Genomic DNA, 55,128 nt, shown 5'->3' with positions numbered 1-55,128 from the left:
AGGTCATCTACATCCTGCTCATCCTGTTCGGCGCAAACGCAGGCAACGCGTTCTTCCGGTTCATCCAGTCGTTGGCGGAGCCGCTGGCGCTGTTCTGGCCCGGCCTCTTCACCTTCGGCAACTACTCCCTCGAAGTGATCGTCAACTACGGCCTCGCCGCGGTGTTCTGGCTGGTCGTGGCGGGTTTGATCGCGCGGTTCGTATCCTGACCGCGAACGTGCCAGACTCCCACCATGGCCACCGTGACCCGGACGAACGTGGTGGGAGTCCTGGCGGGCGCAGTCCGCTGGGCGGGGCTGCTCTTCGCGCTGGTGCTGGTCGTGCACGTCCTGCTCACGGTCGGGCACGCCAACCCGGACAACGGCATCACCGAGTTCTTCTCGGCGGCCGCCGACCCGCTGGCGCTCGCGTTCAAGTCGCTCTTCACGCCGGCCAACGCGGAGCTGCGCGTGCTCGTGAACTACGGGCTCGCGGCGCTGTTCTGGCTGATCGTGTCGGCGGTTTTGTCACGGTTGATCCGCCGGCTGGCGTGACCCATCCCACGGGTACCGCAGCCCACGATCCCGGGCGAACGGTCCATTCGTCCGGCAAGGTTGTCCACAACCGTCCGTGACCAGGGCTTTTGTCGGCCCTGCCGTCCTGGGTGCCAGTCGGGGGTTCCCAGTGCGGTACCGGTCACGGGCGGTTGTGCTGTGCGTGGGCCCGGAATCGGCCGCCCTGGTCCCGGTCGGCACACCGGCCACGCCAGGGCTTGTGCCACATTTATAGAACGTGTTCTAGTTGTCTCGTGGACACGATTCCCGCTGTCGTCGCGGACGCGGCTCGCCGGTTCGGGGACGCGGAGGCGCTGGTCGACGGCTCCGTCCGCATGTCGTGGCGGGAACTGCACGCGCAATCCCTCGCCACCGCCGGCCTGTTCGCCGCCAACGGGGTGGCGCCCGGGGACCGCGTCGCCATCTGCGCGCCCAACACCCACCACTGGGTGATCGCCGCGCTCGGGGCCTTCGCCGCCGGGGCCACGCTCGTCCCCGTCAACACCCGCTTCACCGCCGCCGAGACCGCCGACATCCTCGACCGCACCCGCGCGAAGGCGCTGGTCGTCGTCGGGGAGTTCCTCGGCCGCGACCGGCTCGCCGAACTCGACCGCGTCCCGGACTTCGTCATGACGATCGAGCCCGGCGTGCCGTGGCGGCCGCTCGACCACCCGGCGCCCGACGTCACGACCGGCCCGGACGATGTCAGCGACATCCTCTTCACCTCCGGCACCACCGGCCGCAGCAAGGGCGCCATGAGCGCGCACCGCCAGGCGCTCGGCGTCGCCAGGGCGTGGGCCGAGCTGGGCCGCGTCACCGCCGGCGACCGCTACCTCGTCATCAACCCGTTCTTCCACAGCTTCGGCTACAAGGCGGGCATCCTCGTCTGCGCGCTGACCGGCGCCACGATCGTCCCGCAGGTCACGTTCGACGCCGCCCAGGCCGCGGCCACGGTGCGGGCCGAGCGCATCACCGTCATGCCCGGCCCGCCGACGATCTTCCAGACCATGCTCGACCTCCCCGGCGCCGACCTGTCGACGCTGCGCCTCGCCGTCACCGGCGCCGCCGTCGTGCCCGTGCCGCTGGTCGAACGCATGCAGCGCGAGTTCGGCACCGTCCTCACCGCCTACGGGCTGACCGAGGCGGTCGTCGCCACCATGTGCTCGCCCGACGACGACGCCGAGACCGTCGCCACCACGTGCGGCCGCCCCACGGCCGGGTTCGAGCTCAAGCTCGACGACCAGGACGAGATCCTCCTGCGCGGCCCCAACGTCATGCTCGGCTACCTCGACGATCCCGCCGCGACCGCGCAGGCCGTCGACGCCGACGGCTGGCTGCACACCGGCGACGTCGGCCGCGTCGACGAGCGCGGCTACCTGACGATCACCGACCGCCTCAAGGACATGTACATCAGCGGCGGTTTCAACGTGTACCCCGCGGAGGTCGAGCAGGCGCTCGCGCGGCTGCCCGGCGTGCGCGAGTCCGCGGTGGTCGGGGTGCCGGACGAGCGGCTCGGCGAAGTCGGCAAGGCGTTCGTCGTCGCCGATGGACTGTCCACTGAGGACGTCATCGCGCACTGCGCGGGGCTGCTCGCCAACTACAAGGTGCCGCGCCAGGTCGAGTTCACCGGCGAGCTGCCGCGCAACGCGTCCGGCAAGGTGCTCAAGCGGGTGCTCAGAGGCGCTGGAGCGTGAACAGGTTGCCGGCGGGGTCGACGGTCGCGTACAGCAGCCCGCCGACGCGGTACTCCTCGTCGGGCCTGCCGCGGTAGGTCGCCGCGAACGGGGGCACGCCGGAACGCCGCAACCGCACGGTGTCCGCCTTGCGCTCCGCGGCGTCGAACCAGAGCAGGAGCCCCAGCGGCACCAGGGCCGCGGCCACCACCACCTCGACGAGCACCGTCACCCACCACGGCATTTCGGCGGCGAACACGAGCGGGAACGCGACCGCCGACAGAGCAGCACGGCGCACGCGCGGAGGAACGTCCGTGACCGGACTCCTCCGGTGCTCGCTTGCCTGCCGCCGTCGGTCATGCGCGTGGTCAGAGGCGCTGGAGCGTGAACAGGTTGTCGGCCGGGTCGACGGTCGCCCGCAGCCGCGCGCCCACGACGTTCACCTTGTCCGCGTCGCACCGGTACCTCGCCTCGAACTCGGGCACGCCCTCGCCGCTGATGCGCAGCGTGAGCACGTGGACGTCCGCGCTGTCGCCGTCGGGGGTGACGACCTCCACGTCGGTGATCTCCGCGACCGCGGCGCGCCCGGCCCGCAGCAGCCGCTCGGTGTCCGCCTTGTGCTCGGCCGCATCGGACCAGATCACGAACCCGAGCGGCAGCATGATCAGCAGCAGTGCCAGCTCGGTCAGCACACCCGCCCACCACGGCATGTCGACGGTGAACACCATGACCGTGCCGGCCACGACCGTCAGCCAGCACCCCACCGCGCAGTAGCGGAGCGCCACCCGCGCCCAGACCCCACCGATCGACGCCTGTCTACCGCCCTCGGTCATCCTCTGATCGTAGTCAGGCGGTGATGCCGTCCAGAATCATTTTCAGGTATTGGTCGGCCAGCTCTTCCGCGGACAGCCTGCCGTCCTGGCGGAACCAGCGGACCGCCACCCACACCGAGTCGCGCAGGAACCGGTAGGTGACCGCAGGGTCGAGGTCCGCGCGGAAGGCGCCCGACTCGATGCCGTCCCGCAGCACGGTCGTCCAGATGCGGCGCACCTCGTCGTCGGCCTTGGAGAGGTAGCCGAAGCGGGGGAGCGTGCGCAGGTAGTTGCGCTCGTTCTGCAGCACGGTGATCGCCGCGCGGTGTTCGCCCAGCGACCGGAACGCCTCGGTGACCAGGCCGCGCAGCGCGGTGACCGGGTCCCCGCCCGCGATCTCCCGGTACGTCGCGAGCAGCTCGTCCAGGTAGCTCGACAGCAGCTCGTCGAGGATCGTCTCCTTGGAGTCGAAGTGGTGGTAGAGGCTGCCCGACAGCACGCCCGCGGCGTCGCCGATGTGCCGGACCGTCGTGGCCCGGTAGCCGCGTTCCGCGAACAGCTCCGCCGCGATCCGCACCAGGTCGGCACGCCGTGCCGACGGCTTCCCGCGCGTTTCCGCCATGTTCTCCACTCCCGCACCCAAGCGCTAGCTTGGTAGCCTAGCACCGTGGCTGACGCGTACCTCGTCGACGCGGTCCGCACGCCGGTCGGCCGGCGCGGCGGCGGACTCGCGGGTGTCCATCCGGCCGACCTCGGGGCGCACGTGCTGCGTGCGCTGTTCGACAGAACCCCGCTCGACCCCGCCGCGGTCGACGACGTCGTGTTCGGGTGCGTCGACACGATCGGGCCGCAGGCCGGGGACGTCGCGCGGACGTGCTGGCTCGCCGCCGGGCTGCCCGAGGAGGTGCCGGGCGTGACCGTGGACCGGCAGTGCGGGTCGTCGCAGCAGGCCGTGCACTTCGCCGCGCAGGCGGTGATGAGCGGGACCGCGGACGTCGTCGTCGCCGGTGGCGTGCAGAACATGAGCGCGATCCCGATCTCGGCGGCCATGTACGCGGGGCGGCAGCACGGGTTCCCGGACCCGTTCTCGACGTCGAAGGGCTGGCTCGCCCGGTACGGCGACCAGGAGATCTCCCAGTTCCGCGGGGCGGAGATGATCGCCGCGAAGTGGGACGTCACGCGGGCCGACATGGAGGAGTTCGCGCTCCGCAGCCACGTCCGCGCGGTGACGGCCATCGACAACGACTGGTTCGCCCGTGAGATCGCGCCGCTGGACGAGCTGGCCGTCGACGAGTGCCCGCGCCGGGACACCTCGCCGGAGAAGATGGCCGGGCTCAAGACCCTGCTGCCCGACGGCAGGCTGACCGCCGCGCTGGCCAGCCAGATCTCCGACGGCGCGGCCGCGCTGCTCGTGGTGTCCGAGCGGGCGCTGGCCGAGCACGGGCTCACACCACGCGCCCGCGTGCACCACGTCTCGGCCCGCGGCGGCGACCCGGTGGTGATGCTGGACGCGCCGATCGCGGCCACCGACCACGCGCTGCGCCGCGCCGGGATGTCCATCGACGACATCGACCTCGTGGAGATCAACGAGGCGTTCGCGAGCGTGGTCCTGGCGTGGCTGAAGGAAACCGGCGCGGACCCGGAACGGGTGAACCCGACCGGGGGCGCGATCGCGCTCGGTCACCCGCTCGGCGCGACCGGCGCGCGGCTGATGACCACGTTGCTGTCCAACCTCGAACGCACCGGCGGCCGGTACGGGCTGCAGACCATGTGCGAGGGCGGCGGGCAGGCGAACGTGACGATCCTGGAGCGCCTGTGACGACCGTGCTGGTGACCGGCGGCGCGCGCGGCGTCGGGCTCGGCATCGTGCGCGGGTTCCTCGACGCGGGCCACGACGTCGTGACGTGCAGCCGCCACGAGCCGACCGTGGACCTGGGCGCGGCCGCGCACATCCGCGCGGACGTGCGCGACCTGTCGCAGGTGGACAGCCTGGTGGCCGCGGTGGTCGACCGGTACGGGACGCTCGACGTGGTGGTCAACAACGCAGGCGGCGCGCCGCCGGTCGACGCCGCCACCGCGTCTCCGCGCCTGCACGCCAAGATCGTCGAGCTGAACCTCGTCGCGCCGCTGCACGTGTCGCAGCGCGCGAACACCGTGATGCAGCACCAGGAAACGGGTGGCGTGATCATCATGATCGGCAGTGTGAGCGGCACCCGGCCGTCGCCGGGCACGGCCGCGTACGGGGCGGCGAAGGCAGGGCTCGCGAACCTCGCCACCTCGCTCGCCGTCGAGTGGGCGCCGAAGGTGCGGGTCAACACCGTCGTGGTGGGGCCGGTCGACACCGAGCAGTCGGAACTGCACTACGGCGACGCCGTCGACGCGGTCGGGGCGACCATCCCGCTGGGCCGCATGGCGGTGCCCGCGGACGTGGCGCAGGCGTGCCTGTGGCTGGCCTCGCCCGGAGCGGCGTACGTCAGCGGCAGCACGATCACCGTGCACGGCGGCGGCGAACGGCCCGCGTTCCTGGCGGCGGTGGAGCGGTCGTGATCTGTTCGGGACGGGTCGTCGCGATCACGGGCGCCGCGCGCGGGATCGGCGCCGCGCACGCCGAGGAGTTCCGGCGGCAGGGCGCCCACGTGGTGGTGAACGACGTCGACGGCGGCGACCACGACGCGGACGTGTCCACGTGGGACGGTGCGAAGTCGCTGGTGGACATGGCCGTCGAGCGGTACGGGCGGCTGGACGTGCTGGTCAACAACGCCGGCATCGTGCGCGACCGCATGCTGGTGTCGACGAGCGAGCAGGAGTGGGACGACGTGGTGCGCGTGCACCTCAAGGCCCACTTCCTGACCACGCGGCACGCCGCCGAGCACTGGCGTGCCCGCGCGAAGGCGGGCGAGCGGGTGTCCGGGCGCGTGATCAACACCAGCTCGGGCGCCGGCCTGTTCGGCAGCGTCGGCCAGGCGAACTACTCGGCGGCGAAGGCGGGCATCCTCGGGTTGACGCTGGTCGCCGCCGCCGAACTGGCGCGCTACGGCGTGACCGTCAACGCGATCGCCCCGTCGGCGCGGACCAGGATGACCGAGGAGCTGTTCCCGGACCTGCCGGGCCCGGAGGACGTGGCGCCGCTGGTCGTGTGGCTGGGGTCGGCGGAGTCGGCGGCGGTGACGGGCCGGGTGTTCGAGGTGGCGGCCGGGAAGATCACCGTCGTGTCCGGGCACCACCGCGTGGCCACAGTGGACAGAGGAGGGCGCTGGCCGGTCGAGGAGGTGGGCGCCGCGGTGGCGTCGCTCATCGAGAAGGCGCCGCCGGAGGTGCCGGTCTACGGTGCTGAGCCCACCGCGTGACGACGGGCTCCGCGGACGACGAAGAGGGTCGGTGACTGGTGGCGGGGTTGGCCTCCGGCCCCCGGTGACCAGCCTCGCACGGACCACCGACATTCCGCGGCCCGCAGCGGCGGCCTGTGGACAACCGGCCGGGAAGGCGCCGCGCCATCGGCGGGCCGCGGTTCGACCCGGCCACTTGTCCACAGGCGCCACCGCTCGCGGCCGGTTCTGTCGGTGCTCGCCGCTACGCTGGATGCCGGGGGCCGGAGGCCGAGCCCATCACCACGGGGTGGTCGTCAGGCCGCCGTCGATGATCAGGTCCTGGCCCGTGATGTAGGACGCCTCCCGGGACGCCAGGAACGCCACCGCGCCGGCCACGTCCTCCGCCGTGCCGAACCGGGCGAGCGGGATCGCCGACAGCACGCCCGGCTGGTCCGCCTCCGGCACGTTCGCGTGGAACATCGGGGTCGTGATGTAGCCGGGCGACACCGTGTTCACCCGCACCGGCGCCAGCTCCGCCGCCAGCGTGCGGGCCAGGTTGTGCACCGCCGCCTTCGTCGCCGAGTACAGCGAGCCGCCCGCCATGCCGCGGTGCAGCGTCCACGACGCGTTGATCACCACCGCCGCGTCCTCGGCCAGCAGGGGCGCCAGCTTCTGCATCGTGAAGTACACGCCCTTCACGTTGGTCGCCATGACGCGGTCGTACTCGGCCTCCGCGACCTCCGCCAGCGCGCCGAACGTGGCCACGCCCGCGTTCGCGAACACCACGTCGAGCCGCCCGAACCGGTCCCGCACCGCCGCCGCCAGCGCGTCCAGGTCGTTCATGTCCGTCACGTCCCCGCGCACCGCCGCGAACTCCGACGACTCCACCCGCGACCGGCCCGTCACCACCACCTGCGCGCCCTCGGCACGCAACCGCCGCGCCGTCGCCAGCCCGATGCCGCTCGTGCCACCCGTGACCAGGGCGGTCCGCCCCTCGAAACGTGTCATGAACCCAGCCTCGGCACCGCCGCGCCACCCCGACAGGGTGTGCTCATCGTGGGTCTGTGACCACCAGGTTGTACAGCTCCAGGTACCAGCCGGGGCGGTCCGTCACGGCCAGCGTGGTCAGGTCGAAGTCGCGGACCCCCGACGGTGACCGCACCGACTTCACGGTCTGCAGCGGCGCGGCCACGTCCTGCCGCGCCCACAGCGACGCGAACTCCGGCGACGCCGCGGCGAGCGACGTGACCACCTCGTCCGCGTGCACGGCGTCCGCGCGGAACGCCGCGACCACGCCCGGCGCGACCGCGTCCCAGTTGACGTGCAGGTCGCGGTAGCGGGCGTTGGTGAAGAACGCGACCAGGCAGTTGCTGTCGTCGCCGAGCCCGAAGACCGACCGCGCCGGGGAGTTGACGGCCAGCAGGTGCCACTGGCGGTCCCGCAGCAGCGCCGGGTGCGGCCACGTGTCGAGCAGCCGCCGCAGCTCCGGCGTGACGTCCGCGTCCGAGCGGGCGGCACGCGGCGGGTTCAGCCCGGCCAGCACGTACAGGTGCGCGCGTTCCGGCTCGGTCAGGCGCAGCACGCGTGCGATCGCGTCGAGCACCTCGCCGGACACGTTGATGTCGCGGCCCTGCTCCAGCCACGTGTACCAGGACACGCCCACCCCGGCGAGCACCGCGACCTCCTCGCGGCGCAGGCCGGGTGTCCGCCGCTGCCCCGCCGACGGCATGCCGACGTCGGCCGGCGTCACGCGGGCCCGCCGGGAGCGCAGGAAGTCGCGGAGTTCCTCCCGGGCCACTAGAAGACCGGCTTGCCCCACTCGCCCGTGAAGGCGATCTCGTCCAGGCCGAGCCTGCGCCGCGGCGCCAGCTCCTTCGCGCGCCGGTCCTCGTCCAGCAGCGCCGGGTCGCCGAGCGTGCCCAGCGCGATCACGGTCTGCGGCTCGACGTCCGCGGGCAGCGAGAACACGCGCTTCGCGCCCGCCTTGTCGAACCCGCCCATCTGGTGGGCGACCAGGCCCTCCGACACCGCCTGCAGCACGAGGTTCTCCGCCGCCAGCCCGGCCCCGTACTCGGGCATCGGGATGGCGCCCTTCTCGTTCACGGTCACCACGCACAGCAGCACCAGCACCGCCGCCGCGTGCGCCCACCCCTGGTTCCGCTTGGACAGCAGGTCGAACAGGCGCGCGTACGTCTCGTCCCCGCGCCTGCCCACCAGGAACCGCGCCGGCTGGGTGTTGCCGTTCGACGGCGCCCACCGCGCGGCCTCGAGCACCGCACGCAGCTGGTCGTCGGCGACCACGCCGCCCGGGTCCAGCGCGCGCGGGCTCCACCGCGCCGCCAGCAGCGGGTGGATGGGCACGCTCGTCTCCGCGTCTCTGTCCGTCATCAGATCGCGTAACCCCAGGACGTCAGCGCGTATGCCCCGAACCACGAACTGATCACCGCCAGCGCGCACAGCACCACCACGAACGTCGACACCCGCCGTTTCGCGAGCGCCAGCGCCACCGGGATCAACAGCGTGAACGCGGGCACCATCAGCCGCGCCTTCGAGTTCATCAGGCCGTTCGACGCGAGGTCCATCGCGAGCACCCCGGCCGAGTACACGATGAGCGGCCACTCGACCTTCCGCACGACCATGACCACGAGCAGCACCAGGGCCACCACGATCAGCCAGACGGTCGTGACCTCCAGCACGGACCGGGCGTCGGCCAGCGCGTCCAGCGAGAACCGCAGCGTGGCCGCGCCCCCGTCGAAACCGGTGCCCCAGCCGCGCTCCTGCAGCGCGAACCAGCCGTTCCACTCGCCGGTCCGCACGCCGACCCACGCCAGGTACCCGATCAGCCCGGCCGGTGCCAGCGCCCCGCCTGCCCACGCCCGCCACGACCGCGGGTTCCTGACCACCAGCAGCAGCGCGGCCAGCCCGACCGCCAGGACCAGCGCCGCGCCCGTCGACCGGACCAGCCCGGCCAGCGCGCAGCACACCCCGGCGAGCAGCCACCGCTTCTCCAGCACCCCGACCAGCGCCCACGCGGCGAGCGCGCAGAACATCGCCTCCGAGTACGCCATCGCCAGCACGACCGACATCGGCGACGCGGCGAACAGCGCGACCAGGATCAGCCCGGTGCGGTGCGAGCCGCCGCGGACGTGCCGCCCGAGCCGCGCGAGGCCGTAGGAGCACACGACGCCCGCGACGATCGTCACGGTCAGCGCCGAGGTGACCAGGCCGATCCCGCCCTGCCCGTCGATCGCCGCGAACCACCGGACGACCAGCGGGTAGCCGGGGAAGAACGCGAGCGGGGTCTCGGCGCTGCGCTGGCCGAACGCGTCGACCAGCCCGTCGGGCACCCCGTCGTAGCCGCCGCCCGCGATCGCGAGGAACCACTGCCCGTCCCACGAGCGCAGCGCCTCGGACACCGAGTGGTTGTTGCGCGCGGCCATCCACGTGAGCACCAGCAACCCGAGCTCGCGGATGCCGAGGAAGATCAACGCCGGGGCGAGGACGGTGCCCGCTCTCCGGACGTCCCAGGCCGGTAGCCGGAACCTGGAACCCACCGGTTCGCCGTCCGGGACGGAGGACTCCTCCGCCTCGGCGCGCGTCACGTCCGTCGCCGACACCCCGATCCCTTCCCGCCACATCGGCTGGCCATCCACTACAGGGTAGGGCGGACGTTCTCGCACGTGGCGGGTGCCACACACGCGCCTTAACCGATTCGCCCACTCGGTTACGCTCCCCTTGACTATCCGAGGAGGTAGCCGACAGTGGCGCTCGTGGTCCAGAAGTACGGCGGTTCGTCGCTCGAGTCCGCGGACCGGATCAAACGCGTGGCCGAGCGGATCGTCGCGACCCGCAAGGCGGGCAACGACGTGGTGGTCGTGTGTTCCGCCATGGGGGACACCACCGACGAACTGCTGGACCTCGCGCAGAGAGTGAACCCGGTCCCGCCGGAACGGGAGATGGACATGCTGCTCACGGCCGGTGAGCGCATCTCCAACGCGCTGGTCGCGATGGCCATCAGCGCGCTCGGGGCGGAGGCCGTGTCGTTCACCGGCTCGCAGGCCGGCGTCATCACCGACTCGACGCACGGCCGCGCCCGCATCATCGACGTCACGCCCAGCCGCGTGCAGCAGGCGCTCGACGACGGCTACATCTGCCTCGTCGCCGGCTTCCAGGGCGTGAGCCAGGACACCAAGGACATCACCACCCTCGGCCGCGGCGGGTCGGACACCACCGCAGTCGCGCTGGCCGCCGCGCTGAACGCGGACGTGTGCGAGATCTACACCGACGTCGACGGCGTGTACACCGCGGACCCGAGGATCGTCGCCAACGCGCGGCGCCTCGACCGGGTGCCGTATGAGGAGATGCTCGAGATGGCGGCGTCGGGGGCGAAGGTCCTGATGCTGCGCTGCGTGGAGTACGCACGCCGCTACGGCGTCACCATCCATGTCCGCTCGTCGTACACCAACAAGCCGGGGACCATCGTGACCGGCTCAGTGGAGGACATTCCCGTGGAACAGGCCATGATCACCGGCGTCGCGCACGACCGCTCGGAGGCGAAGGTCACCGTCGTCGGCGTGCCCGACCAGGCGGGTTTCGCCGCCCGCATCTTCCGCGTGGTCGCGGACGCCGAGATCGACATCGACATGGTGCTGCAGAACGTGTCGAGCACGGTCTCCGGCCGCACCGACATCACGTTCACCCTGTCGAAGGACAACGGCCCGACCGCGGTGGCGGCGCTCGAGAAGATCAAGGACGAGCTGGGCTTCAAGTCGGTGCTCTACGACGACCACGTCGGCAAGGTGTCGCTGGTCGGCGCGGGCATGCGGTCGCACCCGGGCGTCACGGCCACGTTCTGCGAGGCGCTCGCCAAGGCGGGCGTGAACATCGAGATCATCAACACCTCGGAGATCCGCATCTCCGTGCTGATCCGGGACACGCAGCTCGACGAGGCCGTGCAGGCCATCCACAGCGCCTTCGGGCTCGGCGGCGACGAGATCGCCCAGGTGTACGCGGGGAGTGGTCGCTGATGGCACCCACGCTCGCACTGGTCGGCGCCACCGGCGCGGTCGGCTCGGTGATGATCGAGATCATGAATGAGCGGCCGGACTGGCCGTGGGGTGACGTGCGGCTGATCGCGTCGCAGCGGTCGGCGGGCAAGAAGCTCACCGTGCGCGGCGAGGAGAAGACGGTCGTCGCGCTGTCGCCGGAGGCGTTCGACGGCGTCGACATCGCGATGTTCGACGTGCCGGACGAGATCTCCGCCGAGTGGGCGCCGGTCGCGGCGTCCCGCGGCGCGGTCGTCGTCGACAACTCCGGCGCGTTCCGGATGGACGACGACGTGCCGCTCGTCGTGCCGGAGTGCAACCTCGACAAGATCCACGACCGGCCGCGCGGGATCATCGCGAACCCGAACTGCACGACGCTGTCGATGATGGCCGCGCTCGGCGCGCTGCACCGCGAGTTCGAGCTCAAGGAGCTGGTCGTCGCGTCGTACCAGGCCGTGTCCGGTGCCGGTGTGGCCGGCGTCGAGCGGCTGTACGCGGAGCTGGCCGCGGTGGTCGGCAAGGGCGTCGGCGTGCGGGCCGGTGACGTGCGCGAGGCACTGGAGGCGGCCGGGCTGCCGCTGGCGGCGTCCCCGTTCCCGGCGCCGCTGGCGCTGAACGTGGTCCCGTCGGCCGGGTCCTACAAGGGCGACGGCTGGTTCTCCGAGGAGCTGAAGGTCCGCAACGAGTCGCGGAAGATCCTCGGCATCCCGGACCTTCGCGTGTCGGCGACCTGCGTCCGCGTGCCGGTCGTGACCACGCACTCGCTGGCGGTCCACGCCACGTTCGCGTCCGAGGTGACCGTCGAGCAGGCCCGCGAGGTGTTCGCGGCGCAGCCGTCGGTGGTGCTGCAGGACGACGCGGCGAACGGCGTCTTCCCGACCCCGGCCGACGTGGTCGGCGGCGACCCCACGTACGTGGGCCGCATCCGGCAGGCGCTGGACTTCCCGAACACGCTGGACTTCTTCGTGTGCGGCGACAACCTCCGCAAGGGTGCCGCGCTGAACACGTACGAGATCGCGGAGGCGCTCGCTCAGCCGCGCTGAGCGAGCCACTCCCGGGTCTGTTCTTCCGAGTTCGGGTACTGGCGGGCCACCCCGTCGCGGAGATCCGCGACGGTGGTGCCCGCCAGTTCTCGTCGCCAGGCCAGTTCGGCGGCGCTCATCGCCTGTGAGATCACGCAGCCCGCCACGTAGTCGGCGCCGCGGTCGCCGAACGGGGACGCGTGCAGGATCTCCGCGCACCGGAACGCGGGCTCCCGGCCCTCGATGGCGACCACCACGTCGAGCAGCGTGATCTTCTCCGGCGCGCGGTCCAGCGAGAACCCGCCTTTCGGGCCGGGCGTCGAGCTGACGATCCCCGCCCGCGCCAACGCCTGCAGCTGCTTGTTGAGGTAGGCCGCGGGCAGGTCGAAGTAGGCGGCCAGCCGGGCGGCGGGTACCGGCCGGTCCGCCCACGACAGGTTCAGGCAGCTGTGCAGCGCCCACTCGACGCCTTCGGCCATGCGCATGGTCCCGGACATTACGTATCCAGAAATTGTGCCGCAACCCTTGTGCCGATAGAACCTGGATGCGTAGAGTCCTGGATATCAAACATCCAGATTAAGGAGTGGTCATGTCGAACCACACGCTCGTCCGCGCCGCCGACGCCGAGGTCCTGCCCGCCAGCGGCATCACCCTGCTCGCCGACGCCACGAGCACCGGCGGGGCGCTGGCGAGCAACCGGTCGTTCATGGCGGAGGGCGCCGACGGCGCCCCGCCGCACTTCCACAGCGGCGCCGCCGAGCTGTTCTTCGTCCTCGACGGCACGCTCGACGTGCTGCTGGGCGAGGAGGTGCTGACCATCGCGAGGAACGACCTGCTCGTCGTCCCGGCCGGCACGCCGCACGCGTTCGCCCCGGCAGCGGGCGACTCGGCCGACGTCCTGTTCGTGTACACGCCGAGCAAGCCGCGGTTCGAGTACTACCGGCTGCTGGAACGCGTCTACACCGGCGCGGCGGATCCGGCCGAGTTCGGGCGCACGCAGGAGCTGTACGACAACCACTACGTCGACAGTCCGGTGTGGTCCGCGCGGCGTTGAGCCGAATGGTTGGTCGGTGTCGGCCAACACGGTGGTGTGCACGGGTTTCCGGTACCTTCATGCCTTCTGGCTCGGGGACATGAGAACACCGTGGAGCGACGAGCATGACCGCAACCCGACCACGGGTCCGGTGGGCGATCCTCGAGGCGCCGCGTGTGGTGCTGCCGCTGTACCTGGGTGTGGAAGTGGCGATGGTCGTGCTCGTCGTCGCCTTCCCGGGGCGGGCGCCCGCGGACGCGGACTGGGCGCGGTTTCTCGCGCTGCTGGTGGTGTCGTGCCTGCAGACCGAGCTGTCGCTCGGCACCGAGAAGGCGCGCCGCTACCTCGCTGACCGGCCGCACATCAACATGACGTCGGTGTGGATGTTCGGCGGCGCGGCGGTGCTGCCCGCGGCCATGGCGGTGGGGCTGACCGTGATCACCTACCTGCACCTGTGGCTGCGGGTGTGGTCGCCCATCCAGGGCAGGCACGCCTACCGCGTCGTGTTCTCCGCGAGCACGGTCCTGCTGGCGGTCATGTCGGTGCGGCCGGTGCTGCGGCTGTTCGGCTCCGGTGACGTGCTGCGTGCCGACTGGCAGGGCGGGCGCGTCCTGCTGGCCATGGCGGTGGCGATCCTCGTGTACACGTCGGTCAACGGCGTGCCGGTCGCGATCGCGGTCAAGCTGCACCACCCGGCGCGGCCGTGGTCGAAGACGTTCGGCACCAAGGCGGAGAACGCGCTCGAGCTGGCGACGCTGAGCCTCGGCGGCACGACCGCGGTCGTGCTCGTGACACAGCCCGCGCTGGTGGCGCTCATGCTGCTGCCGGTGATCGTGCTGCACCGCAACGTCCTCATGCGACAGCTGGAGGAGAAGGCGGCGCAGGACTCGAAGACCGGGCTCCTCACCGCGGCGGAGTGGGAGACGCGGGTGGCGGCCGAGCTGGTGCGCAACGCGCGGACCCGGGAGCCGTTCGCGGTGCTGATGGTCGACCTCGACCGGTTCAAGAAGGTCAACGACACCTACGGCCACGTCGCGGGGGACGCCGTGCTGCGCACGGTGGCGGAGACGATCACCGACCAGCTCCGCGCGTACGACTCGGTCGGCCGCTGGGGCGGTGAGGAGTTCGTCGTGCTGCTGCCGCAGATCGCCGACGACGGCGCCCGCGACGTGGCGGAACGCGTCCGCACCGCGATCGGCGACCTGACCGTGACGGTCGCCGTCGGCGAGGTCACGCACGTGATCACCGACCTGTCCGCGTCGGTCGGCGTCGCCTGCTTCCCGGCCGCGGGCACCACGGTGGACGGCCTCGTCCACGTCGCCGACGAGCGGATGTACCGGGCGAAGCGCGCGGGCCGCAACACGGTCGTGGGCAGCGCGGAGTGAGGATCACGCACACCAGCACCGGCCACGACGAACGCCTGCGCTCGTTCCACGGCGACATGGACGGCCGCTTCGCCCACGACGTGTGGCACGCGGAGGTCGACGGCGAGGTCGTCGGCACCGCGATGGCCGGGCCGCCGCGCGGCCTCTTCGGCCCGTGGGTCGGCGAGCTGTACCGGCTCGAGGTGCGCGACGGCCACCGCGGGCAGGGCATCGGCGCGCGCCTGCACGACGAGTGCCTGACCGCGTGGCGCACGCGCGGTGTCACCGTCGGCGTGCTGGAACTCCTCGCCGGCGACGCCGCGCGCGAGTTCTTCGAGAGCCACGGCTGGCGCCCGGACGGGCACACCCGCACGGGCCACCGCGGCACCTGGATCCGGCTGCGGCGGACGATCAACTGACCGCCGGGGCCGGCTCCCGCTGCCGGACGGCCAGTGTCCACGCCAGGCCCGCGACGAGGACGCCACCGAACCCGGCCAGGACGAATCCCCACCCCGGCGACGCGTGGTCCACCACGAACCCCACCAGCGGCGCGCCGATCGCCGACCCCAGCGTGAACGCCGACGACTGCAACCCCGTCGCCTCCCCGCGCGCGGCGGCAGGCGCGAGCCGGGCCACCTCCTCGCCCGTCGCGGCGATCGTCGGGGCGCACAGGAACGACGCGGGCACCAGCACCAGCATGAGCAACCACCACGTCCCGCCCGCGAGTCCGATCGGGACGGTCAGCAGCCCCAGCCACGCCATCAGCGTCACCTGCCGGACGGACCGTTTCAGCGCCCCGTACACGAGACCACCGACCGCGGACGCCGCCGACCACACGATCACCACGAGGCCCGTCCACGACAGGTCCCCGTTGTGCTCCATCTGCGCCACGATCGCGACCTCGGTGCCCGCAAGGATGAACACCGCGCCCGCGCCCACGAGCAGGACACCCACGAGCCTGGGCGTCAGCCACACGCGCCGCGGCACCTTCTCCGCCGCGGCCTTCTCCTCCTCGCTGCGCACCGCCGGGTTCACGGCGAACAGCGCGGCGCCGACGACCACGATCCCCACCGCCATGGCCAGCGTGGCGGTCTGCGTGGAGAACTGCGTCGCGACGAACACCGCGGCGGCCGGGCCCACCATGAACGACAGCTCGGTGGACACCGAGTCCATGGAGTACGCCGTGCGCCGCAGGTCGGCGGGCACGAGCGCGGCGATCGCCTGGCGGCCGACGGACATGGCGGGCAGCACGAGCAGCCCGCCGACGAAACCGAACACCAGCAGCATGTGGAACGGCATGAACCGGGCGAACGCCCAGAACGTCGCCTCGCCGATGGTGGTGATCACGAGCATCGGGCGCAAGCCGTACCGGTCGACGACCCGGCCGAGCAGCGGCGCCCCCAGTGCGATGCCGATGGTGGCCACCGCGCCGACCGTGCCCGCGGCCCCGTAACCGCGGTCCATGGTGACCGCGATGTGCAGGGTCAGGACCATCCCGGACGCCGTGGACGGGATGCGGGCGAAGAACACGAGCACCAGCAGGGTCCTGACCCCTGGCAGGGCAAGCGTTCGGCGGTACAGCTGCATGACTGGATGTGACCTCTCGGGACTGTCGATCGGCAACCAATTTACGTGCGCCCACCGACAGTTCCGCGCTTTCTTGACTGATTCCAGTGAAGGTCACACCCCGGCAGCCGGTCAAGCAACCACACGGGAGCCCGTGCCGGATAGGCCCACTCGTGTGCTTCCAGTGCTCGATCGTGGCACGCGAGCCGAACTGTTTTCGCTGGTCACCGAGAGCGTGGTAACCGCCCGTTGAGCACCTCACCCGATCGATGAGTGTCGCACCGCCTGCCTGGCCGCATTCATTCACGCATCGCTAATCAAATGTGGATTCCGCCGGTTTTCTGTCTGGCGCGTCCGGCCGACTGCGGTGACGATGTTTTCCGGAGGGAGTTTTCGTACACCCTAAGGAGAAGTTCGCGAATGAACGCAAGAGTAATTCGCTGCATCGCCGCGACGGTCACCGCCGCCGTGGTTTCGGTGATGGGCGCCGGCCTCGCGAACGCGGCGGCCGCCGACCGGCTGGAGTCGCGGGTCACGACCGCGACGGCCCAGCAGAACACCCATTCCGCGGCCGCGTACCTGCGGCAGCTGCACGACTACCTGCGCGGCGCCGTCGGCGCCGACGACGTGGCCGCCGTCAGCGCGGCGATCCAGCACCTGCGGCCGGTGCTGGCCGCCGTGGACAAGGGCGAGGTGGCGCGCGCCGCCGCGGTGCTCAACGAGCGGGCCGACGCCCAGGCGGCCCGGATCGAGCGCGACCTGCCGGGCCTGACCCTCCTCGCGCCGGTCACCGGCCTGGTGACGTCGCTGCTCACGACCATCCTCGACCTGGTCACGAGCCTGCTCGGCGGGCTGCCGGTGCCGCTGCCGCTGCCGGAGCTGCCCGATCTGCCGCTGCCCGAGTTGCCCGGGGTGCCCACCCCGGAGCTGCCGGTGCCGGACGTGCCAGCGCCCGACGTCCCGGCGCCGGACGTGCCCGCGCCGGCCGCCCCGGCCCCGGAGGTGCCCGCGCCCTGACCCCGGGGCGCACACCAGGAAATTGACACGAAGCCGGATCGCGGTAATCCCTCTGAGGGGTGTGGATTACCGCGGTCCGGCAATTCCCTGTTGCTATTACGCGGTCGGCCGGAACAGGTCGACGACATTCGCGCGGGAACGCAGCGCGAGGCCCGTGCGCAGTGCGCCGGCCGCTTCCGACACGGCTTCCCGGAAACGCGTCCCGAGGTTCACAAAACTGACGAACCCGTGGATGAGGTCGTCGTGCTGCCGTTTCACCACGGGCACCCCCGCCTCGCGCAGCCGGTCGGCGAACGCGTTGCCCTCGTCGCGCAGCGGGTCGAACCCGGCGGTCGCCACGTACGCGGGCGGCAGCCCGCGCAGGTCGTCGGCGAGCAGCACCGACAGCCGCGGGTCGGCCCGCATCGCCACGTCCGGGCAGTAGTGGTCGAGGAACCACGTCATGTCGTCGTCGGTGAGGAAGAAGCCGTCGGCGAACAGGTCGCGCGACCGGCGCCGCGTCGTCCCGTCGGTGGCGGGGTAGAAGAGCAGCTGGAAGACCGGCCTCGGGCCGTTGGCCGGCGTCTGCAGGCTCACGGACACGGCCAGGTTGGCGCCCGCGCTGTCCCCGCCGATCGCGATCGCGGACGGGTCCGCGCCCAGCGCGTCGGCGTTGCGCGCCGCGTACCGGAACGCGGTGAGCGCGTCCTCCACCGCGGCCGGGAACGCGTGCTCCGGCGCGAGCCGGTACTCGACCGACAGCACCCGGACCTGCGCGTTGCGGGCCAGGTACCGGCAGGTCGGGTCGTGCGTCTCGATGCTGCCGATGACCCAGCCGCCGCCGTGGAAGTACACGAGCAGCGGCGACCCGGGCGCCAGGTGCACCGGCTCGTACAGGCGGGCAGGCACCGGCGCGCCCGTGTCGGACGGGATGTCCAGGTCGCGCGTCCGCACCCCGGTGACGCCGGGGCCGACCAGCCCGCGCCGCAGCTCGAGCTGCGCGCGTGCCGTGGCCGCGTCCCCGCCGGCCAGGTTGGTGTCCGTGAGCGCCAGCATCCGCAGCAGCAGCTGCGCGTCGAGCGCCAGCTCGAGGCCGTCCCGCCGGATCGGCGGCCCGGCGAGCACCCTGCGCAGCGGTCGCGGCAGCGCGAACACGGCATGCAGGGCCGCGCCTTGAACGGGCAGCGGCACCCTGTCCATCACACTCGGCATGTTCGCCTCCCCGGGGCGGCTATGCGGTGGAGGCTAACCGGTGGACGTGGCGATGGTCACCCGACGTGCCGAAAGTCCACTACCACGGGTTTCCGTGGATGGCCAGACCGCCGATGGAACTACCGGGAGTGGAGCGCGTCGTCCCCGGAATGGTGGATGATCGAGGGTGACGGAAGGAGCGCGGTGACAGTCAGCGTGGTGGGCATCGGTGGGTCGTTGCGTGCGGACTCGCAGTCCGAGCGCGCCTTGCGGATCGCACTCGACGGGGCGGAGCGCGCGGGCGCCAAGACCACCGTCATCACCGGCACCGAGCTGGTCCTGCCGTTCTACGACCCGGCGGAGCCGGCACGCAGCCCGGCCGCGTACCGGCTGATCGAGGAGCTGCGGAACGCCGACGGCGTCGTGCTCGTCTCGCCCGGCTACCACGGCACCGTGTCCGGCCTGGTCAAGAACGCCCTCGACTACGTGGAGGACCTGCGCGAGGACCGCAGGCCGTACCTGGACGGCCGTGCCGTCGGCTGTGTCGCCGCCGCCCGCGGGTGGCAGGCGGCGGTCACCACGCTCACGTCGCTGCGGTCGATCGTCCACGCGCTGCGCGGCTGGCCGACCCCGCTCGGCGCGGCCGTGAACTCCCAGCACGTGCTGTTCGGGCCGGCGGGGGACTGCTCCGACGAACAGGTCGCCGCGACCCTGCGCACGATCGGGCTACAGGTCGTGGAGTTCGCCACAACCCGCGTGTGACCAGGAATCCCTCCGGGTACACCGCCGTTTCCACAGGTGTACTGAGGAGGTATGACATGACCAAGTCCCCGATCACGAGCCCGCTCGGCGACGCCGAACGGGACGCAACCGGAGCCGTGCTCCAGGCGACGCTCGTCGACCTGATCGACCTCTCCCTGATCGCCAAGCAGGCCCACTGGAACGTCGTCGGCCAGAACTTCCGCAGCGCGCACCTCCAGCTCGACGAGCTGGTGTCCGCGGCCCGCCAGTACACCGACGAGGTGGCCGAGCGCGCCAACGCCATCGGTGTCTCCCCGAACGGCAAGGCCAAGGTGGTCGTCGAGTCCTCCGGCCTCCCGGACTACCCGGCCAACTGGCAGACCGTCGAGGCCACCGTCGCCGCGATCGTCGAGATCCTCGGCGCGGTCATCAAGCGGCTGCGCGAGCGCATCGACGCCACCGACAAGACCGACCTGGTCACCCAGGACCTGCTGATCGAGATCGCCGCCGAGCTCGAGAAGCAGCACTGGATGTGGCAGGCCCAGACGGCCTAAAGCCCCAGGTGGCGGCGGACGAAGTGGATCTCGATCGCGGTCTGCTTCATCGTCTCGGCCACCACCAGCGAACCGTGACCCGCGTCGTACCGGTACACCTCGTACGGACTGTCCCGGTCCGCCAGCTTCTCGAGGTAGTTCTCGATCTGGCGGATCGGGCAGCGCGGGTCGTTCTCCCCGGCCACCACCAGCAGCGGCGCCCGCACGTTGTCCACGTACGTGATCGGCGAGCACTCGACGTACCGGTCCCGCACCTCGTCGGGTGACCCGCCGAAGAGCGCCCGGTCGAACGCCCGCAGCGGCTCCATCTCGTCCTCGTACGCGGCGAGGTAGTCCGCCACCGGCACGCCCGCCACACCGGCCGCCCACAGCGACGGCTGCGTCCCCATCGCGAGCAGTGACAGGTAGCCACCCCAGGACGCGCCGTTGACCACGCACTTCTCCGGGTCGGCGAACCCGGCCGACACCGCCCACTTGTGCACGGCGGCCACGTCCGCCAGCTCCGTCAGCCCCGGCCTGCCCTCGATCGCGTCCCGCCACGTCGAGCCGTAGCCGGACGAGCCGCGGTAGTTGACGTGCACGACCGCGAACCCGGCGTCCAGCCACACCGCCCGGTAGGCGGAGAACCGGTCCTCGTCGTGCGCGTGCGGGCCACCGTGCAGCGCGAACACCGTCGGCAGCGGCCCGTCCGGCGCGCCCGCGGGCCGCGCGTACAGCGCGTGCACGTCGCCGCCCTCGCCCGGCACGAACACGTCCCGCAGCGCGACCGAGTCCGGCGCGCGGTGCCCCGGCGGCTCCAGCAGCACCCGCTCGGTGCCGTCGGTGTACAGCGCCCGCACCACGCCCTGCTCGGCGGCGTTGGACCAGGAGTACTCGACCGTGTGGTCCGGTCGCACGTCCACCGCGCCGATCGTGCCCGGCGGGGTGTTCAGCTTCGTCAGCTCACCGGAGCCGAGGTCGTAGCGGTACAGCGCGCTGCGGGCCTCGTGCGTCTGGACCACGACGATCGCGCGGCCGTCCGGGTACCAGTCGCCGGTCAGCTCACCGGGCAGGTCGATGGCCAGCTCGACCTCGGTGTCCGCCGCGACGTCCCAGACCAGCAGCTCGTCGCGGCCGCGCCGCTCGTGCGCGACCAGGAGCCGCTGGTCGCCCTCGACCGGGCTGAAACCGATCGCGTCGAGGCCCTTGCCCTCGCCGTCCCACTTCTCGGCGACCGCGGCGCCGCCGTCGACCGCGAGCACCCGCAGCGCCGGGTGCCTGCTGTCGCCGTGCTCGGAGTGCTCGATGGCGAGCAGCGTCTCGTCGCGGGACAGCGCGGCCACCCCGCCGTCGTGCTCGTCGCGGTACACCACCTCGGCCTGCCCGCCGTTCCGCGCGACGAACACGGTGGTGCCGTCGTCGTCGGACACGCCGATGGCGGTCACGTTCCTGCCCAGCCCGAGACCGGCCGGGTAACCGGGCACGCTGCCGGGCACGGCGGCCGCGGGCGCCTCGTCGACGGGCCTGCCCGCGAACGGCTCGGCCACCCAGCTGCCGAACTCGTCGCCGTCGGAGTCGGAGAACCACCACACGTGCTCGCCGTCGGGACTGATGGCCCCGGTGTGGGTGCCGTTGGGCCGGTCGGTGACCTTGCGGTGCGTGTCCGTCGCGCGGTCCCATGCGTAGATCTCGAACACGCCGCTGACGTTGGAGACGTAGATGTTGCGGTCCGGCGCGTCGTGCGCCCAGCTGGGCAGCGACACGCGGGCCGCGGTGAACCGCGCCCGCCAGCGGGCCTCGGTGTCGTCGTCGGCGAACAGTCGGTCGGGGACCTCGGCGGGCGGGTGGTTGCTCACCCCCTGATCCTGCCAGGCGCGGGCCGGGTCCGGCAGCCGACCATCTGTACCGCGCACATGGTCGGTGAATCGCCACTCGCGACCGCCGGTATGGAGAAAACCCTTATTGCCCAACGGAAACAGGTATCCATCGCAGGTCAGCGGGTCTCTAATCATGTTGTCCACCCCCCACCCCCGAAGGGGAGGAACCCATGAGTCCAGACAGACCCCACATCGCCGAGATCGCCTCGGTGCGCGCGGCGCTCGCCGAGCGCGGCAACCCGTGGCAGGCGGCGGAGACCAGGATGAGCAGGTTGCCGGAGGACTGGCGCGCCGCCCGGTTGGGCGTACCGGTCCCGACCGAGGAGGAGATCGCCGAGCGCGCCGGTCAGCCGGAGGCCATGGCGGCGGCAGCGCGGGGCGCCGCAGGCCAGGCCGTGTCCGCGATGGGCGCGCCGAGCGCGTCGTTGCCCGCCGCGTTCGACCTGCGCGACGTCGGCGGCCGGTCCTACGTCACGGGCATCCGTGACCAGGGCGGATGTGGTTCGTGCGTCGCGTTCGGGACGCTCGCGTCGATCGAGAGCACGGCGTCGTACACGCGTGGCGCGCCGGGGCTCGCACTGAACCTGTCCGAGGCGCACCTGTACTTCGTGCACGCGAAGGCACGCGGGTACACCTGCGCGTCCGGCTCGTGGCCGGACGACCTGTACTCCGACTGCGTGACCAAGGGCGTCACGTTCGAGGACTACTTCCCGTACAGCGACGCGGGCACCGGTTCCGTGAACGCGGACTGGCCGAACCGGCTCGCGAAGGCCGTCGGCATGACGAACCTGACGGGCAACCCGGCCGCGATCAAGCAGCACATCTACAGCTACGGCGGCGTGGTCTCCTGCTTCGTCGTCTACAACGACTTCTTCCACTACCGCAGCGGTGTCTACAAGCACACGACCGAGGACGTCGCCGGCGGCCACTGCGTGGCGCTCATCGGCTGGGACGACGCCGCGGGCTGCTGGATCGCCAAGAACTCCTGGGGCACCGGCTGGGGCGACGGCGGGTTCTTCCGCATCGCGTACGGCGACTCCTTCATCGAGGACTACCCGGGCACGCGGCCGACGGTGTTCGGCTGCACGTCGGTGACGTTGCGGGCGTGGCTGCCCGCGCAGCGCACGCTGCGGCTGTTCGCGACCGCCAACGACGCCAACGGGTGGGCGTACCTGGAGAACTACGGCTGGGCACACCTCAAGGGCGGCGCCCACACCACGACCAACAAGCTGGCGGAGCTGACCCACGCGCGGGGCACGGGTCACCAGGTCAGCCCGTTCATCGACGGCGCCGAGCTCAGCTCGGTGCTGGTCGCGGACTGAGAGGACCCAGACATGGCAGCACCGGTTGCCCGCAAGACACGCAAGCCGGCCCACGGCGCCGCCGAGGCGACGCGGATGCCCCCGGCACCGGCCACGACCGAACCCGGTCCCGACACGCCACCGCCCGTGCCCACGTCGATGCTGGCGACGGCGGCGGTGATGACCCAGGACATGCTGGCGCCCATGCCCCCGTCGCTCGACGAGCAGGGCCTGGCGATCGGCGACGGTCTCACCGCGGGCTGGGTCCACAACCGCGTGATCACCCACCTGTGGTCCTACGACGCCGCGACCGGCGTGTGGATCTGGGTCGACGGGATCGGCTGGAAGCGGCTCTCGCCGGTGTCGGAGCACGGGCACAGCCACATGTGCCTGCTCGCGACCCTGGCGACGGACCGCAACCTGCCCGTGGACTACCACGAGGACGCGGCGGGCCAGATCGACCAGCTCCTGGTGTGATCACGGCACGCGTCGGTGGGACGGTGAACCTGGCGTTGCCGGAGAACCCCACCACCGGCTACCGCTGGCGCCTGACCGGGCCGCTGGAGGTGGTGTCGGACGACTTCTTCCCGTCCGGCACCACCCCCGGTGCGGCGGGGGAGCGCGTCTTCGTCCTGCGGGTCACCCGCGCGGGCAGGCACGAGGTCCTGGCGGAGCTGGCTCGCCCGTGGGAGGCGAAGGTGGCCGACGTCCGGACTTTCGTGGTGGAGGCGAGTTAGAGATCGGATCACCCGGGTACTCACGGGTATGGGGTATGTCCTGGACCTGCACCGCCCAGTGGCGGGCGACGTCATCGACCTGATCCTGGCCGACCACCGCCTGTTCGAGGAGCTGTTGCGCGCGCTGCGCGACTCCTCCGCGAACCGCGACGAGGCCCGCGCGGCGCTGGCGGCCGTGCTGGTCGCCCACGCGGAGGCGGAGGAGAAGTACGTCTACCCGAAACTCCGCAGACGCGACGCGGTCGACGAGGAGGCGACCGAACACAGCGAGGAGGAGCACGCCGAGGGCCACGAGGCCCTGCTGAAGGTGCTCGAGCTGAAGGGGACCGACACGAAGGCGTTCTCGGACGCCGTCGAGGAGCTGTCGGGCACCATCAACCACCACCTCGCCGAGGAGGAGCTGACCATCCTCAATCCGGCCCGCGACGAGGTCAGCCCCCAGGTGCGGGCAGAGCTGGGCCGCCAGTTCCTCGAGGAGCGCCAGCGCCAGATCGAGGCGGACTGCGGTCGCGTCGAGAACGTCCGGCGCCTGGTCGAACGCGCCAAGAAGCAGGGAAAGCTCGACGACTAGAACGCCGGCTTCAGGACGGAGGCACTCGGCTGCCACGACCAGGCCCCGTCCGCGGTGGTCGCGGCCGGGGCCTGGTCCTGGTCCTGGTCCTGGGAACGATCCGTCAGCACCGCACGAGCAGCCCAGTCAACGCCGAGCAGGACCGGCGAGCACTGTCGTTGCCACCGTCGGGATCGGAAGGGGTCGAGGCGGTCCGGGTCGCGGTCGCCGAGAAGGAGCCGAGCGCCAGCAGCCCGGCGTTGACCGAGAAGGACGCCTGCGCCGTGGCCCCGGAGGGGAGCGACGCGACGTCGCACACCACGTTCCGGCCGCTCACCCGTGCGCAGCCGTCCCCGCCCGCCCAGGAGAACCCGGCGGCGTAGGTCCCGGCGACCCGCACCGCGGCGGCGTCCGCGGGCCCGTTGTTCGTCACGGAAACCGTGTAGGTGACCCGCGAGGTGAGAATCCCGCGCGGCGACGCGTCCAGCCCGACCGCGATGTCCGCGACCTGCGAAACCCCCACGATGGAAATCGCGGGCCCGCTCCCGGCGGCGAACGAGAAGTTGCTGCCCACGAACTGGTGCTCGAAGGTGTAATCACCCAGCGGCGCGGTGTCCCGGACCCGCAACGTGAAGACCACGGTCGCACCGGCCCCGGGCGCGAGATCCCCGACCACACCCCGGTAACTCGTCGGCGAGTACTCGAAACACGGCGCGCCGGCACAGGAAACCAGCTCGAACAAGGAGCTGATCGCCGTGACGTCACCGGTCCGCAACTGGGCGTTGGCCCCGGTGACGGTGAAGTTCTGCGGGTTGAACAACTCGACCGCGACCGTGAACGTGTTCCCGGGCGCGACCTGGCCGGTGCTCGCGGCAGCGGCACTGGGGTCAGGCGGAGCGGCTGTCGCCGTGCCCGGCACCACAAACCCAGCCAGCACAACAAGAACCGCGACAAGCCCTCTGCGCATAACTGATCCATTCCTCAAGGGACACCACAGCCACCGTCGCGACCCCGCACACCCTCGTTACGAGGAACCCTTGCGATCACCCAAAAGGCGTAACAGGCCCTTCGCGTGCATGCGCGCCACGGCCAACCGCAAGATCCAGGCCGCTCACTTGATCAGCGGCGCTAGATCGCTCCACCATCGGCGGACTATCTCGTTGCCGTCGGTTATTATTTTCGATTCGGCTCGAGAAATTGCACATACCTGGTTAAGAGTTCGACTGAGGTGGCTGATCTCCTCCACGTGATCCCAGAGGTAGTGCTCCGTGTTGTCCTCATCGGAGTGCTGAGATTCCTTTTCGTATTTCTCAATTGCTTCGATTGCCTCGGCTATGTTGTGCTTCACTTCGCGGAACATTGAACCATATTCAGGGTGTTCCCGAAGTTGTCTGGCAGCCCTGATCATCCACGGGTCAAGTTGAAGACTCGTTCGGAGATAATCATAGGCTTCAGATCTGGACTTCTCGCCTAACGGAAGAAGTGTTGCGCCCAGGCGCAGGTGCGTCGCCATAAATGCCGACTTGGGTGCGCGCCTTGCTCGCAAGCGAGCAAGTTGGTCAAGGTATTCCTCGATAGTGGCGTGCGTCTGGGCAGCAGTTGTCTTGTTGGATAGGACGACATCCAGCCAGGGCTGCATGGTTTGTTGGATCTCTTGGAGGACGTCACCGACTCCGACGTCCTCACTGTCGTTGGACTTGGGCGTCAATTCAAATGCTATCTGGTCTTCTGCCACTTGGGTTCGAACTTGATGCAAGCGCGTTGCCAAGGAGTTGACCGCCTGGCGATACTGCTCTGATTGTACATCGACGAGGCGTAATTTTCGCCAGTCAGCGTATTGCAATCGGGCAACTCGCGCCACGATCTCGTCGGAACTTTCAGTGCGCAAATCTTGCACATCGACATAGAGTATGGGAAGGATAAGTTCCTCTAGCCCAAGGCTCTTCGCCTGACTAGAGAACTCTATGAACTCGCGGCGACATTCCGGTCGTTTAAAGTACCTTGGAGTTATGAACGGTATGAAGAATGTTGTCTGCGCTAGCGCGCCGTCAATTCGTGACCGCCACTCGTCGCCCCACTCTAATGCGGTATCATCCACGAATATATCGAGCGATTCTCCGGCAAGCAGGTTGTACTCATCGCGAATCGCTTCAACAAGTCTCAAAATCCCGCTCTGGGAGTTCTTGTTATCGTCATGCGAATAGCTGACGAATGCTACTGACGAAGCCCCATTCAAGAGTTGATCAACCTCCGATCACACGCCTAGTAATGCTCCGCTTCACGCATGTGCAGCCACCCGCAATCAGGATCTGCCCTACTGGGTGTCGTTGTCGTGCTTGCGTGCCGTCAGCGGGAGCCAGACTCCCATGGTCGATAAGTCGGTGAGGCGGGGAAGGCGTTACTACTACAGGAGCCTGTGCCAGGACATCGACTTGCTGGCGCTGTTGAATCTCCACATCGATGTCTCAGCCCGCGCGAGCCGCCCAGTGACACGGGGACATGACAGTCTCACGGTCTTTGTGCGTCGTGCGACCGCGTGCTGCGAGCCAGGGAGGTGCAGGATCATGAGCTACGCGTGAGGCATGCGACAGCCAGAACGTTGGCAACGTGTAACACCACCATGGGCGACACCCGTAAACGAATCAGGCCCTGTCTACATCCTCTGTAGACAGGGCCTGACCACCGTCGGGGTGACAGGATTTGAACCTGCGACCCCTTCGTCCCGAACGAAGTGCGCTACCAAGCTGCGCCACACCCCGGTGGTACGGGAGCAAGTCTAACCGACGTCCGCACCGGCTCCGAAGCGGGCACTGTCTGCGGCGCCGTCCCGGCCAGAACCGCTGGTCGGACGGGGTACGAGGGTCAGCAGCGACGCCTCGGGCGGGCACGCGAACCGCACCGGTGCGTACGGCGACGTCCCCAGGCCGGCGGACACGTGCAGCCACATGTGCGCCCCCCACCGTGACGCCCCGCGGGCCCGGGTCCGGTCGAGCTGGCAGTTGGTCACGATCGCCCCGTAGCCCGGCACCCGGAGCTGCCCGCCGTGGGTGTGGCCGGCCATGACCAGGTCGTACCCGTCGTCGGCGAAGGAATCGAGCACGCGTGGCTCCGGCGAGTGCGTGACACCGAGGCGCAGCGTGGCCGAGCGGTCCGGCTTGCCCGCGATGTCCGAGTACCGGTCGCGGCGCAGGTGGGGGTCGTCGACGCCGGCGACGGCGATGGTCTGGCCGTCGACGGTCAGCAGGCGCCTGACGTGCGTGAGGTCGTGCCAGCCGCGTTCGACCAGGGCGGCCCGCAGGTCGCGCCACGGCAGGGGGATCCCGTGGATGCGCTTCTTCGACTTGGTCAGGTAGCGCACCGGGTTCTTGGGGCGCGGCGCGTAGTAGTCGTTGCTGCCGAACACGAACACGCCCGGCACGTCGAGCAGCGGCCCGAGCGCGCGGAGCACGCCGGGCACGGCGTTCTGGTGGGCGAGGTTGTCGCCGGTGTTGACGACCAGGTCCGGCCGCAGCTCGGCGAGTGCGGCGACCCAGCGCTGCTTCGACCCCTGGTTCGGCGTCATGTGCAGGTCGGAGATGTGCAGGACCTTCAGCGGCCGGGCGCCTTCCGCGAGTACCGGCAGGGTCGCCTGCCGCAGCGTCCAGTGCCTGCGTTCGATACCGGCGGAGTAGGCCAGGGTCGCGGTGCCGACGGCGGTCGCGCCGAGTGCCGCCCTGCCGAGGTTGCGCACGAAGTTACCCACGTCCCCGAGCCTAGATGCGCTCACCGGGTCACCGGAAACCGCCGTGAGCGGGATCGTGCTGACCAGTAGTGTTCCCGTCATGGCTGACCTCAAGGCACGGCTGCGCGACGATCTGGCCGCGGCCATCAAGTCCCGGGAGACCACCCGCATGGCGGCGCTGCGCATGGCGCTCGCGTCGATCACCACGGAGGAGGTGGCCGGGGACGAGGCCCGCGAGCTGTCCGACGCCGAGGTGCAGAAGGTGCTGACCCGCGAGGTGAAGAAGCGCCGCGAGGCCGCCGAGGCGTTCGAGGGCGCCGGCCGCGCCGAGCAGGCCCAGGCGGAACGTGACGAGGCCGCCGTGCTCACCGACTACCTGCCGAAGCAGCTGACCGACGACGAGCTGTCCGCGCTGGTCGGCGAAGCTGTCGCCGAGGTGACCGAGCAGCTCGGCGAGGCGCCGGGGCAGCGGCAGATGGGCCAGGTCATGAAGGCCGCCAACGCGAAGGTGGCCGGGCGCGCGGAAGGCGGCCGGGTCGCCGCCGCCGTGAAGGCACGGCTGCGGGGCTGAGAACGAACGGAAGCCGGGGCTCACCGAGCCCCGGCTTCCGTCGTGTCAGCCGCCTCCCGGACCGGGGCCGGGGCTGCCGCCCCCACCGCCCCCGCCCCCGCCGCCACCTCTGCTGGGTGGCGGCGTCGCCCCGCCGGACGACGGCGGTGGCTTGGTCTCGCTGCTGGGCGGCGGGTCCTGGGTCTGCGCGGGCGGGACGTACCCGGTGCTCACGTAGATCGTGATGGTCTCGCCGGGCAGCGCGGAACCGCGCGGGCTCTGGTTGACGACCGTGCCCTTCGGGTCGGCGCGGTTCGTCTGGATGACCTGCACCTTGTAGCCCGCGTTCTGCAGGGCCGAGATGGCGTCGGCCTCGCTGTCGCCGACGACGTCCGGCACGTTCGTGCCCGGCCCGCCCTCCATGTACCGCTTGTCACCCGGGGGCAGCGGCACCGCGGGCGCCGACCCGAGGATCTGGCCCATCGCGTCGAACCACGACCGGGCCGGGGCGCGGCCACCGAAGATCGACCCGCTGCCGCACAGGAACGGTGGCCTGCCGGGCACGACCGAGTCGCAGATCGGGCGGGGCCGGGGGCCGTCGTTGAACACCATGGTCGACGCCGCCAGCTGCGGGGTGGCGCCGACGAACGCCGCCGACTTGTACTCCTGCGTCGTGCCGGTCTTGCCGAGCATCGGGCGGGTCCAGTTGAACTGCCGGGCGGCGGTCGCCGAGGTGCCGCTGCCGGTGTCGTCCTTGCTCATGCCCTGCACGAGCGAGCGGGCGAGCGGTTCGGCGACGGCCTGCTCGCACGGCTCCTGGTACTTGGCGATGTCGAGGACCCTGCCGTTGCGGTCCTTCACCTCGAGCAGCGGCGTCGGCGGGCACCACACGCCACCGCTCATGATGGTGGCGGCCACGTTCGCCATCTCCAGCGTGCTGACCGGCGCCGGGCTCAGCGTGAACGACGCGCGGCCGGGGTAGCCGTTCGGCTTCGGCTTGAAGTACACGCTCTGCGTCTGCGTCTCCTCGGCACGCTTCCCCGACGGGTCCGGGGTCTGGCCGAGCATGTTCGTCGACATCGTCTGGCGCAGGCCGAGCCTGCTGGCCATGTCGACGACCGCCTCCATGCCGACCCGCTCCTCCAGCTTCACGAAACCGGTGTTCGGGGAGGTCGCGAGCGCCTGCTGCAACGTCATCTTCGCCGGGTAGTTCTCGCTGGCGTTCGACAGGCAGTACTTGCGGTTGTCGCCGTCGTTCGGCGCGTCGGTGCGCGGGCACTTCTCGGCGCCGCCGCTGAACTTGTTCGACACGTAGAAGCTCGGCGTGTCGATGACGTCGTTGACGCCGCCGCCCTTCTCCAGGTACGCGGCCGCGGTGAAGATCTTGTACGTCGAGCCGGCGCCGAACTTGTTCATCACGCCGTACGGGTACGGGATGGTGGTCTGGCCCTTGTCGCCGTTCAGGCCGTAGTCGCGGTTGGCGACGAGCGCCACCACCTGGTGCTGCTTCTTGCCGGGCCGCACGATCGCCATGGTGTTGGCGATGCCGTCGACGTTCTTCGGCACCTGGCGCTCGACGGCCGCCTTGGCGATCTTCGTGGCGCGCGCGTCGAAGGTGGTCTTGATCGTGTAGCCGCCGGAGTACAGCTGGTCCTCGGAGAACATCCCGATCTTCATCAGGTAGTCCTCGACGTACTGGCAGAAGAAGCCGTACTGCGGGCCGGCGCCGACGCAGTTGGCGGCGGGCTTGTTCGGGCCCTTCGGCAGGACGCCGAGCGGCTCCTTCTTCGCCTTCTCCGCGTCCTCCTCGGACAGCCGCTTCGTCTCGACCATCGTGTCGATCACCCGGTTGCGGCGCTTGAGCGTCTCCTCCGGCCGCTTCCACGGGTTGTACAGGCTCGGGTTGTTCACCATGCCTGCGAGCAGCGCGGACTGGGTGACGGTCAGCTTGTCGGAGGTCGTGTTGAAGTAGGCCTTCGCGGCCGCCCCGACGCCGAACACCCGGTCGGTGAACTCGACGACGTTGAGGTAGCCGGTGAGGATCTCCTCCTTGGACATCTTCTGCTCGAGCTGGATCGCGAGCCGCGCCTCGCGCAGCTTGCGGCTGATGCTCTGCTCCTGCGCCCGCTGCCGCCCGATCTCCTTCTCCGGGTCCTCCTCGACCCCCACCTGGTCCCGGTAGACCACGTTGATCAGGTAGTTCTTGACGTACTGCTGGGTCAGCGTGGACGCGCCCTGCGTGTCGGAGGAGGACGAGTTGCTGATCGCGGCCCGGATCGTGCCCTTCCAGTCCACGCCGTGGTGCTCGTAGAACCGGCGGTCCTCGATCGAGATCACGGCCGCCTTCATGGTCGGCGAGATCTGGTCGGACGTCACGGGCAGCCGGTACTGGTTGTAGAGGTACGCGATGGTCGCGCCCTTGGCGTCCTGGATCTGGGTGACCAGCGGCGGGTCGGTGGTGACCAGGTCCGCGGACACGGCGTCGATCGTGTCGCTCGCGCGGTTGGACGCCACGCCCAGCGCCCCGACGATGGGGAACAGCATTCCGGCCATCAGGACACCGGCCAACAGGCACAGGCCGAACATCTTCAGCAGACCGTCTCCGACTCGCACGGAGGTCAGGGTACGCGGGATCACACAAACCGCCGGATTGGCCGAGTGAGTTATTGACTTTCTGTAACGCCTGTGCCCCCGGTCGTTCTCGTGGGAACCGGTGGGCCCTAGAGTCCGTCAACGTCTCAAACGACATGAGCCGGGCAGGGCGACCACACGGGTGGCGCATCTGCCTGGCGACTCCGGGGCCTAAGGGGGGACCCGGGGGGAGAACGTCGAGACGAGGTAGGGGCGGGGGTTATGCAGCAGATGGAACAGGCGGACTGGCGAGTCAACGCGTCGTGCCGCGACGAGGACCCCGACGGGCTGTTCGTCCGGGGCAAGGAGCAGCGCAAGGCCAAGCTGGTGTGCATCGCGTGCCCGGTGCGCACGGAATGCCTCGCGGAGGCGCTGGACGGCCGCATCGAGTTCGGCGTGTGGGGCGGGATGACCGAGCGTGAGCGACGGGCTCTCCTCCGTCGCCGCCCGGACGTCACGTCCTGGCACGAGCTGTTGACGGAGGCCAAGCGCCAGCACTCCGACGAGGACGAGGACGTCCGCGTCGGCTAGGTCTGGTCGCCGCCGGCCAGCCGTTCGCCGATCGTGCGCAGACCGCTGAGGTCGTGCACGTCCGACGGCATGGCCGGCACGCTGACCGCGGGCACGTTCGGGTGCGCCTTCGTGAACCTGGCCAGCAGCCTGCGTTCACGCATCCGCACGGCCACCCGGTCCGCGTGCAGCCGCAGCACGGCCGCCGCGAGCGGTGACTCGCCGCGGGACTCGAGCCCGTCGGCGGCCGAGATCGCCTTGCTCGCCGACAGCCCGGCCAGCACCGGGTGCGTCCGGTTGATCACCAGCCCGGCGAGCGGCATCGACTCGGACGCCAGCCGCTCGACGAAGTAGCTCGCCTCGCGGAGCGCGTCCGGCTCCGGCGAGGCCACCACCACGAACGACGTGCCGGACGAGCGGAGCAGCTCGTAGGTCTTGCGCGCCCGCTGCTTGAAGCCGCCGAACATCGAGTCGAAGGCCTGCACGAACGCCGACGCGTCGGCCAGCAGCTGCCCGCCGACGATCGTCGACACGGCCTTCGCGAACAGCATCACCCCGGCGCCGACGACCTTGCGGATGCCCCAGCCGCCGCCGCGGGCGGGCCCCGACAGCAGGCGGATCATCCGGCCGTCCAGCGCGGTCGACATGCGCTGCGGCGCGTCGAGGAAGTCCAGGGCGGAGCGGCTCGGCGGGGTGTCGACGACGATCAGGTCCCAGCGGCCCTCACCGGCGAGCTGGCCGAGCTTCTCCATCGCCATGTACTCCTGCGTGCCGGAGAACGACGTGGAGATCGTCTTGTAGAACGGGTTGGCGAGCACCTCCTGCGCCCGCTTCTCACCCGCGTGCGCCAGCACCATGTCGTCGAACGTGCGGCGCATGTCCAGCATCATCGCCGAGAGCTGGCCGTCCGGTTCGAAGCCCTCGACCTCCACCTCTTTCGGGGTGTTGCCCAGCTCGCGCAGCCCGAGCGCCTGCGCGAGGCGGCGCGCCGGGTCGATGGTCAGCACGACGGTCTTGCGGCCGCGTTCCGCCGCGCGCACCGCGATCGACGCGGCCGTGGTGGTCTTGCCGACGCCACCGGAGCCGCAGCACACGATCACGTGGATCTCGGGGTTGTCGATCAACTTGTCGACATCGAGCACGCCGGTCATCGCACCCCCTGCTCGACCATGGCCTCGGCCAGCTCGTACAGCGCGGCGGTGTCGATGCCCTCGGTGACGTCCGGCAGCTCGACCGCGGGCAGGTCCACCTCGGCGATCTGCTCGCGGGCGTTCTGCTCGGCCAGCACCCTGATCGCGTGCTCCACCGTCTCCTCGACCAGGCCGTCCAGGTCCTCCTCGGACAGGTCCAGCCCGGCGGACGCCAGGCCGTCGCGGACCCGGGACGCGTCGACGCGGCCGCCCGCCGCGGGGGTGACGGACCTGGCGGGCAGCCTCGGCGGGCGCACCCGGTTGAGGAACACGACGCCCGGCCGCAGGTCCGCGCCGTCCAGCTCGGCGACCGCCTCGATGGTCTCGCGCACCGGCATCTCCTCGAGCAGCGTCACCAGGTGCACCGCGGTGTCGCCGGAGTGCAGCAGCCGGACCACGCCCTCGCTCTGCCCCTTGATCGGGCCGACCTTCGCCAGCTCGGCCATGGCCTTGGTGACGTCGAGGAACTTCACGATCCGGCCGGTCGGCGGCGCGTCCAGCACCACCGCGTCGTAGACGTGGCGGCCGTTCTCGTCGGTGCGGCCCACGGTCTCCTTGACCTTGCCGGTCAGCAGCACGTCCCGCAGGCCGGGCGCGAGGGTGGTGGCGAACTCGATCGCGCCCATCCTGCGCAGCGTCCGGCCGGCGAAACCCAGGTTGTAGAACATCGCGAAGTACTCGAGCAGCGCCTCCTCCGCGTCCACGTGCAGCGCGCGGACCTCGCCGCCGCCCGGCGCGGACGCGATCCTGCGCTCCTCGTACGGGAGCGGGTTCGTGTCGAAGAGCTGCGCGATGCCCTGACGGCCCTCGACCTCGACCAGCAGCACGCGGCGTCCGCCCGTGGCCAGCGCGAGCGCCAGCGCGGCCGCGACGGTGGTCTTGCCGGTCCCGCCCTTGCCGGTGACCACGTGCAGGCGGGCCCGCGCGACCTGGTCTGTCCATCCGACAGCGGGAGTGCTCACGTTTTCAGAGTAAGTGGACACAACCGGCGTGCGCTCATGAGACGGGTCAACTAGCGAGCATCATCACGGTCACGGCGCCGCCGACCACCACGACGACACCCCACGCGATGCCCGCGGGCAGCACCAGCAGCACCAGCCCGACCAGGATCACGAGGAGCACGAACGAGATCGCGCCCGCCACCGCGACGTCGGCGCCGGTCGAGCCGCTGCGCTCCCGGACCTTCGCCATCGTGAGCAGCATCAGCACGATGCCGGACATCGCCAGCAATGCCCCCGCTATCAGCCGCCAACCCTCCACGCGCCACACCGTACCGGGATGGGCCAGTGCCCCCCGCCGGAAGTTCATCACGCGTCTCGCAGGCCCAGCTTCCCGCTGGCGGCGTTGCCGGTCCGCCCAAGTACAACCCGGTACGAGGACGGCCCGGCGCCTTGCCAGCGAAAACCTGGACCACCGATACACGCAACGCACTTCCGGCGGGGGGCACTAGAGTCGCGGACCATGACCAAGTGGGAGTACGCCACGGTGCCGCTGCTGATCCACGCGACCAAGCAGATCCTCGACCAGTGGGGCGAGGACGGCTGGGAGCTCGTCACCGTGCTGCCCGGGCCGACCGGCGAGCAGCTGGTCGCCTACCTGAAGCGGCCCAAGTCATGAGCTGGACGGACCGGCTCGGCGAGCTGGGCATCGAGCTGCCCTCGGTACCGGCGCCCGCCGGTGCGTACGTGCCCGCGACCCGGTCCGGCAACCTCGTCTTCACGGCAGGCCAGGTGCCCTTCGTCGACGGGAAGATCGCCGCGACCGGCAAGGTCGGCCGCGAGGTCAGCCCCGAGGAGGCGAAGGCGCACGCCCGCACGTGCGCGCTGAACGCGCTCGCCGCCGTGCACGACCTCGTCGGCATCGACCGCGTCGTGCGCGTCGTGAAGGTCGTCGGGTTCGTCGCGTCCGCGGAGGGCTTCACCGGCCAGCCCGCGGTCATCAACGGCGCGTCGGAGCTGCTCGGCGAGGTCTTCGGGGACGCGGGCAAGCACGCCCGGTCCGCGGTGGGGGTGGCCGAGCTGCCGCTCGGCGTGCCGGTCGAGGTCGAGTTGACGGTGGAGATCGGGGAGGGCGCATGACCGACGTGGACCACGACGTGGACCGTGACGCCGCCTGCCACGAGCTGTTGCTCCGGCTCGCGGGCAGGCTGCCCGACCGCCAGCTGTGGCGGTTGCGTGACTGGCTCGCGGGCGGCGCCGTCGACGCGCTCGCCCGCGCGTTGCCGCTGACATTGCTCCGGGAACGGGTCGCGATCACAGCGCGTGAATCGATGCTGCTCAACGCCGCTCTGTTGGATGCCGGCGCCGACGCCGGACGGCTACACGCGGTGCCCTGGGTAGACCAAATCGACGAAGTCGACTACACATTCACCTCGGAGTCGCCCGAACGGGTTAACGCGGGAGACTCCGAAGCGGTAGTGCTCGGGGCGGTCCTCCACGGACGTCGCGAGTTGGTCGACGTGCGTGGGAGCTGGCGACGACACCGATCCGGGGTGGGACCGGCCACCAGGATCGTGCTCGTCACGGCATCGACGGGCTGCGCTCGGTTGACCGGGGAGCTGCAGCGCGTGCTGCGTGCTCTTGGGACGCACGAACCGGGCGTCGAGGTCATGCCGGAGGGCATCGACCTCCCGCCCTACCACCGTGCGGCACTGGCGGCGTCCGAGCCGCTGCTGCCCGGGGTGATCGTGCACCAGGGCTGACGCGCTCCCCAGCACAAGGGCCGTCGATGCCGACGAGAGCTGGGAAGGAGCCGACCGTGACACAGGTCGCGAGGGGGGTTGGATCGGGAGGCGCGAACCGGCCGGGTGTCGCGTTGCCGATCCGAATACATGATCTGTTGCTGACGCTCGCCGGGCGGCTGGACGACGACGCGCTCGGCGACGTGCGGCAGATGCTGGCGTCCGCCGAACTGGACCGCGCGCTCGAGTTCCTGGCCGGGTGCCTGGCGGCGGGCCGGATCGTGCTGACCCGTGAGCAGCACGCGGAGCTGGAGTCGCTGTTCGCCGACATGTACCTCGACCCGTCCGTCATCGACCGCGTGATGGTCACCGACCGGGTCGAGGCAGGCAGGCACCGCTTCGCGTTCGGTGCCGTCGACGGGCGCGACCCGGAGCGCGGCGTCGCCGACGCCGTGCGCTCGGTGCTCGGCGTGCTGCCGGACGTGCGGTCGATGTGGTGCGTGTGGCGGCTGACCCCGGCAGGCCCGGCGTCCGGGCCGGTCCCGCACCTGCTGGTGCTGGTGGGCATCGGTCCCGGCGGGTTCCCGCCCGCCACCGCCTACCGCGTCGAGGAAGCGCTGCGGCGCGCCGGTATCCGTGCGTCGGTCGAGGTCCTGATGGACGGCGTCGAGCCCGGCGAGTACCACCGGGAGGCGATGCGGAGCGCGCGACAGATCCCTTTTGACGGTCACGGCTCCAACCGCCCCAGGGTGGAGCCGGCCTACGAAGCGCCCCGCATCGAGCCCGCCCGTGCCAGGGTCGAACCGCCCAGGATGACGGCGGTGCCCGAGGCGCCCAGGATCGAGTCGCCGAGGATCGAGTCGCCGCGCGTCGAGCCGTCCCGCGTGGAGCCGCCGCGCCTGGCGGCCGCACCGGAGCCGCCCCGGCTGCCGGAGCCCGAGCCGCCGAGGCCGGAGCCGGCGCCCGAGCCGCCGCGGCTGTCCGCGGTCCAGCCGGAACCGCCCCACGTGGCCGCCGTGCCGCTGGAGCGCCCGCGCATGGACCCGCCCGCCGTCGACGCGCCGAGGGTCGACTCGCTGCCGGTCCGCAAGGACCCGCCGTTCGCCGACAAGCCGGCCTTCACCGAGCCACCGGAGGAGGGTCCGCGCGTGGACCCGCCGACGATGATGACCCCGGCGGCGGGCGGCCTCGTCGAGGACAAGGTGGAGGTGCGCGCCGACCCGTTCGAGCAGGAGCGGCTCCCGGAGGAGCCCGCGCCGCCCGCGCCCGACCTGCCGCCGTCCGCGATCCGTGAGGAGACCCCCACGAACTCGCGGCCGTCGCCGACCCCGCGCCGCCGCGCGGAGCCGCCGAAGGACGAGCAGCAGCAGGAGCCGCCGTCCCGGCCGTCGCTGACCCCGGTGAACGGGGTGGACAAGCACTCGCAGGCGTTCGTGGACGACATCCTCAACACCCAGGAGCGGAACCTGCTGCGTGAGCTGCAGGACGAGCTGGCGCGGCGCGAGCAGCAGGAGCCGCAGAGCTCGGGGCCGTGGACCGTCGACCGGTCCGGTCGCCACGGCAAGCCCGCCGCCCCGTTCGAACACCCGAACCAGACGACGGGCCCGATGATCATCAACGGCGTCCCGCCGCACGCGGACGGGCGTTACCCGCCCGCCAACTGATCGGTGACCCGGCCGAGCAGCCGCTGGAGGTGCAGCCCACGCCGCACGTCCAGCGGGTGCTCGGCCGTCTTGCTGTCGACCAGCCGAACGAAGTCGTCGAGGAGGACGGCGTACCGCTCCGTGGCCTCGCCACTGGCGTCGAAGGGGAGCACCCCGTGCCGCCCGTGGACGGCGAAGTCCGTGATCGCGGGCTGCGCGGGCGTGTGCATCGAGAGCGTGGCCGTGCTGACCCGGCCGTTGCCGTGGCCCAGCATGACGTGCCAGACCCCGTGCTCCGTGAGCCGCGCCTGCAGGACGTCGTCGACGGTCCCCAGCGCGGCGTCGAGCAGGTCGAACACGTGCGGCCCGATGTCGGCGAGCGCCCCGCCGTCGTGCCGCCACTGCGAGCGCTCGTACTTGCTGTCCAGCAGGGTGCCGGAGAACCAGCGGGCCATGCCGCCGTCCCACTCGCCGATCCGGTGCACCTCGTCGAGCCACCGGCGGGTCCCCATCCCGTACCGGAAGGTCAGCACCATGATCGAGACAACCCCAGCCTCCTCGACGGCGGCCACCAACTTCTCGGCCTCCGCCACGGACGGCCCGACAGGCTTCTCGAGCACGAGGTGCTTCCCCGCGGCCGCCGCCCGCGCCGCCAACGGTGCCTGAACCGAGGGCGGCACCGCGAACGCGACGGCGTCGACGTGCTCGAGCATGTCGTCGAAGTCATCGAACGGCGTCGCACCCCCGATCGCCGCGACCTCGGCGGCCGCCTCGGCCCGCCGAGCCCAGGTAGCGACCAACTCGGTACGCGGATGAGCCACGATCCCGGGCCCGTGCACCCGATGCGCCCACTGCCCAGCCCCGACAAGCCCCACCCGCAGCACGTCTCCACTCATGACACACATCCTGCCCCGCACCCCCAACGCCAACCGCACACATACCAAACCCGGCACCCACGCGAGCCCCCGTCCAGAACCCGCGAGTCCCCCGTTGAAGACCCGCGAGTCTCCCGTTCAGGACTCGCGAGTCTCCCGTTGGGGACCCGCGAGTCCCGCGTTGAAGACCCGCGAGTCTCCTGTTGGGGACTCGCGAGTCTCCCGTTCAGGACTCGCGAGTCTCCCGTTGGGGACCCGCGAGTCCCGCGTTGAAGACCCGCGAGTCTCCTGTTGGGGACTCGCGAGTCTCCCGTTCAGGACTCGCGAGTCTCCCGTTGGGGACCCGCGAGTCCCGCGTTGAAGATCCGTGAGTCTCCCGTTGGGGACCCGCGAGTCCCGCGTTGAAGACCCGTGAATCTCCCGTTCGGGACCGCCGAGTTGGCGCTTCGTCCGGCGATGCGCGAGGCGAACCGGCAACTCAGGCCGTCCGAACGGGAGACTCGCGGGGTCTGAACGCGGGACTCGCGGGTTGCGAACGGGGGACTCGCGGGTCCCCAACGGGAGACTCACGGGCCGTGGACGGGAGACTCGCCGGTCGCGAACGGAAGACTCGCGGGGGCAGGTTCCGTCGAGGTGCGGGAGTTGTCCACAGGTGCCGCGGCGGCGGCCGGTTTCTGTCGGTGGTGGCCGGTACGCTGGATTTCGGGGGGCCGGAGGCCGCGGGTCGTGCCGTGGGCTGCGCCTCATCGTGGGGTTCTCGGGCCCTGTCGCCGAAGTAGGCTCCCCCTGTGCGTGATCTGCCGAAGGAGTTGACCCTGCCGTCCGGGTTCGTACCGCCGGAGGTGCCTGATCCGCCGGTCACGCCCAAGGACGCGGCCACCGTCATGCTCGTCCGCGACACCGCCGGCGGGCTCGAGGTGTTCCTGCAGCGGCGGGTGCGCGGCATGGCGTTCGCCGGTGGGATGACCGTTTTCCCTGGTGGTGGAGTCGACTCGCGGGACGCCGACACCACGATCGCCTGGCACGGGCCCGCGCCCGAGTGGTGGGCCGAGCAGTTCTTCTGCGACGTCGCGCTCGCCCGGGCACTCGTGTGCGCCGCCGTGCGCGAGACCTTCGAGGAGTCCGGCGTGCTTCTTGCCGGGCCGGACGGGGACAGCGTCGTCGTTGACGTGCGGCCCTTCGCCGCCGCTCGGGAGCAGCTCGTCAACCGGGAGCTGTCGCTCGCCGGGTTCCTCGCCGAGGCCGGGCTGGTGTTGCGGGCCGACCTGCTGCGACCGTGGGCGAACTGGCTCACGCCCGAACAGGAGGCGCGCCGGTTCGACACGCGGTTCTTCCTCGCGCGCCTGCCCGAGGGCCAGCGCGCGGACGGCGACACCTCCGAAGCCCAGGACACCCGCTGGCAGCGACCCGGCGACGCGCTCGACGACTGGAAAGCCGGGCGTGCCGGGCTCCTGCCGCCGACCTGGACCACGCTCGCCGAGCTCGAGGAATGCGCGACCGTCGCCGACGCCATGGCCGTCGAGCGGGAGATCACCATGCTCATGCCCAAGGTCGCGCGCGACGGCGACACCCTGCGCATCGTCCTGCCCGGCGACCCGCTCTACGACGAGTCGCCCGCGCACCTCGACGCGCGGCCCGACGACCGGATCGGTCGATGAGCGGCCACCCCGCGTACGGCGAGCTGCGGAAGGTCACCGACACCGCGTCGGTCATGCTCGAGGACAACCCGGGCACGATGACGCTCGAAGGCACCAACACCTGGCTCCTCCGCGGCCCCGGCTCGGCGGCGTGCGTCGTCGTCGACCCCGGTTACGAGGACGAGCCGCACCTCACCCGCGTCGCCGCGGCGGCGGGCGAGGTCGCGCTGATCCTGATCACGCACCACCACCCGGACCATGTGCAGGGCGCACCCTGGCTCGCACGCCGCGTCGGTGCGCCGATCCGCGCGTTCGACCCGGACCTGTGCGCCGACGGACCCGCGCTGACCGACGACGAGGTCGTCGAGGCGGCCGGCCTGTCGATCCGCGTGCTGCACACCCCCGGCCACACCGATGACTCGGTGTGCCTCGCCGTCGACGGCGCCGTGCTCACCGGTGACTCCGTGCTCGGCCGCGGGACCACCGTCATCTCCGACCTGGGCGCGTACCTGGGCACGCTCCGCCGCCTGACCGCGGTCCCGGGCGGCACGATCGCGCTGCCCGGCCACGGACCGGAGCTACCGGACATCGCCGCGACCGCGCGCGAGTACCTCGCCCACCGCGAAGAACGGCTTGACCAGGTGCGCGCGGCACTGCGCGACCTCGGCACGGACGCCACCGCACGCCGGATCGTGGAACACGTGTACCGCGACGTGGACGAGTCCCTGTGGGGACCGGCCGAGTGGTCGGTCCGCGCGCAGCTCGACTACCTCCGCACCACGGGCGAGGCCCGCTGACCGCCTGACGGCCGGCGGGATTCGGTTATCTCGGCGGCAACATAGGCATCACCACGTAACGAACGGTCGGTTCCGTCGGCTCCACGGCGGAGAAGACGGTCGCGCGCATGCCCGGCTGGATCTCCATGCGGACCCGCTGACCCGCGAAACAGCGGAGCGCGTCGGTGAGGAAACGGGACTGGTAGGCCTGCCCGGTGCGGCCGCCGTCGACAGTGGCCTTCACCGCCTCCTCCGCCTCACCGGCTGTCGCGTCCGCGCCGCGCAGGCGGAGTTCGCCCTCGCCCACCTCCAGGACCAGGACGCCGCGGGCGTCGGTGTACAGGCCCACGCGGCGGACCGCGCCGGCGAGGGCGTCGGCGTCGGTGGTGAGCACCGTGTCCACGTCCGACAGGTGGATCTTCGACTCGTGCAGGAACGAGCCGTCGAGCACCGCGGTCGTCGTCAGCGCACCGTGCCAGCCAAGGCCGAAGCGGTCGCGGTCGGCGTACACCGTGACCTCGCCCGCCGGGAGCTGGCGCGCCAGTTCACCCAGCAGGCTCGCCGGTACCAGCGCGTCCACCTTGCCCTGCCCGCGCCACGGCAGCGACGCGAGCGCCATCTGGTAGCGGTCGGTCGCGACCATGATCAGCCGGTCGTCCTCGGAACGGATGCGGACGCCGGTGAACATGGGTAACGCGTCGTCCCGCGACGCGGCCAGGACCGTCGTGGCCAGCGCCGACGCGAACAGAGCGCCGTCCACCTCGCCTGCCACCGCCGGTTCCTCGCCGACGCCCGGGTGGATGTCCGCGTCCAGCAGCGGCAGGGCGTAGCGGGCGCCGGGGGCTCGGATCGCCAGCTTCGAGCCCTCCACGACGAGCCGGACCTGCTCCTGCTCCAGCGCACGTAACGTGTCCGCGAGCGGTTTCGCCGGCACCAGGACCCGGCCCTCGGTGTGCACGACCGCGTCCCGGCGCACGCGGGCCGCACGCTCACGGTCGTTGGCCGCGAGCGTGACGCCCTCGGCCGTCGCGGTGAGCAGCAGCCCGGACAGCACCGGGTCGATCAGCTTGCCGGGAACCAGCTTGACCAGCGCGGATGCGGCGCCGGCCAGCTCTGTGGTGGTGACGGTCAGGTCCATGGCGAACAAGGTAGACCCGACCACCGACAAAAACGGCGCGTCAGCTCACGGTGACCAGTTCGGGTGCCGGAGCGTGCTGCTCGACGACCGTGTGCCGCCGCGCGAAGACCAGCCCGGCGACCACCAGGCCTGCGAAGCCCGCCGCGAGGAACGCCGACCAGACACCCACGTGCTCGACCAGGTAGCCGCTGGTCGACTGGCCCGCCGCGAGGCCGAGTGTCACCGACGTGACGATCCAGCCGAACGCCTCGGTCGCCGTGCCCGTCGGCGCGACCAGTTCGATCGCGGTCGAGTGCGTCGTGGACTGCGGGGTGATCCACATGCCCGCGACCAGCGACAACAGGGCCAGCCAGAGCAGGTTCGACGTGGTCGCCAGCGGTATCACGAAGAGGGCGAACATGCCCAGGAGGAACGGCAGCCGCAGCCCCATCCGCTTCGGCCAGGGGCGCGCCGCGTAGTAGACGCCGAAGACCACCGAGGTCAGCGACCACGCGGCCAGCATGACGCCGCCGAGCGGTGCGTGCCCGGCGTTCGTCGCGGCGGCGGGGATGGCGACCTCGACGAACCCGACGGTCACGCCGAACCCGAGCGCGGCCAGCGCGACCGTGCGCATGCCGGGGGTGGCGAGCGCGCCGAGGAGGTGCCCGCCGCTGCTCGGCGCGGGCCGCACGGACCGGACCGCGGTCGTGAGCGCGAAGCCGACCCCGCCGACGACCATGCAGGCCGCGCTGAAGACGAGGCCCGTGCCCGACCACGGCGCCGCCACCAGGATGCCGGCGAGCGCGGGGCCGAGGATGAAGAAGACCTCGAGGCTGATGGCCTCGTAGGCGAACGCGGCGTGCCGGACCGGGCCCGCCGGTACGAGGTGTGTCCACAGCGCGCGGGACGCCGAGCCGACCATGGGCTCGGTGAGGCCGATGAGCCAGCCCATGGCGACCAGCGGCGCGCCGGTCTGGCCGGACTCGACGGCCACGATGACGGCCGTGACGGTGACCACGAACAGCGCCGCCGCCACCAGCAACGGACGGGTCGGGCCGAGGCGGTCCATGATCCGGCCCTGCGCGACCGCGCCGATCGCGACGCCGATCAGCGATCCGGCGGAGACGAACCCGGCGACCGCGAACGAGCCGGACTCGCGCTGCACGTACAGGAGCAGGGAGAGGCCGACCATGGCGATCGGCATCCTGGCCAGCAGAGATGTGAGTACGGGGCCACGCGCACCCGGCGTGGTCAGTGCGGCGCGGAAGTCGGCGAGGCCGGCGGAGTGGGACACACGTACCAGTATGCCAAAATTGGTACGTACGTACCAATCGATTTTGAATGTCACGGTTGGGTAACGACCGGTGGAAACCGCACAACGCGCGGGTAGTCCAGTCAGTCCTCACTATGTGACGAGGTTTCCTGCCGCGGGCGGTAACGATTCGCCGCGGTGAGGCGTTCAACTCAACAAGCTCCCTCCGGCAGACATGGGTCGGGGCCTAATGGTTCGGAGGGCGGGGAGCGTGGGCCGTCGGGGGATGGTTCACGCACAGCGAGGAGCCGGTGCGCCGCGTCGGGGGCGGCGCCCGGCTCCTTTGCTGTCTGCGGGTCGCGCTGAGCTGGGGGTTTGGCCTCCGGCCCCCGTTTTCCAGCCTACCGGCGAGGGGTGACAGCGGCCGGGTTTCGCGGGGCGTGCGCGGGGGAGTTGTCCACAGGTCGGGCGGTTGTCCACAGGTTGTCCACAGCGTGGCTGTTCCTGTCGGTGGTGTGCCGTAGCGTGGTGACCGGGGGCCGGAGGCCGCCCCTGGTGATCAAGGGGACGGCGCGGTGAGGGGCCCGAGGCGGTTGGGTGCGGGGATCGACGCCGCCGTGGTCGGGACCGCCGGGCGCGTGCATGAACCGCCACCTTGGGGCCGCGCGCGGAAAGCCCCGTCCTGTTGGGGAGACTCGCGCGGTCCTGATCGGGATGTTCGTGGAGTCGCCAACCTGGGACTCGCAGGTCGTGAACGGGGGACTCGCGGGTCCTGAACGGGAGACTCGCGAGTCGCGAACGGGAGACTCGCGAGTCCTGAACGGGAGACTCGGGTGTCGCGAACGGGAGACTCGCGGGGGCTGAACGGGGGACTCGCGGCAGGGCTCGGGCTTGCGGGGTGGGGTGGGCATGCCGGAAGGCCCGGCACCGGGGGGAGTGGTGCGGGCCTTGTCGGGCGTTGCTTACCTCGCGCGGCGGGCCAGGCGTTCCGGGTCGAGGATCAGCACGCTCTTGCCTTCGAGGCGCAGCCAGCCGCGGTGGGCGAAGTCGGCGAGCGCCTTGTTGACCGTCTCGCGGGAGGCGCCGACGTACTGGGCGATCTCCTCCTGCGTGAGGTCGTGCATGACGCGCAGCAGACCCGCCTCCTGGCTGCCGAAACGCTGCGCGAACTGCAGCAGCGCCTTGGCCACGCGGCCGGGCACGTCCGTGAAGATGAGGTCCGCCAGCATGCCGTTCGTGCGGCGCAGGCGGCGGGCTATCACACGCAGGAGCTGCTCCGCGATCTCCGGGCGCGTGGCGATCCACTGCCGCAGCGCGGGACGGTCCATGGTGCGCGCGACGACCTCGGTGACGGTCGTCGCCGTCGAGGTTCGGGGGCCCGGGTCGAAGATGGACAGCTCGCCGAACATGTCGGCGGGGCCCATGATGCCCAGGAGGTTCTCGCGGCCGTCCGGTGACTTGCGGCCGAGCTTCACCTTGCCCGACTGGATGATGTACAGACGGTCACCGGGCTCGCCCTCCGCGAAGATCACGTGCCCACGCGGAAACTCCACGGTCTCCAGCGTCTGAGCGAGCGCTTCCGCGGCAGCCGGTTCGACACCCTGGAAGATGCCGGCCCTGGCAAGGGTCTCGTCCACCTCGCGTCCCTCCCAATCAGACTCGTGCAGTGAACAGCGGCAACGGCGCCCTGATCACCTCTGGGAAGTGTAGAGCGTGTGCGGTGGATCACCTCGGAGGGCGTACCACTGGTATGTCGTCAGCCGAGTTTCCTGGGGAGGTCGGCCCGCGAGATGCGCACGGTCGGCGCGTTCATGACCTTCTTGGCGCGCGCGCTCAGCTTGCCTTTGCGGCGGAGCCGGAACAGCTCCAGCGCGCGGCCGATGCCGTGGCCGTACAGGGCGCGGACCTCTTCCGGCCTCGGGTTGTCCAGGAACGCCTCGACCTCGTCCTCCTGTACGGCGACATGCCGCAGCCGCGCCTCCACCCGCTCCATGAACAGAGCGAAGAACATCACGACGATCGGGACGGCGAACACGAACCAGACAGCCATAGTGTGTTGATCCTCGCTCAGTTCGGGTCGGGCGACGCGGACCGGGTCCGGCGTGTCCCTCACTTGATGGACGTCCATGGCACGGATGTGGTTGTGCGGCGGCCCGTAGGCTAGCGGGGTGCCGCCCGCCACTCGACAGCTACCCCGTGCCGCGACCGCCAAAACCCCGCCGCCCACCGCGCTGGTCCGCCGTGCCCGGCGCATGACCCGGGTGCTGGCCGAGGCCTTCCCCGACGCGCACTGCGAGCTGGACTTCACCAACCCGCTCGAGCTGACCGTCGCCACGATCCTGTCCGCGCAGAGCACCGACGCGCGGGTCAACCTGACCACGCCCGCCCTGTTCAAGCGATACCGGACCGCCGCCGACTACGCGGGCGCCGACCGGCTGGAGATGGAGGAGCTGATCCGGCCGACCGGCTTCTACCGGAACAAGACGACCTCGCTGATCGGCCTCGGCGCCGCGCTGGTGGAACGCTTCGACGGCGAGGTGCCGAACAAGCTGGACGACCTGGTCACACTGCCGGGGGTCGGTCGCAAGACCGCCAACGTCATCCTCGGCAACGCGTTCGGCATCCCCGGCATCACCGTCGACACGCATTTCGGCCGGCTGGTCCGCCGCTGGGAGTGGACCAAGGAGGAGGACCCGGTCAAGGTCGAGCACGAGATCGGCGCGCTGATCCCCAAGAAGGACTGGACGATGCTGTCCCACTGGGTGATCTTCCACGGCCGCCGCGTGTGCCACGCCCGCAAGCCCGCGTGCGGCGCCTGCGTGCTCGCCAAGGACTGCCCGTCGTTCGGCACCGGCCCGACGGAGTTCGAGGAGGCGGTCAAGCTGGTCAAGGGGCCGGAGGCGCCGCACCTCGTCGACCTGGCCGAACGCGTCCGCAACGGGTACAAACCGGGGCGCGCGTAGCCATGGGCAACGGCGTGCGCTGGTCGATCGCGGCGGTGATCCTGATGGTCGCCGGCGTGATCGCGATCTGGCCGCGCTCCGCACCGGAACCGGCGCCGCCGCGGGACGCCACGCAGGCAGCGCCCGACCTGGCGCAGGCACGGGCCAAGGCCGCGTTACCCGCGTGCCCTGAAGGCGCGGCAGGCCCCGCTGACCTGCGCGGGATCACCGCCGAGTGCCTCGCGGACGGCAGCACGCTCGACGTGGCGACCGCGCTCGACGGGCCGGTGCTGGTGAACATGTGGGCCACCTGGTGCCAGCCGTGCAAGACCGAGCTGCCGGTGCTCGACGCGTACGCGAAGGAGCCGGGCGCCATCCCGGTCGTCACGCTCGGTGTCGAGTCCCGGCCCGGTGACGCGCTCGAACTGCTCACCGCCCTGAACGTGAAGCTGCCGAGCCTGCTCGACGAGGACGGCCGCACCAAGCAGAAGCTGCACCCGGTCGGCCTGCCCGCCTCGTACCTGGTCGAGGACGGCACGGTCACGTTGATCGAGAACCCCCGGGTGTTCGAATCGGTCGACCAGGTCAAACAGGCAGTGGCGCATGGCTGACCACGGACCGCTGGTCGACCCGGCGACCACTCCCGCATGGCTGCGCCCGGTCGTCGAGGCCAGCGGCGAGCTCGACCCGGAGATGTTCCGCCGCATCTCGCCGCCGACGGAGGACGCCCGCGACGCCGCCGTGCTGATCCTGTTCGGCGAGCACGAGACCCGCGGGCCGGACGTGCTGCTGCAGCTGCGGGCCGACCGCGGCGGCGCGCACTCCGGCCAGGTCGCGTTCCCCGGCGGGTCGAGCGAGCCGGAGGACGACGGCCCGGTCGAGACCGCGCTGCGCGAGGCCGTCGAGGAGACCGGACTGGACCCGTCCGGCGTGCGGCCGGTGGCGCTGCTGCCGCAGCTGCACATCCCCGTGTCCGGGTTCCACGTGACGCCCGTGGTCGCGCACTGGGAGAAGCCGAGCCGGGTCTGGGCGGTCGACCCGGCGGAGAGCGCGGCGGTCGCGCGGGCGCCGATCGCCGACCTGGCGGACCCGGCGAACCGGTTCATGTGCAGGCACCCGTCCGGGTTCACCGGACCCGCGTTCGCGCTGCCGGGGATGCTGGTGTGGGGTTTCACCGCCGCGTTGATGACGTTGCTGATCCAGCTCGGCGGCTGGGAGAAGCCGTGGGACGGATCCGACATACGCGACCTTGACGCCGCTTGGCGTTCAGTGAGGCAAGCCGTCGGGGAGGTATGAACGGGTGAACTGGGTCGACCTGGTCGTGATCTTGCTGGCCATCCTGGCGGCGATCTCGGGCGCGCGGCAGGGCGTGATCACCGCGCTGCCCGCGTTCATCGGCGTGCTGCTCGGCGCGATCGCGGGCATCAAGATCGCGCCGCTCGTGGTGAAGTACATCGAGTCGACGCCGACCAGGGTCGCGTTCGCCGTGGCGATCTTCGTGCTGCTGGTGGCGCTCGGGGAGACGCTCGGCGTGTGGCTGGGCCGCAGCCTGCGCGAGCGGATCAAGTCGCCGAAGCTGGCGGGCGTCGACAACGCCCTCGGCGCGATCGTGCAGGGCGCCGTGGTGTTCGTGGTGGCGTGGCTGATCGCGTTGCCGCTGGTCACCGTGGGCGGGCTGCCGGACCTCGCGTCCGCGATCCGCAACTCGACCGTGCTCGGCGGCGTCGACAAGGTCATGCCGCAGGCCGCGCAGGACCTGCCGGACGAGCTGCGGCGGCTGCTCGACGTCTCCGGCTTCCCCGAGGTGGTCGACCCGTTCGACCGGACCCCCAACCGCGAGGTCGACCCTCCCGACCCGGCGCTGCAGAACAGCGCGGTCGTGCAGAACGTGCGGCCCAGCGTCCTGAAGATCCACGCCCGCGCACCGTCGTGCTCGCGGGCGCTGGAGGGCACCGGGTTCGTGATCGCGCCGGAGCGGATGATGACCAACGCGCACGTCGTCGCGGGCACGTCCGAGGTCCTCGTGGAGACCGACGACGGCCAGCTGGACGCGCGGGTCGTGCTGTACGACCCGGAGACCGACGTCGCCGTCCTGGCCGTCCCCGGCCTGACCGCGCCGGTGCTGCCGTTCGCGGGCAAGCCCGCGGTGTCCGGCCAGGACGGGATCGTGCTCGGCTACCCGCTCGACGGCCCGTACCGCGCGGCGCCCGCCCGCGTCCGCGACCAGATCACGCTGAACGGCCCGGACATCTACGACGCGAAGCAGGTGCAGCGCGAGGTGTTCACGCTGCGCGCGCTGGTGCAGAGCGGCAACTCGGGTGGCCCGCTGGTCGACACGCAGGGCCGGGTGATCGGCGTGATCTTCGGTGCGGCCACGGACCGGTCCGAGACCGGATTCGCCCTCACCGCCGGTGAGGTGGCGGACGAGGTCGACGCGGCCCCGGGCCTGTCCCGCGCGGTCGGCACGGGCAACTGCGCCGCCTAGCCCGCCAGGAACTCGACGAGGGCGCGGTTCGTCGCCGCGGGCGCCTCCTGCTGCGGGAAGTGGCCGACGCCGTCGAGCGTCGTCGTCCGCACCGGCCGGGTCGCCCACGCCGACGACTCCGCCAGCGTGCGCGGCAGCACGCACGGGTCGTCCGCGCCGGCGAGCTGCAGGACGGGCACGGTCACCTTGCGCTGCATGGCTTCCGCGAACCGGCGGCCTTCGCCGCGCAGCTGTGAGCGGCCCGCCCAGCGGTAGTACTCGAGCGCGCTGTGTGCCACGCCGCGCACCATCATCGCCGAGCGGTGCCTGCCGACGGCGGCCGCGAAGTCCGGCGTCTCGGTCCACTGTGGACCCGACCAGCGCCGCATCAGCTCCTCGACCGTCGCCGCGTTGTCGCGGGTCAGCCAGCGTTCCGGCGCGATCGGCACCTGCGCGCGGAACACGTGGCCGAGCGCGCGGGCCTGGTTGGTGGCCTTGCGGTGCAACAGGGTCCTGCGCATCTCCCTGCGCAACGCCATCGGGTGCGCGGACGCGATCGACGAGACCGACCGGACCAGCCGGGGGTGCAGCGCGGCGACGGTCCACGCGAGCATGCCGCCCCACGCGTGCCCGACCAGGTGCGCGCGTGGTTCGCCCAGCGCCTTGATCAGGCCGCCGACGTCGCCCGCGAGGGTCCAGCCGTCGTAGCCGCGGGGCGGCTTGTCGGAGTCGCCGTAGCCGCGGAGGTCGACCGCGGCCGTGCGGTAGCCGGCGTCCGCGAGCGCACCCAGCTGGTGGCGCCACGACCACCAGAAACCGGTGAACCCGTGCAGCAGCAACACGAGCGGACCCTCACCCGCCTCGGCCACGTGCAGGCGGATGCCGTTCGCGTGCACGTCGCGGTGCACCCACGGCCCGTCGAGGCGCACAGTCGACGGGTCGGGACGCACGATGGTGCCCGTGCTGTTCAAGGACGGCTGGGTTCGAGCTCGCCGCGCTCGTCGTCACCCCGGCTGCGCAGCGCGGCGATGGTGTCCTTGGCGGAGTCGATGGTCCGCTGTGGCGCGCGGATCCGCTTGAACTTCCGGATCCCGAGCCACACCAGCAGCCCGGCGCCGAGCAGCGCGACGGCGAAGACGATCAGGAAGCCCAGCCAGGGGTGGTTCTCCCAGTCGAAGATGTCGTTGAGCCCCAGCGACAGCGCGACCAGCCCGAACGGGATGAAGAGCAGCAGCAGCACGAGGGCGACGATGAAGAAGACGCTGCCGGTGAGGCCCTTCTTGACCTCGCGGCCGACCTCCGCCCTCGCCAGCTCGAGCTCGCCTCTGATCAGCGTCGACAGGTGGGTCGTGGCGTCCTTGACCAGGCCGCCGATCGACTGGTCTCCCGGCGCCGTCGCGTCGTCCGAGAGCGGGATCGACGGGACCCTCGGCAGCCCCGCCCCGTTTCCGTGGCTGTTCTCGTGCGCTCTGGTCACCGCGTCATCGTGCCATGACCGGATCAAAGAAGCTGGCCGGGCGGGGTCAACCCGCCGAATGAGCCCTGCTTCTCCGCACCAGCAGCACCGCGGCGAGCAGTGACGCCGCCATCGACGCGACCAGGACCGCGCCCTTCGCCAGCTCCATGTCGGGTCCGTCGAGCGCCAGGTCGGCGATCAACAGGCTCACGGTGAACCCGACCCCGCCGAGCATCGCGACCGCGACGAGGTCACGTTTGCCCAGCTCGGACGGCAGCCGCGCGACGCGGAGCCGCACGGCGAGCAGCGAGAACCCGACGATGCCGACGAGCTTGCCGACCACGAGCCCGACGATGACGGCCAGCGCGACCCGGTCGGTGAACAGGCTGCCGAGCACGTCCCCGCTGACCGGGATGCCCGCGGCGAACAGCGCGAACACCGGCACCGCCAGTCCCGCCGACCACGGCTGCAGCCGGTGCTCCAGCCGCAGGCACGGCGACTCGTCCTCGTCCGGGTCGGTGCGCACGCGGGTCAACAGGGCCAGCGCGACACCGGCGATCGTCGCGTGCACCCCGCACGAGTGCACGGCGATCCACGTGGCGACGGCGACCGGCACGTACACCCACGCCGTGCGGACGCGCATGCGCTGCAGGAACCAGTACAGGACGAGCAGTGCCACCGCGGCGACCGCGGCGAGGAGGTCGAACGAGCCGGTGAACACGATCGCGATCACCAGGATCGCGCCGAGGTCGTCGACCACCGCGAGGCTCAGCAGGAACAGCCGCGCGCTGCTCGGCAGCCCGGACGCGGTCAGCGCCAGCACCCCGAGCGCGAACGCGATGTCGGTGGCGACGGGGATCGCCCACGCCTGCGCCATGCGCTCGTCGCCCCACGCGACCCCGACGGCGACCAGCGCGGGCACGACCATGCCGCCGATCGCCGCGATCACGGGCAGCAGCGCGTTCTTGATCCGCGACAGCTCGCCGACCACCAGCTCGCGCTTCAGTTCCAGCCCGGCGACGAAGAAGAACAGCGCGAGCAACCCGTCCTTGGCCCAGTCACCCACAGTGAGGTTCAGGTGGAGGAAGTGCGGGCCGACCTCGGTGTCGCGGACGGTGAAGTAGACGTCGGACCACGGCCCGTTCGCGGCCACGAGCGCAATCGCGGTGGCCGCGAGCAGGATGAACCCGCCCACGGTCTCGGTGCGGAGGTAGCGGCCGAACTCAGTCACGGTGCTCCAGGGGTCGGCTGGTCAGGGACTTGCCGACCAGACTTCCCGGCGCTCCACCGTCGACTCTAGCCACCCACAGTGACGCCGAAAAGCACCCCGACCAGATATGTGACCAGCATCGTCAACGCGCCGACACTGACATTCCGGACGATCGCGCGGGTGACGTTCGCGTTGCCGAGCCGTGCGCTGATCGCCCCGGTGAGCACCAGCCCCACGACGACCGCCGCCGCGCACGCCCACACCCGGAAGCTCACGGTCGGCACCGAGATCGCCAGCAACGGCAGCAACCCCCCGATGGTGAACGCGACGAGCGACGCCCACGCCGCGTGCCACGGACTGGTCAGACCGTCGGGGTCGATGCCCAGCTCCGCCTCGGCGTGCGCCTCAAGGGCGTTGTTCTCGGTCAGCTCGTGCGCGACCTCGGCGGCCAGCACGGGGGAGAGGCCACGCTCCTCGTAGATCTCGGCGAGCTCGCGTTCCTCCTCCTCGGGCATCGTCTCGAGCTCGTACTTCTCGAGTTCGAGGGCGGCCTGCTCGGTGTCCCGCTGCGTGGAGACGGAGACGTACTCGCCACCCGCCATCGACAGCGCGCCGGCAACGAGGCTCGCCACCCCGGCGACGAGGATCGCCGACCGGTCCGGCGTCGCCCCGGCCACGCCGACGGCCACACCGGCCACCGACACGATCCCGTCGTTGGCGCCGAGCACACCGGCCCGCAACCAGTTGAGCCGCTCGCCGAGGCTCGAGCGGTGCTGCTCGCCAGGATGGGTAACCGACACGGCCATATTGAACCCCGGCCGCGCCCAGCCCGCACGAAGCTGTCCACAGGTGGGGTGGTTGTCCACAGCCAAGATCGACTTCCGTCCCTCTGTCGGTGGTCACCGGTAGACTGGACAGCGGGGTGCCCCCGGGAGTGGTGGGGGCTGCCGTATGTGCTGGGGCTGCGGTTTTCTTTCGGTTTTCGCTGGTCAGTGCCGTTGTGGCGGTTTGTGTGTCCGGGCGTTGTGGGGTGTCCTTGCCTGGGTTTTCCCTCCGGGGGGTCCTCGCCGGACGGGCTGGTCTCCGGGATGGCAGCGGGTCTTGCACGGGGTTGGGTTGGCAAGGACTGGTGTCCGTGGGTGCCTGCCATCCCGTCGACCTCCCGGAGGGCTATCACACCGCGTCAAGGGGCCCGGGCGGCTCAGGCACGGGGCTGGGTCGGGCATCCGGACCCCTTGACACGGCGTGATCGGGCTTCGCCAGGTCGACGGGATGGCAGGCACGCCTGTGTTGGTGGTGGGGCTGCTGGGGCGCGCGATCGCTTCGGCGAGTGAGGTTCCCTCGACAGCACAGTGGGCCGCGCCCTGACGGTCACGGCCCACTCGCTACCTCAGCGCGCTCGGCTCACTCGTCCGAGCCGGAGCCCTTCAGCCCGGTCGAGATCAGGTCCATCACCGACGAGTCGGCCAGTGTGGTCACGTCGCCGATCTCGCGGTTCTCCGCCACGTCGCGCAGCAGGCGGCGCATGATCTTGCCGGACCGCGTCTTCGGCAGCTCCGGCACGACCATGATCTGCCGCGGCTTGGCGATCGGGCCGATCTCCTTCGCCACGTGGTCGCGCAGCGCCTTGATCGCCGCCTCCCCGCGTGCCTCGTCCTCCGCGACGCCGCCGCGCAGGATCACGAACGCCACGATGCCCTGGCCCGTGGTCGCGTCCGACGCGCCGACGACCGCGGCCTCGGCCACCGTCGGGTGCGACACCAGCGCCGACTCGACCTCGGTCGTCGAGATCCGGTGCCCGGACACGTTCATCACGTCGTCGACGCGGCCGAGCAGCCAGACGTCGCCGTCCGCGTCGTACTTGGCGCCGTCGCCCGCGAAGTAGAAGCCCTGCTCGGAGAACCGCGACCAGTACGTGTCCTTGTACCGCTCGTCGTCGCCCCAGATGCCGCGCAGCATCGACGGCCACGGCTTGTCGAGCACCAGGTACCCGCCGCCGCCGGCCGCGACCTCGTTGCCCTGGTCGTCGACGACCTTCGCCGAGATGCCCGGCAGCGCGCGCTGCGCGGAACCCGGCTTCGCGGCCGTCACGCCCGGCAGCGGCGAGATCATGATCGCGCCCGTCTCCGTCTGCCACCACGTGTCGACGACCGGGGTCCGGTTGCCGCCGATGTTCTCGCGGTACCAGATCCACGCCTCCGGGTTGATCGGCTCGCCGACCGAGCCCAGCACCCGCAGCGACGACAGGTCGTACTTCGCGGGGATGTCCTTGCCCCACTTCATGAACGTGCGGATCAGCGTCGGCGCCGTGTAGTAGATGGTGACGCCGTACTTCTGGATGATCTCCCAGTGGCGCCCCTCGTGCGGGGTGTTGGGCGTGCCCTCGTACACGACCTGCGTCGCGCCGTTCGCCAACGGTCCGTACACGATGTAGCTGTGCCCCGTCACCCAACCGATGTCGGCGGTGCACCAGTACACGTCACTCTCCGGCTTCACGTCGAAGACGTTCTTGTGCGTGTACGCGGTCTGCGTCAGGTAGCCGCCGGACGTGTGCAGGATGCCCTTGGGCTTACCGGTCGTGCCCGAGGTGTACAGGATGTACAGCGGGTGCTCGGAGTCGAACGCCTCGGGCGTGTGCTCGTCGGACTGGCCGTCGACGGTGTCGTGCCACCAGATGTCGCGGCCGTCGGTCCACTCGACGTCGGTGTCGGTCCGCTTGACCACGAGCACGTGCTCGACCGACGGGGTGTTCGCGACCGCCTCGTCCACCGCGGCCTTCAGCGGCGCCGGCTTGCCGCGCCGGTACTGGCCGTCGCTGGTGATCACGAGCTTCGCCTGCGCGTCGTCGATCCTGGACCGCAGCGCCTCCGCCGAGAAGCCGCCGAACACGACGCTGTGGGTGAGGCCGAGCCGCGCGCACGCGAGCATCGAGAAGATCGCCTCGGGCAGCATCGGCATGTAGATCGCGACCCGGTCGCCGGTCTTGAGGCCGAGTGACAGCAGCGCGTTCGCGGTCTTGGACACCTCGCGCCGCAGGTCGGCGTAGGTGATGGTGCGGCCGTCACCCGGCTCGCCCTCCCAGTGGATGGCGACGCGGTCGCCGTTGCCCGCCTCGACGTGGCGGTCGACACAGTTGTACGCGACGTTCAGCCTGCCGCCCACGAACCACTTCGCGAACGGCGCGTTCGACCAGTCCAGCACCTGGTTCCACGGGGTCTCCCAGGTCAGCTGCTCCGCCTGCGCCGCCCAGAACGCCTCGCGGTCGGCGTCTGCCTGCTCGTACAGGTCGGCCTTGGCGTTCGCCTGCTGCGCGAACTCGTCGCTCGGCGGGAAGGTCCTGCTCTCGGTGAGCAGGTTGTCCAGCGTCTGGCCCTGGCCGGACTGCTCGGTCATGATGCGGATCCTCCTCGACCCAGGGAACTGCGTGTCTGCGGTGAACGGTAGTGCTCTATCACGCCTGGCGACAGCACGTACAGAGGTCCAGACCAATGAACTGGCGGTTCCCGGACGGATGTCACCCGGTAGGGTCCGTCCACGTGACAGACCCCCTGGCGCCGCTGCTGGAACTGCCCGGCGTCGAACAGGCGGTGGCCGCCGCACGCGAGGCGGTCGACGCGGTCCACGCACACCCGGCGAACCGGCGCGGCTGGCCCGCCACCGCGGCCGAGGCCTCGGTGCGCGCCGCACGCGCGTCCGCCGCGCTCGACGGCGGTGCCGCCGACATCCCGGCCACCGGCGAGGTCACCGATCCGCACCTCGCGGGCGCACTGCGCATCGGCGAGTCGATCGGCCCGATCCTGAAGGTGTGGCAGCGCGCCCCGATGCAGGCCCTGGCCCGGTTGCACGTCCTGGCCGCCGCCGACCTGGTCGACGACGACGCGCTCGGCAGGCCGCGCGCGGCCCGCTGGATCTCGAAGCGGCTGGACATCCTGGCCGAGATCGTCGCGGGCGGCACCTCGGTGCCGGGCCCGGTGCTGACCGCCGTCGTGCACGGCGAGCTGCTGGCACTGTCCCCGTTCGACAGCGCGAACGGCGTGGTCGCCCGCGCCGCCGCCCGCCTGTCGATGATCGCGACCGGCCTCGACCCGAAGGGCCTGATCGTTCCCGAGGTCTTCTACCTGCGCCGGTCCGACCGCTACGCCGCCGCGGCCGCCGCGTTCGCGAAGGGTGGCGACGGGCTCACCGAGTGGCT

The 55,128-nt window shown here is 71.1% G+C and carries 59 protein-coding genes and 1 tRNA gene (2 of these 60 only partly in view); 31 read left to right on the top strand and 29 right to left on the bottom strand.

All coding sequences use genetic code 11. The features are described 5' to 3' along the window. The 3 genes from ACYQ77_RS34920 to ACYQ77_RS34910 all read left to right on the top strand — a co-directional run. Positions 1–209: the 3' portion of a hypothetical protein gene (locus ACYQ77_RS34920; RefSeq protein WP_459719260.1), read on the top strand. It extends 85 nt beyond the left edge of the window; only the last 209 of its 294 coding nucleotides appear in the window; its start codon lies beyond the left edge, outside the window; its stop codon occupies positions 207–209. A 24-nt stretch (positions 210–233) separates the two neighbouring features. Further along, positions 234–533, top strand: a complete 300-nt coding sequence (locus tag ACYQ77_RS34915; RefSeq protein ID WP_459719259.1) for a hypothetical protein — start codon at positions 234–236, stop codon at positions 531–533. Between the two features lie 254 nt (positions 534–787). Beyond that, positions 788–2,227 (top strand): FadD3 family acyl-CoA ligase, encoded by a 1,440-nt coding sequence (locus ACYQ77_RS34910; protein ID WP_459719257.1) that lies wholly within the window; start codon positions 788–790, stop codon positions 2,225–2,227. On the opposite strand, the gene ACYQ77_RS34905 is transcribed toward ACYQ77_RS34910, so the two are convergent. From ACYQ77_RS34905 to ACYQ77_RS34895, 3 genes are all read right to left on the bottom strand, one after another. Continuing rightward, positions 2,208–2,504, bottom strand: a complete 297-nt coding sequence (locus tag ACYQ77_RS34905) for a hypothetical protein (protein WP_459719255.1) — start codon at positions 2,502–2,504, stop codon at positions 2,208–2,210. The genes ACYQ77_RS34910 and ACYQ77_RS34905 overlap by 20 nt on opposite strands. A gap of 70 nt (positions 2,505–2,574) precedes the next feature. Beyond that, positions 2,575–3,039, bottom strand: coding sequence for a hypothetical protein (locus ACYQ77_RS34900; RefSeq protein WP_459719252.1), 465 nt, complete (start codon positions 3,037–3,039; stop codon positions 2,575–2,577). A 13-nt stretch (positions 3,040–3,052) separates the two neighbouring features. Next, positions 3,053–3,640, bottom strand: a complete 588-nt coding sequence (locus tag ACYQ77_RS34895; RefSeq protein ID WP_459719249.1) for a TetR/AcrR family transcriptional regulator — start codon at positions 3,638–3,640, stop codon at positions 3,053–3,055. 45 nt (positions 3,641–3,685) lie between these two features. Between ACYQ77_RS34895 and ACYQ77_RS34890 the strand changes: the two genes are divergently transcribed. From ACYQ77_RS34890 to ACYQ77_RS34880, 3 genes are read left to right on the top strand one after another with little or no spacing between them, the layout of a single operon-like run. Continuing rightward, a complete protein-coding gene (locus ACYQ77_RS34890) occupies positions 3,686–4,837 on the top strand; it encodes an acetyl-CoA C-acetyltransferase (protein ID WP_459719246.1) in 1,152 nt (383 codons plus the stop codon). Further along, the gene (locus ACYQ77_RS34885; RefSeq protein WP_459719244.1) at positions 4,834–5,565 is read left to right on the top strand and encodes an SDR family oxidoreductase; all 732 of its coding nucleotides are present in this window, start codon (positions 4,834–4,836) and stop codon (positions 5,563–5,565) included. The genes ACYQ77_RS34890 and ACYQ77_RS34885 overlap by 4 nt, the downstream gene beginning before the upstream one ends. Further along, positions 5,565–6,365 carry an SDR family NAD(P)-dependent oxidoreductase gene (locus tag ACYQ77_RS34880; protein WP_459719430.1) on the top strand — a complete coding sequence of 267 codons (801 nt, stop codon included), beginning with the start codon at positions 5,565–5,567 and terminating at the stop codon, positions 6,363–6,365. The genes ACYQ77_RS34885 and ACYQ77_RS34880 overlap by 1 nt, the downstream gene beginning before the upstream one ends. Before the next feature lie 258 nt (positions 6,366–6,623). Here ACYQ77_RS34880 and ACYQ77_RS34875 read toward each other — a convergent pair whose 3' ends face one another. The 4 genes from ACYQ77_RS34875 to ACYQ77_RS34860 are packed head-to-tail and all read right to left on the bottom strand — an operon-like array spanning position 6,624 to position 9,964. Further along, entirely contained in the window at positions 6,624–7,334 is a 711-nt protein-coding gene (locus ACYQ77_RS34875; protein ID WP_459719241.1) for an SDR family oxidoreductase, read from the bottom strand. 43 nt (positions 7,335–7,377) lie between these two features. Beyond that, the gene (locus tag ACYQ77_RS34870; protein WP_459719239.1) at positions 7,378–8,124 is read right to left on the bottom strand and encodes a helix-turn-helix transcriptional regulator; all 747 of its coding nucleotides are present in this window, start codon (positions 8,122–8,124) and stop codon (positions 7,378–7,380) included. Beyond that, on the bottom strand, positions 8,124–8,714 hold the full coding sequence (locus tag ACYQ77_RS34865; RefSeq protein WP_459719236.1) for a nitroreductase family protein: 591 nt from the start codon (positions 8,712–8,714) through the stop codon (positions 8,124–8,126). The genes ACYQ77_RS34870 and ACYQ77_RS34865 overlap by 1 nt, the downstream gene beginning before the upstream one ends. Beyond that, complete coding sequence (locus ACYQ77_RS34860) at positions 8,714–9,964, bottom strand: hypothetical protein (RefSeq protein WP_459719234.1); 1,251 nt, start codon at positions 9,962–9,964, stop codon at positions 8,714–8,716. Before ACYQ77_RS34860 ends, ACYQ77_RS34865 begins: the two co-directional genes overlap by 1 nt. A 123-nt stretch (positions 9,965–10,087) precedes the next feature. On the opposite strand from ACYQ77_RS34860, the gene ACYQ77_RS34855 reads away from it, so the two are divergent. Further along, entirely contained in the window at positions 10,088–11,353 is a 1,266-nt protein-coding gene (locus tag ACYQ77_RS34855; protein WP_459719231.1) for an aspartate kinase, read from the top strand. Continuing rightward, positions 11,353–12,414, top strand: coding sequence for an aspartate-semialdehyde dehydrogenase (locus ACYQ77_RS34850; RefSeq protein WP_459719229.1), 1,062 nt, complete (start codon positions 11,353–11,355; stop codon positions 12,412–12,414). The genes ACYQ77_RS34855 and ACYQ77_RS34850 overlap by 1 nt, the downstream gene beginning before the upstream one ends. Here ACYQ77_RS34850 and ACYQ77_RS34845 read toward each other — a convergent pair. Then, positions 12,402–12,878 (bottom strand): RrF2 family transcriptional regulator, encoded by a 477-nt coding sequence (locus tag ACYQ77_RS34845; RefSeq protein WP_459719226.1) that lies wholly within the window; start codon positions 12,876–12,878, stop codon positions 12,402–12,404. The two genes, ACYQ77_RS34850 and ACYQ77_RS34845, sit on opposite strands and share 13 nt — an antisense overlap. A 104-nt stretch (positions 12,879–12,982) precedes the next feature. Between ACYQ77_RS34845 and ACYQ77_RS34840 the strand changes: the two genes are divergently transcribed. From ACYQ77_RS34840 to ACYQ77_RS34830, 3 genes are all read left to right on the top strand, one after another. Next, positions 12,983–13,447, top strand: coding sequence for a cupin domain-containing protein (locus ACYQ77_RS34840; protein ID WP_459719223.1), 465 nt, complete (start codon positions 12,983–12,985; stop codon positions 13,445–13,447). Between the two features lie 104 nt (positions 13,448–13,551). After that, positions 13,552–14,811 (top strand): GGDEF domain-containing protein, encoded by a 1,260-nt coding sequence (locus ACYQ77_RS34835; protein WP_459719220.1) that lies wholly within the window; start codon positions 13,552–13,554, stop codon positions 14,809–14,811. Continuing rightward, positions 14,808–15,209 carry a GNAT family N-acetyltransferase gene (locus tag ACYQ77_RS34830; protein ID WP_459719217.1) on the top strand — a complete coding sequence of 134 codons (402 nt, stop codon included), beginning with the start codon at positions 14,808–14,810 and terminating at the stop codon, positions 15,207–15,209. The genes ACYQ77_RS34835 and ACYQ77_RS34830 overlap by 4 nt, the downstream gene beginning before the upstream one ends. Here ACYQ77_RS34830 and ACYQ77_RS34825 read toward each other — a convergent pair. Next, complete coding sequence (locus tag ACYQ77_RS34825) at positions 15,202–16,377, bottom strand: MFS transporter (RefSeq protein ID WP_459719215.1); 1,176 nt, start codon at positions 16,375–16,377, stop codon at positions 15,202–15,204. The genes ACYQ77_RS34830 and ACYQ77_RS34825 overlap by 8 nt on opposite strands. Positions 16,378–16,776: 399 nt before the next feature. Here ACYQ77_RS34825 and ACYQ77_RS34820 point away from each other — a divergent pair, with 399 nt between their 5' ends. Then, on the top strand, positions 16,777–17,373 hold the full coding sequence (locus tag ACYQ77_RS34820; RefSeq protein ID WP_459719212.1) for a hypothetical protein: 597 nt from the start codon (positions 16,777–16,779) through the stop codon (positions 17,371–17,373). Between the two features lie 96 nt (positions 17,374–17,469). On the opposite strand, the gene ACYQ77_RS34815 is transcribed toward ACYQ77_RS34820, so the two are convergent. After that, a complete protein-coding gene (locus tag ACYQ77_RS34815; protein ID WP_459719210.1) occupies positions 17,470–18,564 on the bottom strand; it encodes an alpha/beta hydrolase in 1,095 nt (364 codons plus the stop codon). A 183-nt stretch (positions 18,565–18,747) separates the two neighbouring features. Between ACYQ77_RS34815 and ACYQ77_RS34810 the strand changes: the two genes are divergently transcribed. Together ACYQ77_RS34810 and ACYQ77_RS34805 are read left to right on the top strand one after the other, a co-directional pair. Next, positions 18,748–19,305: an NADPH-dependent FMN reductase gene (locus tag ACYQ77_RS34810; protein WP_459719207.1), complete on the top strand. Its 558-nt coding sequence runs from the start codon at positions 18,748–18,750 to the stop codon at positions 19,303–19,305. Positions 19,306–19,361: 56 nt separating this feature from the next. Beyond that, a complete protein-coding gene (locus ACYQ77_RS34805; RefSeq protein ID WP_459719204.1) occupies positions 19,362–19,838 on the top strand; it encodes a Dps family protein in 477 nt (158 codons plus the stop codon). Here ACYQ77_RS34805 and ACYQ77_RS34800 read toward each other — a convergent pair. Further along, a complete protein-coding gene (locus ACYQ77_RS34800) occupies positions 19,835–21,673 on the bottom strand; it encodes a dipeptidyl-peptidase 5 (protein WP_459719201.1) in 1,839 nt (612 codons plus the stop codon). The two genes, ACYQ77_RS34805 and ACYQ77_RS34800, sit on opposite strands and share 4 nt — an antisense overlap. Before the next feature lie 191 nt (positions 21,674–21,864). Between ACYQ77_RS34800 and ACYQ77_RS34795 the strand changes: the two genes are divergently transcribed. The 4 genes from ACYQ77_RS34795 to ACYQ77_RS34780 are packed head-to-tail and all read left to right on the top strand — an operon-like array spanning position 21,865 to position 24,303. Continuing rightward, complete coding sequence (locus ACYQ77_RS34795; RefSeq protein WP_459719198.1) at positions 21,865–23,016, top strand: C1 family peptidase; 1,152 nt, start codon at positions 21,865–21,867, stop codon at positions 23,014–23,016. 12 nt (positions 23,017–23,028) lie between these two features. After that, positions 23,029–23,472 carry a hypothetical protein gene (locus tag ACYQ77_RS34790; protein ID WP_459719196.1) on the top strand — a complete coding sequence of 148 codons (444 nt, stop codon included), beginning with the start codon at positions 23,029–23,031 and terminating at the stop codon, positions 23,470–23,472. After that, complete coding sequence (locus ACYQ77_RS34785; protein ID WP_459719194.1) at positions 23,469–23,732, top strand: protease inhibitor I42 family protein; 264 nt, start codon at positions 23,469–23,471, stop codon at positions 23,730–23,732. The genes ACYQ77_RS34790 and ACYQ77_RS34785 overlap by 4 nt, the downstream gene beginning before the upstream one ends. Before the next feature lie 28 nt (positions 23,733–23,760). Further along, positions 23,761–24,303, top strand: a complete 543-nt coding sequence (locus ACYQ77_RS34780; RefSeq protein ID WP_459719191.1) for a hemerythrin domain-containing protein — start codon at positions 23,761–23,763, stop codon at positions 24,301–24,303. 103 nt (positions 24,304–24,406) lie between these two features. On the opposite strand, the gene ACYQ77_RS34775 is transcribed toward ACYQ77_RS34780, so the two are convergent. From ACYQ77_RS34775 to ACYQ77_RS34760, 4 genes are all read right to left on the bottom strand, one after another. Further along, positions 24,407–25,219: a COG1361 family protein gene (locus ACYQ77_RS34775; protein ID WP_459719189.1), complete on the bottom strand. Its 813-nt coding sequence runs from the start codon at positions 25,217–25,219 to the stop codon at positions 24,407–24,409. Between the two features lie 174 nt (positions 25,220–25,393). Beyond that, positions 25,394–26,518, bottom strand: a complete 1,125-nt coding sequence (locus ACYQ77_RS34770) for a TIR domain-containing protein (RefSeq protein WP_459719186.1) — start codon at positions 26,516–26,518, stop codon at positions 25,394–25,396. Positions 26,519–26,967: 449 nt separating this feature from the next. After that, positions 26,968–27,041 (bottom strand) — tRNA-Pro (locus tag ACYQ77_RS34765). 17 nt (positions 27,042–27,058) lie between these two features. Beyond that, a complete protein-coding gene (locus ACYQ77_RS34760; RefSeq protein WP_459719184.1) occupies positions 27,059–28,024 on the bottom strand; it encodes a metallophosphoesterase in 966 nt (321 codons plus the stop codon). Between the two features lie 79 nt (positions 28,025–28,103). Here ACYQ77_RS34760 and ACYQ77_RS34755 point away from each other — a divergent pair, with 79 nt between their 5' ends. Next, on the top strand, positions 28,104–28,574 hold the full coding sequence (locus ACYQ77_RS34755) for a GatB/YqeY domain-containing protein (protein ID WP_459719181.1): 471 nt from the start codon (positions 28,104–28,106) through the stop codon (positions 28,572–28,574). A gap of 45 nt (positions 28,575–28,619) precedes the next feature. On the opposite strand, the gene ACYQ77_RS34750 is transcribed toward ACYQ77_RS34755, so the two are convergent. Further along, positions 28,620–31,166: a penicillin-binding protein gene (locus tag ACYQ77_RS34750; RefSeq protein WP_459719178.1), complete on the bottom strand. Its 2,547-nt coding sequence runs from the start codon at positions 31,164–31,166 to the stop codon at positions 28,620–28,622. A gap of 240 nt (positions 31,167–31,406) precedes the next feature. Between ACYQ77_RS34750 and ACYQ77_RS34745 the strand changes: the two genes are divergently transcribed. Then, entirely contained in the window at positions 31,407–31,715 is a 309-nt protein-coding gene (locus tag ACYQ77_RS34745) for a WhiB family transcriptional regulator (RefSeq protein ID WP_459719175.1), read from the top strand. On the opposite strand, the gene ACYQ77_RS34740 is transcribed toward ACYQ77_RS34745, so the two are convergent. Genes ACYQ77_RS34740 through ACYQ77_RS34730 form a run of 3 tightly spaced genes read right to left on the bottom strand, consistent with a single transcriptional unit; the run spans position 31,712 to position 34,144 of the window. Continuing rightward, entirely contained in the window at positions 31,712–32,845 is a 1,134-nt protein-coding gene (locus tag ACYQ77_RS34740; RefSeq protein ID WP_459719173.1) for an ArsA family ATPase, read from the bottom strand. The genes ACYQ77_RS34745 and ACYQ77_RS34740 overlap by 4 nt on opposite strands. Then, positions 32,842–33,846 carry an ArsA-related P-loop ATPase gene (locus tag ACYQ77_RS34735; RefSeq protein WP_459719170.1) on the bottom strand — a complete coding sequence of 335 codons (1,005 nt, stop codon included), beginning with the start codon at positions 33,844–33,846 and terminating at the stop codon, positions 32,842–32,844. The genes ACYQ77_RS34740 and ACYQ77_RS34735 overlap by 4 nt, the downstream gene beginning before the upstream one ends. Positions 33,847–33,892: 46 nt before the next feature. After that, a complete protein-coding gene (locus ACYQ77_RS34730) occupies positions 33,893–34,144 on the bottom strand; it encodes a hypothetical protein (protein ID WP_459719168.1) in 252 nt (83 codons plus the stop codon). Between the two features lie 201 nt (positions 34,145–34,345). Between ACYQ77_RS34730 and ACYQ77_RS34725 the strand changes: the two genes are divergently transcribed. The 4 genes from ACYQ77_RS34725 to ACYQ77_RS34710 are packed head-to-tail and all read left to right on the top strand — an operon-like array spanning position 34,346 to position 37,228. Beyond that, positions 34,346–34,501: a DUF4177 domain-containing protein gene (locus tag ACYQ77_RS34725; protein ID WP_459719166.1), complete on the top strand. Its 156-nt coding sequence runs from the start codon at positions 34,346–34,348 to the stop codon at positions 34,499–34,501. Then, positions 34,498–34,962, top strand: a complete 465-nt coding sequence (locus ACYQ77_RS34720; RefSeq protein WP_459719164.1) for a RidA family protein — start codon at positions 34,498–34,500, stop codon at positions 34,960–34,962. Before ACYQ77_RS34725 ends, ACYQ77_RS34720 begins: the two co-directional genes overlap by 4 nt. Then, positions 34,959–35,585 (top strand): hypothetical protein, encoded by a 627-nt coding sequence (locus ACYQ77_RS34715; RefSeq protein WP_459719161.1) that lies wholly within the window; start codon positions 34,959–34,961, stop codon positions 35,583–35,585. The genes ACYQ77_RS34720 and ACYQ77_RS34715 overlap by 4 nt, the downstream gene beginning before the upstream one ends. 56 nt (positions 35,586–35,641) lie before the next feature. Next, a complete protein-coding gene (locus ACYQ77_RS34710) occupies positions 35,642–37,228 on the top strand; it encodes a hypothetical protein (protein ID WP_459719159.1) in 1,587 nt (528 codons plus the stop codon). Here ACYQ77_RS34710 and ACYQ77_RS34705 read toward each other — a convergent pair. Further along, on the bottom strand, positions 37,210–38,103 hold the full coding sequence (locus ACYQ77_RS34705) for a Gfo/Idh/MocA family protein (RefSeq protein ID WP_459719156.1): 894 nt from the start codon (positions 38,101–38,103) through the stop codon (positions 37,210–37,212). The two genes, ACYQ77_RS34710 and ACYQ77_RS34705, sit on opposite strands and share 19 nt — an antisense overlap. Before the next feature lie 776 nt (positions 38,104–38,879). Here ACYQ77_RS34705 and ACYQ77_RS34700 point away from each other — a divergent pair. Then, entirely contained in the window at positions 38,880–39,740 is an 861-nt protein-coding gene (locus ACYQ77_RS34700; RefSeq protein ID WP_459719428.1) for an NUDIX hydrolase, read from the top strand. After that, the gene (locus ACYQ77_RS34695) at positions 39,737–40,516 is read left to right on the top strand and encodes an MBL fold metallo-hydrolase (protein ID WP_459719153.1); all 780 of its coding nucleotides are present in this window, start codon (positions 39,737–39,739) and stop codon (positions 40,514–40,516) included. The genes ACYQ77_RS34700 and ACYQ77_RS34695 overlap by 4 nt, the downstream gene beginning before the upstream one ends. Before the next feature lie 25 nt (positions 40,517–40,541). Here the strand turns inward: ACYQ77_RS34695 and dnaN are convergent, their stop codons facing one another. The 4 genes from dnaN to ACYQ77_RS34675 all read right to left on the bottom strand — a co-directional run bounded on the left by dnaN (position 40,542) and on the right by ACYQ77_RS34675 (position 44,914). Further along, positions 40,542–41,633, bottom strand: coding sequence for a DNA polymerase III subunit beta (dnaN, locus tag ACYQ77_RS34690; protein ID WP_459719152.1), 1,092 nt, complete (start codon positions 41,631–41,633; stop codon positions 40,542–40,544). A gap of 40 nt (positions 41,634–41,673) precedes the next feature. Beyond that, positions 41,674–42,906: an MFS transporter gene (locus ACYQ77_RS34685; RefSeq protein WP_459719150.1), complete on the bottom strand. Its 1,233-nt coding sequence runs from the start codon at positions 42,904–42,906 to the stop codon at positions 41,674–41,676. A gap of 920 nt (positions 42,907–43,826) precedes the next feature. Beyond that, positions 43,827–44,501 carry a Crp/Fnr family transcriptional regulator gene (locus ACYQ77_RS34680; protein ID WP_184811270.1) on the bottom strand — a complete coding sequence of 225 codons (675 nt, stop codon included), beginning with the start codon at positions 44,499–44,501 and terminating at the stop codon, positions 43,827–43,829. Positions 44,502–44,620: 119 nt separating this feature from the next. Continuing rightward, complete coding sequence (locus ACYQ77_RS34675; RefSeq protein WP_459719147.1) at positions 44,621–44,914, bottom strand: hypothetical protein; 294 nt, start codon at positions 44,912–44,914, stop codon at positions 44,621–44,623. A 202-nt stretch (positions 44,915–45,116) separates the two neighbouring features. Here ACYQ77_RS34675 and nth point away from each other — a divergent pair, with 202 nt between their 5' ends. Genes nth through ACYQ77_RS34655 form a run of 4 tightly spaced genes read left to right on the top strand, consistent with a single transcriptional unit; the run spans position 45,117 to position 48,291 of the window. Next, on the top strand, positions 45,117–45,827 hold the full coding sequence (nth, locus tag ACYQ77_RS34670; protein ID WP_459719144.1) for an endonuclease III: 711 nt from the start codon (positions 45,117–45,119) through the stop codon (positions 45,825–45,827). Between the two features lie 2 nt (positions 45,828–45,829). Continuing rightward, complete coding sequence (locus ACYQ77_RS34665) at positions 45,830–46,417, top strand: TlpA family protein disulfide reductase (protein WP_459719142.1); 588 nt, start codon at positions 45,830–45,832, stop codon at positions 46,415–46,417. Next, positions 46,410–47,102, top strand: a complete 693-nt coding sequence (locus ACYQ77_RS34660; RefSeq protein ID WP_459719139.1) for an NUDIX hydrolase — start codon at positions 46,410–46,412, stop codon at positions 47,100–47,102. Before ACYQ77_RS34665 ends, ACYQ77_RS34660 begins: the two co-directional genes overlap by 8 nt. A 4-nt stretch (positions 47,103–47,106) precedes the next feature. Next, a complete protein-coding gene (locus ACYQ77_RS34655) occupies positions 47,107–48,291 on the top strand; it encodes a MarP family serine protease (RefSeq protein ID WP_459719137.1) in 1,185 nt (394 codons plus the stop codon). On the opposite strand, the gene ACYQ77_RS34650 is transcribed toward ACYQ77_RS34655, so the two are convergent. The 5 genes from ACYQ77_RS34650 to acs all read right to left on the bottom strand — a co-directional run bounded on the left by ACYQ77_RS34650 (position 48,288) and on the right by acs (position 54,329). Further along, positions 48,288–49,241, bottom strand: a complete 954-nt coding sequence (locus ACYQ77_RS34650; RefSeq protein WP_459719134.1) for an alpha/beta fold hydrolase — start codon at positions 49,239–49,241, stop codon at positions 48,288–48,290. The two genes, ACYQ77_RS34655 and ACYQ77_RS34650, sit on opposite strands and share 4 nt — an antisense overlap. After that, a complete protein-coding gene (locus tag ACYQ77_RS34645; RefSeq protein ID WP_459719131.1) occupies positions 49,238–49,747 on the bottom strand; it encodes a phage holin family protein in 510 nt (169 codons plus the stop codon). Before ACYQ77_RS34645 ends, ACYQ77_RS34650 begins: the two co-directional genes overlap by 4 nt. Before the next feature lie 46 nt (positions 49,748–49,793). After that, on the bottom strand, positions 49,794–50,957 hold the full coding sequence (nhaA, locus tag ACYQ77_RS34640; protein ID WP_459719128.1) for a Na+/H+ antiporter NhaA: 1,164 nt from the start codon (positions 50,955–50,957) through the stop codon (positions 49,794–49,796). A 65-nt stretch (positions 50,958–51,022) separates the two neighbouring features. After that, the gene (locus ACYQ77_RS34635; protein ID WP_459719125.1) at positions 51,023–51,742 is read right to left on the bottom strand and encodes a VIT1/CCC1 transporter family protein; all 720 of its coding nucleotides are present in this window, start codon (positions 51,740–51,742) and stop codon (positions 51,023–51,025) included. 598 nt (positions 51,743–52,340) lie between these two features. Further along, entirely contained in the window at positions 52,341–54,329 is a 1,989-nt protein-coding gene (gene acs / locus ACYQ77_RS34630; protein WP_459719122.1) for an acetate--CoA ligase, read from the bottom strand. 143 nt (positions 54,330–54,472) lie between these two features. On the opposite strand from acs, the gene ACYQ77_RS34625 reads away from it, so the two are divergent. Beyond that, positions 54,473–55,128: the 5' portion of a Fic family protein gene (locus ACYQ77_RS34625; protein ID WP_459719119.1), read on the top strand. Its footprint extends 76 nt past the window's final position; only the first 656 of its 732 coding nucleotides appear in the window; it begins with the start codon at positions 54,473–54,475; its stop codon lies beyond the right edge, outside the window.

The organism is Actinophytocola sp. KF-1 (assembly GCF_054661535.1).
This window is presented reverse-complemented; position numbering and strand designations above follow the sequence as displayed.

What these genes read in the sequence shown, in the direction of transcription:
- ACYQ77_RS34865 (WP_459719236.1), bottom strand. Translation starts at nt 8,714, where the DNA reads ATGACGGACAGAGACGCGGAGACGAGCGTGCCCATCCACCCGCTGCTG.
- ACYQ77_RS34860 (WP_459719234.1), bottom strand. Translation starts at nt 9,964, where the DNA reads ATGTGGCGGGAAGGGATCGGGGTGTCGGCGACGGACGTGACGCGCGCC.
- ACYQ77_RS34675 (WP_459719147.1), bottom strand. Translation starts at nt 44,914, where the DNA reads ATGGCTGTCTGGTTCGTGTTCGCCGTCCCGATCGTCGTGATGTTCTTC.
- ACYQ77_RS34745 (WP_459719175.1), top strand. Translation starts at nt 31,407, where the DNA reads ATGCAGCAGATGGAACAGGCGGACTGGCGAGTCAACGCGTCGTGCCGC.
- ACYQ77_RS34780 (WP_459719191.1), top strand. Translation starts at nt 23,761, where the DNA reads ATGGGGTATGTCCTGGACCTGCACCGCCCAGTGGCGGGCGACGTCATC.
- ACYQ77_RS34805 (WP_459719204.1), top strand. Translation starts at nt 19,362, where the DNA reads ATGACCAAGTCCCCGATCACGAGCCCGCTCGGCGACGCCGAACGGGAC.
- ACYQ77_RS34790 (WP_459719196.1), top strand. Translation starts at nt 23,029, where the DNA reads ATGGCAGCACCGGTTGCCCGCAAGACACGCAAGCCGGCCCACGGCGCC.
- acs (WP_459719122.1), bottom strand. Translation starts at nt 54,329, where the DNA reads ATGACCGAGCAGTCCGGCCAGGGCCAGACGCTGGACAACCTGCTCACC.
- ACYQ77_RS34840 (WP_459719223.1), top strand. Translation starts at nt 12,983, where the DNA reads ATGTCGAACCACACGCTCGTCCGCGCCGCCGACGCCGAGGTCCTGCCC.
- ACYQ77_RS34665 (WP_459719142.1), top strand. Translation starts at nt 45,830, where the DNA reads ATGGGCAACGGCGTGCGCTGGTCGATCGCGGCGGTGATCCTGATGGTC.
- ACYQ77_RS34715 (WP_459719161.1), top strand. Translation starts at nt 34,959, where the DNA reads ATGACCGACGTGGACCACGACGTGGACCGTGACGCCGCCTGCCACGAG.
- ACYQ77_RS34895 (WP_459719249.1), bottom strand. Translation starts at nt 3,640, where the DNA reads ATGGCGGAAACGCGCGGGAAGCCGTCGGCACGGCGTGCCGACCTGGTG.
- ACYQ77_RS34795 (WP_459719198.1), top strand. Translation starts at nt 21,865, where the DNA reads ATGAGTCCAGACAGACCCCACATCGCCGAGATCGCCTCGGTGCGCGCG.
- ACYQ77_RS34755 (WP_459719181.1), top strand. Translation starts at nt 28,104, where the DNA reads ATGGCTGACCTCAAGGCACGGCTGCGCGACGATCTGGCCGCGGCCATC.
- ACYQ77_RS34845 (WP_459719226.1), bottom strand. Translation starts at nt 12,878, where the DNA reads ATGCGCATGGCCGAAGGCGTCGAGTGGGCGCTGCACAGCTGCCTGAAC.
- ACYQ77_RS34660 (WP_459719139.1), top strand. Translation starts at nt 46,410, where the DNA reads ATGGCTGACCACGGACCGCTGGTCGACCCGGCGACCACTCCCGCATGG.
- ACYQ77_RS34825 (WP_459719215.1), bottom strand. Translation starts at nt 16,377, where the DNA reads ATGCAGCTGTACCGCCGAACGCTTGCCCTGCCAGGGGTCAGGACCCTG.
- ACYQ77_RS34815 (WP_459719210.1), bottom strand. Translation starts at nt 18,564, where the DNA reads ATGCCGAGTGTGATGGACAGGGTGCCGCTGCCCGTTCAAGGCGCGGCC.
- ACYQ77_RS34720 (WP_459719164.1), top strand. Translation starts at nt 34,498, where the DNA reads ATGAGCTGGACGGACCGGCTCGGCGAGCTGGGCATCGAGCTGCCCTCG.
- ACYQ77_RS34900 (WP_459719252.1), bottom strand. Translation starts at nt 3,039, where the DNA reads ATGACCGAGGGCGGTAGACAGGCGTCGATCGGTGGGGTCTGGGCGCGG.
- ACYQ77_RS34820 (WP_459719212.1), top strand. Translation starts at nt 16,777, where the DNA reads ATGAACGCAAGAGTAATTCGCTGCATCGCCGCGACGGTCACCGCCGCC.
- ACYQ77_RS34835 (WP_459719220.1), top strand. Translation starts at nt 13,552, where the DNA reads ATGACCGCAACCCGACCACGGGTCCGGTGGGCGATCCTCGAGGCGCCG.
- ACYQ77_RS34705 (WP_459719156.1), bottom strand. Translation starts at nt 38,103, where the DNA reads ATGAGTGGAGACGTGCTGCGGGTGGGGCTTGTCGGGGCTGGGCAGTGG.
- dnaN (WP_459719152.1), bottom strand. Translation starts at nt 41,633, where the DNA reads ATGGACCTGACCGTCACCACCACAGAGCTGGCCGGCGCCGCATCCGCG.
- ACYQ77_RS34635 (WP_459719125.1), bottom strand. Translation starts at nt 51,742, where the DNA reads ATGGCCGTGTCGGTTACCCATCCTGGCGAGCAGCACCGCTCGAGCCTC.
- ACYQ77_RS34695 (WP_459719153.1), top strand. Translation starts at nt 39,737, where the DNA reads ATGAGCGGCCACCCCGCGTACGGCGAGCTGCGGAAGGTCACCGACACC.
- ACYQ77_RS34915 (WP_459719259.1), top strand. Translation starts at nt 234, where the DNA reads ATGGCCACCGTGACCCGGACGAACGTGGTGGGAGTCCTGGCGGGCGCA.
- ACYQ77_RS34740 (WP_459719173.1), bottom strand. Translation starts at nt 32,845, where the DNA reads ATGACCGGCGTGCTCGATGTCGACAAGTTGATCGACAACCCCGAGATC.
- ACYQ77_RS34850 (WP_459719229.1), top strand. Translation starts at nt 11,353, where the DNA reads ATGGCACCCACGCTCGCACTGGTCGGCGCCACCGGCGCGGTCGGCTCG.
- nth (WP_459719144.1), top strand. Translation starts at nt 45,117, where the DNA reads ATGACCCGGGTGCTGGCCGAGGCCTTCCCCGACGCGCACTGCGAGCTG.
- ACYQ77_RS34725 (WP_459719166.1), top strand. Translation starts at nt 34,346, where the DNA reads ATGACCAAGTGGGAGTACGCCACGGTGCCGCTGCTGATCCACGCGACC.
- ACYQ77_RS34875 (WP_459719241.1), bottom strand. Translation starts at nt 7,334, where the DNA reads ATGACACGTTTCGAGGGGCGGACCGCCCTGGTCACGGGTGGCACGAGC.